Genomic DNA, 57,671 nt, shown 5'->3' with positions numbered 1-57,671 from the left:
TCCTGAACCAGACGAGTGAAGCGCGCCAATTCGTCGGCGCTCCACGGTGCACGGGTGGTTTCGCCGTTGGCCGCGTTGACCTTGACCTGATCATCGACCACCACCGACACCGACAGACGATTCAGGCGACCCTGCTGCTGTTTGGTGTGGCTGATGGAACGATCAAGCTCGAAGTTCTTGGTCGATTGTTGACGCTTGTCGGCCGGGTACGGCGCGAGCATCGGCTGGCCGGTGGCCGGGTCCATGATCTGCTGACCGTTGGCATCCACCAATGGCTGACCCGGCTGAATCATGCCGGCCGGCGCTGCGGCGCCACCAGTGGTTTGCGGTGCCGAGGCCGGCGACGGTGGCTGGTTGCTCAGGGCACCCGGCACACCTTGCGGGCCATTGCTGGCGGTGCGTTGTTCGTTGACCGACTGCTCGCTGCGCAACGCCGGTTGATCCGGATTGAACTGTTCGGCGGTCGATTCGACGGCGCTGAAATCGACGTCGGCCGAGACTTCAGCCTTGTAGCGATCGTTGCCCAGTACCGGTTGCAGAATGTTGTGCACGCGTTGAGTGAGCATGCTTTCCATGCGACGGCTGTAATCGAACTGCTTGCCGGCCATGGTCATTTCGGAGTTTTCCGCCTGATCAGAGAGCAGGTTGCCCTTCTGGTCGACGACGGTGATCTGCGACTTGCTCAATTCAGGAACGGAGGTGGCCACCAGGTTGATGATCGCGACCACCTGCCCCGGCTCCAGCGAACGACCGCTGTACAGCTCGACCAGAACCGAAGCACTTGGCTTGCGTTCATCACGCACGAACACCGAACTCTTCGGGATCGCCAGGTGCACGCGGGCACCCTTGACGTTGTTCAGGCTGGAGATGGTCCGCGCCAGCTCACCTTCCAGGCCGCGACGATAACGCGTCGCTTCCATGAACTGGCTGGTGCCCAGACCCTGTTCCTTGTCGAGGATTTCGAAACCGATGTTGCCGTCGCTGGGAGTGACACCAGCGGCTGCGAGCTTGAGGCGCGCGCGCGACAGATCATCGGCCTTGACCAGCAAGGCGCCGGAGTTCGGTTCGACGGTGTAAGGAATGTCGGCAGAGGCCAGGGTGTCCATGACCTGTTTGGCGTCCATGCCGGCCAGGCTGCCGTACAACGGACGGTAATCCGGCTGCTGCGACCACAGCACCACGGCAAAGCCAATCGCCACGCTCGCAGCCAGGCCGACCAACAGGCCCACCTGACGCAGCATGGTCATCTCGGAGAGGTTTTCCAGGAAGGACAGGCCGAACAGCGGCGGTTTGCCGTCTATCGGGGTGGCCTTGGCCGGAACGTTATCGGCGACTGCTTCTGCCATGACTCAATCTCGTCCTTAAACCGGCATCTGCATGATGTCTTGGTAAGCCTGAACCAGCTTGTTGCGCACCTGGGTCAGAGCCTGGAACGACACGCTGGCTTTTTGCGAAGCGATCATCACGTCCGTCAGGTCGACGCCGCTCTTGCCCACTTCAAATGCGTTGGCCAACTGAGTCGACGCCTGCTGGGTATCGCTGACCTTGTTGATCGCCTGACCGAGCATGTCGGAAAAGCTGCTGCCCGCCAGTTCAGGGACAGCGGTCGTCGATTTCGGTGCAGACATGGCATCCAGCTTCATGGCCTTCATGTCTGTCATCAACCGATTAAATTCAATACCTTGGCTCATGGTCTACTCTCTTGGGCGGCCCGCAATTTTTTGACACTCACTCGGCGGGTACACAGGTATTAGCAACAAGGGTGCCAGCTCATGGGCACCCCTTTCAGAAAAGCATTTTCAAATCGTTGCGTCAGACGTCAGGTGGCGAACAGATAGCCTTCGACGTCCATCCCGGCATCGCGCATTTGCGCCAGTTTGTAGCGCAGGGTGCGCGGGCTGATGCCGAGCTTTTCTGCGGCTTCCTTGCGTCGTCCACGCTCGGCGCGCAGGGTATCGATGATCATCTGAAACTCCCGGCGGCGCAGGTCATCGCCCAGGGCGCCGGCCGAATCCGCTTCGATTTCCACCTCGCGAAGCACCGCTGACACTGGCGCGGCGACGGGCATCGCGGTGTACGTCACGGGACCCGCCAGACAGAAATCCTGCGGCTGAATCAAACCGCCCTGCTGCAAGATCAACGCACGCTGAATGGCGTTATCCAGTTCACGCACATTGCCTGGCCACGGGTAAGCGGTCAGGCACACTTGCGCCTCAGGCGAGAGTTTCGCCGCTGCGTGCTTCATTTTATTGACGTGTTTGGCCAGCAACCTTTCGGCCAGCGGCAGGATATCGGCAGTGCGCTCGCGAAGTGGACGCCAGGCCAGGGGAAAAACCGACAGGCGGTAAAAAAGATCTTCGCGGAACCGCCCCGCCGCCACTTCGCCCGCCAGATCGCGGTTGGTGGTGGCGACCACGCGAATATCCAGAGCAATCGGTTTACGTGCACCGACGCGCTCGACCTCGCGCTCTTGCAAGACGCGCAGCAATTTGGCTTGCAGACCGAGGGGCATTTCGGAGATTTCGTCGAGCAACAGCGTGCCGCCGTCGGCTTGTTCGAACTTGCCAGCCTGCGCGGCAATGGCGCCGGTGAACGAACCCTTTTCGTGGCCGAACAATGTTGCTTCGAGCATGTTGTCCGGGATCGCCGCGCAGTTGATCGCAATGAACGGCTGGCTGGCGCGGTGGGATTGCTGGTGAATGTAGCGCGCCAGCACTTCTTTACCGGTGCCGGATTCACCGGAGATCAGCACTGTCGAATCGCTGCGCGCCACCCGCGCTGCCAACTCCAGCAATTGCGCACTGGCCGGCTCGACTGCCACCGGGCCTTCGCCGTCGCTTGTGCCAATGCTGCCCAGCGCATGCCGCGCCACCAGATCCAGCAACGCCTTGGGCTCAAACGGTTTGACCAGATAGTCGGCCGCGCCCTGACGCATTGCATCGACGGCACGCTCGACCGCGCCGTGCGCGGTCATCAGCAACACCGGCAATTGCGGTTGGCGGGCACGCAGCAGGCCGAGCAATTGATGGCCGTCCATACCGGGCATGTTGACGTCACTGACCACCAGACTGAACGCCTCGCGCGCCACCGCCGTCAGCGCATCTTCAGCGCAACCGACCGCGTGGTAATCGTGGCCGGCCAGCAACAACGTATCGGCCAGCGCCTCGCGCAACGAGCGGTCATCCTCGACCAGCAAAACCTTGATGCCCATGTCTTTCACTCAGCTCCCTGTACAGCGGAAAACAGCGGCAGGATCACCTGCGCGCATGTGCCGCGCCCGACTCGCGAACGCAGCCGCAATTCTCCCTGATGTGCCCGGGCCACAGCCTTGACCACCGTCAGGCCCAGACCGGTGCCGGTGACTTTGGTGGTAAAAAATGGCTCGCCGAGCCGCGCCAGCACCGCCGGCTCGATGCCGCTGCCACTGTCGCTGATACTCAGATGCAGGTTGTTGTCGCGGGTGTAGCAATGGACTTTCAGGCGGACGTCGGCGGCACTGGCCTGAATGGCGTTTTCGATCAGGTTCAACAGCGCTCCGACCAACGTGTCGCGGTTGCACAGCAGCTCGCCGGCATGACTGTCGCACTGCCAGCGGATGGGCAGATCCTGCACGTGCGTCAGTGCCGCCGCTTGCAGTGCCTGCATCAAGGTGTTCGGGGTGAGGCGATCGGTCAGCGGCAGCTCACCGCGAGCGAACACCAGCATGTCGCGCACCTGGTGTTCGAGTTCATGTAGACGTTCTTTCAGGCGCCCGGCGAAACGCTGCTGGGTGGCGACCGGTAATTCCTGCTCAGTCAAATGACTGGCGTAGAGCAAAGCGGCGGACAGCGGCGTGCGGATCTGATGGGCCAGCGAAGCGACCATGCGCCCCAGCGAGGACAAACGCTCGTGACGCGCCAGTTGATCCTGCAGATGACGGGTTTCTGTCAGGTCGTTGAGCAACACCAATTGCCCCGGCTCGGCGTCCAGCGAGCGGGTGGCAATCGACAGGCGTCGACCATTTTTCAGGGAAATTTCATGACCGTCGTCTTCACGCGGGGCAAAGCAACGCGCAATCACATGGCGCCACAACTCGCCCTCAAGCGGCAGGCCGAGCAGTTCGGTGGCGGCCGGATTGGCTTCGCGCACCATGCCATGACCGTCGATGACGATGACGCCACCGGGCAACAGGTCAAGGAGGTTTTGCAGGCGGTTGGCCAAGCGTTCCTTTTCCGCCAGCTCCTGCATGCGCTGGGCACTGACGACTGCGAGTTCACCCTTGAGCTCGGTCACCCGCGCTTCAAGCATGCTGTAGGAGTCCGTCAGTTGGCTGGACATCTGGCTGAACAGCTCGAATGCCTGCTCCAGGCCCTGTCGGCTTGCCTGCTCTACGGAGGACGGCTGCCCCTCGGGACTGGAGGCAGAAGACATCTGGGCGTGGGGCATTGTGCTTTCTCGCTTGGCTGACCGTCAGTTAAACGGAACGTTGCGAGGGCTGTAGCAATACCCGTGCCTAAAAAAAACTGCTTATAAATGAAGCAGTTGAAAAACAGGCGTCAATCCTCCGCCTGTTCATCTCCATCGCGTCGGCTCATGCCGTACTTGCGCATCTTCTCGACCAGGGTGGTACGACGGATACGCAGACGTTCAGCCGCACGCGCCACAATGCCATTGGCATCGTCCAGCGCCTGCTGAATCAGGCCCTGCTCCAGACCACCGAGGTAGTCTTTGAGGTCCAGGCCTTCCGGCGGCAGCATGGCGTTGGCGGTGAAGTCCGGCGTATGGCCATTGATCGCCACGCGCTCTTCGAGATCGCTGCGCAGGCTGTCGACCATCTGCTCGTCTTCGTCGTCGACGTAGCGGAATTTCTTCGGCAGTTCGACCACGCCGATCACCCCGTACGGATGCATGATCGCCATGCGCTCCACCAGGTTGGCGAGCTCGCGGACGTTGCCCGGCCAGCCGTGACGGCACAGCGACATGATGGCCGCCGAGTTGAAGCGGATCGAACCGCGCTTCTCGTGCTCCATGCGCGAAATCAGTTCGTTCATCAGCAACGGAATGTCTTCGACGCGCTCACGCAGCGGCGCCATCTCGATCGGGAACACGTTCAGGCGATAGTAGAGGTCTTCGCGGAAGGTGCCGATCTCGATCATGCTTTCGAGATTCTTGTGGGTCGCGGCGATGATGCGCACATCGACGCTCTGGGTCTTGTTGCTGCCCACGCGCTCGAAGGTGCGCTCCTGCAGCACGCGCAGCAGCTTGACTTGCATCGGCAGCGGCATGTCGCCGATTTCGTCGAGGAACAGCGTACCGCCGTTGGCCAGTTCGAAACGGCCCGCACGGCTGGTGATCGCGCCGGTGAAGGCGCCCTTCTCATGGCCGAACAGTTCGCTTTCGAGCAGCTCAGCAGGGATCGCCCCGCAGTTGACCGGCACGAACGGTGCGTCGCGGCGCTTGGAATGGTAATGCAGGTTGCGCGCAACCACTTCCTTGCCAGTGCCGGACTCACCGAGGATCAGCACGCTGGCGTCGGTGTCGGCCACTTGCTGCATCATCTGGCGCACGTGCTGGATCGCACGACTGGTGCCGACAAGGCTGCGGAACAGGTTGGGTTCGCGATGACGCCCGCGCTCGCGGGCCTGGTCGTACATCTCGCGGTAGACCTGGGCACGGTGCAGCGAATCGAGCAATTTGCTGTAGCTGGGTGGCATTTCGAGGGTCGAAAGCACTCGGCGACGCTGGTCTTCAGGCAGGTCAACGGAAGAATTATCGCCCATTAACAAAACCGGAAGGAACTCATCCCAGGTCGAGAGTGTCTTTAACAAGCCCAAAAGCGCACCAGGAGCATTAACGGTCCCGATCAGTACGCAAATGACCTCACGACTAGACGACAAAGAGCCGACTGCCTGCTGCCAGTCATGGCTGCCGCAGGGTAAATTTTCTTCGCCGAGAAAATTTAGAATCACCGCCAGGTCGCGGCGGCGGACGCTATCGTCATCGATCAGCAGAATTTTGGTTTCACGCCACATGCAATAGCAACTTCCCTAGTCAACTCAATGCCCGAAATTAGGGGCAAGCGAGACGCTTGCAGGACACCATGTGCCTGTAGACGCCTGAAATCTGAAAACAGCCACTAGTTAAGTCAAAAAACCGTGCACAGTCAAATTTATGGCGCACATGCCTGGATTAACTGGAGGTCAATTAACCAAACAGATGGTAAACCTTTGCCGCCTTTTGCGCTTGGGTGATCTGCGACATCTCGTTGGCTATCGCTTGCCGCTCACCCATGGCCACCTCAAGAAGGTCTTTGTAGACGTGGAGCAACTCCTCAAGGTTGTCGCGCAATGCGACTTCATCCAGTGCAGCCTCAGCCATGACGTCTTCCATGCAGGAACGGCAAGCCAGATCCAGCTCGCCAATGGCTTCCCAATTGCGCTCGGCCAGGGCACTGACCAACGCTTCTCGGGTATCGGCGATTCGCTGCAATACAAGACTCATGACGATCTCCTTCAGAACTGCGGAGCAGGCACAGGGGCAATAGCATCCCAGCCTTCCTTGACCGTGCTCAGCAAGCCGGCAACCTCATCAAGAATGCGCGGGTCGCTGCTGATGTTCGCCTCGGCGAGGCGCTTCATCATGTAGATATACAACCCATCCAGATCAGCCAGGGTATCTGCGCTGTTTTCCAGATCAAGGCCTTCACGCAGACCGCTGACAATGCCGATCGCCTTGCTGATCGAAGTGCATTTGCCAGGAATGTCCTTGCGCTCGATGGCGCCTTTGGCCTGAGCGATTCGGGCCAGTCCACCTTCCATCAACATTTGCACCAGACGGTGCGGGCTCGCCTCGGATGTCTGGGCGTGTGCGCCGACTTTCTGATACTGCCGAAGGGCTAACATCGGATTCATGTTCTACCTCATTGCCACAATGACTCGTATAACCAGTGTATCGCCAACGAATCACAGAACTTTAGATCAAAAGACAAAAACCCGGCGCACGCCGATAAAGCGTAGCCGGGTTTTTGTCGTGTCCGCCTGTTACTTCGCGGACTGCTGAGCGTTCAGCGAGCTGAAGAACGACGTAATGTTGCTCGCCGTAGCCTTCATCTGCCCTACCAGCAAGTCCATGGCGTTGTACTTGGCAGTCAACGTCTTGGTCAGGTTGGCGACACGCAAGTCCAGCGCCAGCTGCTGGTTGGTGAGGGTGCGCGTGTTGTTATTGAGAATGGTCAGACGCTGATCAAGCAAACCGCTGGTAACCTTACTGCCCGCCGGAGCATTGAGGTACGGATCAACCGCCTTTTTCATCCGCGCCAGCAGACCATTGGTGTCGTTGGTTCCGGTGAACAACTGCTGAACCTGGCCAGTCATGCCCGGCTGATCCATAGTCTTGTTGAACGCCGCTGTATCAAAGGTCAGGTTACCGTTGTTGCGGTCGGTCATCACACCCAACTGCGACAGCACAGACAGCGGACCACCGGCACCCGGGGCCGTCAACTGACTACGAATATCGGCAATCAGCGAACGCGGCAGCGAGTCGCCCGTGAATGCGGCCTGCACAGTCAGCTTGCCATCTTCGTCCGGTGTCGCCTTGGACAGGGTATCGATGGTCGTCTTCAGCGTGTTGTAAGCGTCGACAAACGACTGGATCGATGTCTGCAACCCTTTGGTGTTGGCATCAACGCTGACAACAGTAGGTGCGCCATTGGTTGGCGTGACCGACGTGAGATTCAGCGTCAGACCGCTGATTGCGCCGCTCACCGTGTTGCTCTTGCTGGTCACTGTCAGGCCGTCGATGGTCAGCTCGGCGTTTTGCGCAACGCCGTTGACGGCGCCCGAAGCGCCTGCTGCCGGACTGCTGCCCATCGGCTGAGTACCATCGATTTCCAGGCCGGCAATACCGCTGACGGTCATGTCAGAACCTGCGCCGGTCTTGCTCGAACTGATCACCAGGCGCGAAGACCCGGAGCTGTCGGTCACGATGTTGGCGGAAATGCCGTTGCTGCCCTGCGCCTTGTTGATGGCGTCACGGGTAGTCTGCAAGGTGGCATTGGCCGGAATGTCTACGTTGTAATCAGTGCCATTCTGACTGATTTTCAGGGTACCACTCGGAATGGCACTGGCGGCGCCGCCGGCGAAAGAGGCACTGGCAATTTTCGAGCCCGTGGCCAGCTTGTTCACCACCACGTTGTATTTTCCCGCAACCGCCGTGCTGTCGGACGTGGCGCTGAGGATATCCGTGTTGCCCGAGGTCGCCGTGAAGCCGGCAAACGCAGGATTGGTCTTGCTGCTCAGGTTGGTCATCGCCGTCTGGAATGCGGTCAGCGCACTCTTCAACGAACCGACACCGGAAATCTTCAGCGTGTTGGTTTTGGTCGCAGAATCGATCTGCGTCTGCTTGGCAGACTTGTCGGCGTTGACCAGCGCGGTGACGATCGCGCCGATGTCCAGACCGGAACCCAGTCCGGAACCCGGTAGAATTGGACTTGCCATGTGCATCTCCCTTCAGATTGTTGCCATTCTTTTGACCGTTACCAGCGTCTTGGGAACGAACAAACACTATTCATGCCAGCTATCAGACTTTCGCGTCGAACAATACGTGACTGGCATTGGCCAGACTGTCTGCCAGCTTCAAGGCTTCGGCGGAGGGAATCTGTCGAACGACCTCACCCGTCTCGCTTGCGATCACCTTGACGATGACCTTCCCGGAATGCTCATCGATCGAGAACTCCAGATTGCGCTTGATCGACTGGACAAACTTTTCGATCTCCTGCACCGCCAATTTCAATTTGGCGTCGTCCGAATCCTGACTCTTCGCAGCGACCGGCGCTTCAGTCTTGGCAACTTTAGGCGTGTCTGACGGTTTGTCAGCAACCGGCGTTACTGGCTTGGGAGCCGGATAAGACACGTTAAGCTTCACGCTCATGTCCATGCCCATCACCTCTTAACGTAAAAAGGCGAGAGAGCGCGACCAGCGCACTCCCCCGCCCAAACTCGATCCGAAATTACTGAAGCAGCTTCAGTACAGCGGAAGGCAGTTGGTTGGCTTGAGCCAGAACCGAGGTCGAAGCCTGTTGCAGGGTTTGCTGCTTGGTCAGGTTAGCAGTCTCTGCGGCGAAGTCGGTATCTTGTACGCGACCTTGTGCAGCAGTGGTGTTTTCAGTGATGTTCTGCAAGTTCTGGATGGTGCTGGTCAGACGGTTTTGCGAAGCACCCAGGCTGGCGCGGGTTGCACCGATGGCAGCGATTGCAGCGTCGATCGCGGTGATCGCGTTGTCGATGTTCTGCGAAGCGCCAGTTACGGTAGCACCGGTCAGGGACAGAGTACCGCTACCTACCGACAGGCTTACTGCGTCGAACTTGGAGCTCAGTACCAGGTCGATGTGGTTAGCCGAACCGGTGTTTGCGCCCACTTGCAGGGTCACAGTACCAGCCGAACCGTCCAGCAGGTTTTTGCCGTTCAGGTTGGTCGAAGCCGAGATACGAGTGATCTCGTCGGACATCTGAGCGAATTCAGCGTTGGTAGCGGTCTGGTCAGCAGTGCCGTTGGTACCGTTACGTGCTTTAACAGCCAGTTCACGCATACGCTGCAGAATGTCGGTAGTAGCTTGCAGAGCGCCTTCAGCGGTCTGGGCAACGGAGATACCGTCGTTGGCGTTCTGGATGGCTTGGGTGTTACCACGGATCTGCGAGGACATACGGTTCGAGATCTGCAGGCCAGCGGCGTCGTCTTTAGCGCTGTTGATTTTCAGGCCGGAAGACAGGCGCTGCATCGAAGTCGACAGAGCGTCGGAAGCGCGGTTCAGGTTCTTCTGAACGTTCAACGACGTGGTGTTGGTGTTTACTGTTAAAGCCATGACGAATTCCTCGTTGGTTGGGTACTGCGGCTTCCGGCCCTGGCAACCGCCGGGTATGGCCTAGAGAACCTTCGTAATAGTTATCGTCGGGTTTGCAGGTTGCTTGAGGGCTTTTTGAAAAAAATTTGCCATCACCCTGCCACCCCCGAGAAAACAATGACTTAGCAGTACGTCAGCCGCGAAAAAATGACGTCATAAAACCGACTGCGGCGCAAACCTGCGGGCCAGTGCTGTCGGCCTGCTCAGGCCGGTACACTTTCCAGCAACCCGATCAATTCGTATTCCATGTAATCAGCCAGCCCCAACCAGTCATGGCGCTCCTGACAATCGAACATTTGCGAGAGCACCTGCGCCCACCTCTGCTGGACATCCGCAGACCCCGATAGCAGCAACTGCTGGGCACCTTCGAATACATCGACCATGCTCAGCGCTGCCTCGACATCCCGCCCCAGCCGAAACAGACCTGCACACTGACAGCATTCACCGATGCACTTTTTCATCGCCGTCATTGCACAAACTCCTGATTGAATTGCGTCCCGGCGATCAGCGCGCCTGCCCTGCTGCTGTTGAAAAACTCAACGTGCGGATGCGCAGCGATGTAGCGCTCCAGCACACACAGATAACCACGGAAGTTGAGCTGGGTACTGACCCGCTGCCCATGCCCGTCGCGCACCCAGTGCCGCGCCTGATCAACCCCCGGCCCCAGATCGCCATCGCTCCAGCCGGCGTGAGTCTTGTTCATCGGGAAGGCGAAATCGGCGCCAAACAGGGTGATGCGGGTCGCGCCCATTTTTACCGCCAGATCCACCGCCGGATGAATCACGCTGCCGCCGACGTGGAGCAGTGCGCGCGGATGCTGTTCACGCAACCCGGCGTACACCGGACTGGCCGAGTAACCGCCATAGCGCTTGCCCTTCCAGGCCCGCAGAACTTCGGGATCGCTCATGGGCAGATACACCAGCGCAATTCCGTCGGACGCCTCGGACGGCAGATGACGGAAGCTGATGCGCTGATCAATGGTCACCACCAGATCCGGGACGATCCCGTGCTCGATCAACGGCCGATACGCCGTGTCGACACAGATGAGCAGCGGGCGCTGAACCTGGGTCCGAAGCGCTGCCAATCGCTCAAAGTGCCCCTCCAGAGTCGGCCCGGTACCGATCACGTAGATCTCGCGATCGGTGCAGGTACCGAACAACTGCGCCACATCTTCATCACCGAGCAGTACCGGCAGGCAGTCCTGCAAGCGCTGCTGAATGAACGGCGACTGCGCATCGAATTCGCGATTGTTGAACGCCAGATGGACTTCATTGACCAGCCGATCACGGATCTTCGCATTGAAGTCGTCGGCCAGCAGCATCTCGGCGGGCAGCGCAAAAAACGGCGTGAAAAAATCTTGATGATCGCCGGCGTAGAACAACTCAACGCGCGGATCTTCCAGCCACTGACGCTGATCGAGCAGTTGCACCACCAGCGCAAACAGCGCGCCATTGAGGATGTGCACGTACAAGCGTTGCAGCCCGGCGCGCTCAAGTAGCACAGCGGGCAAATCGCCGAGGCCGGTGCCATAGACGTGCAATTGCGCCTTGTCGGGCAGACTGGTCGCCTGAATCTGTGCTTCATGGAGGCGATCGTGACGACTGGTGAGTTGAATGCCGTTGATGCTCAGCGTCGAGCCTAGCCCCTCAACCAGTTGAGCAGGGACGGCCGCACTGTCTTCCGCTATCAGTCGCTCGAACAGCGCCGGCCAGCGCCGTTGCAACACCTCGGCATTGGCTTGAAAAAACTCGCTCATGGCGCCTCGCGCTCCGTTTCAGGCAAAAAAATAGCGCTCAAGGTTAACCTTGAACGCTATTTTTGTATCCGCCGTTTTTGCTCTGGCTCAAGGGCGATAGATGATCGCCGAGCCCCACGACAGACCGACACCAAAACCGCTCAGAGCAATACGCTGCCAATCGGAATCGATGACGTGTTTTTCCAGTAGCAACGGAATGCTCGACGACACGGTATTGCCGGTCTCGACCATGTCCTTGATGAACTTCTCGGGCTCGCCTTCAAAGCGCCGCGCCACGGCATCGACAATTGCCGCACTGCCCTGGTGAATGCAGAACGCATCGATGTCGTCAGCCTTGAGACCTGAATCATCCAGCAGTTCGTGCAAGTGCGCCGGGACTTTGAGCAGGGCGAAGTTGAAGACCTGACGACCGTTCATGAAGAACACGCCATCGGTGACTTTCAAATGCGGTGCGCCGGAACCGTCGGTACCGAACTTGGCCTTGCCCAGCGCCCAGGTCGGATCTTCACCCATCCACGTAGCGGTAGCGGCATCGCCAAACAGCATGGTGGTGTTGCGGTCTTCCGGATCGACGATTTTCGAATACGGATCAGCGGTGATCAGCAGGCCGTTCTTCAGGCCGGCGGCTTCCATGAAGCCCTTGATCGCGTAAATGCCGTAGACGTAACCGGAGCAGCCCAGGGAAATGTCGAAGGCGGCCACGTTGGTTGGCAGACCGAGTTTGTCCTGCACGATCGCAGCGGTGTGTGGCAAGCCTTCTTCGTCACCGTTCTGGGTGACGACGATCAACGCGTCGATCGATTCACGTTTCAGATCCGGGTTGCTGGCAAACAGCGCATTGGCCGCTTCCACGCACAGATCGGAGGTTTCTTGTTCAGCGTCTTTGCGCGGCAGGAACGCCGAACCGATCTTGCCAAGGATGAATTCTTCATCCTTCTCGAATTTTGCACCTTGTGCGTAATTGTCCACGCCGGCTACAGGAACGTAGCTCGCAATGCTTTTTATGCCAATCATTACGGCTTCCCAATAAAAAACAGCCCAAGACCACCGCTCGCAAGGATTTCGAGGGGCGCCGACAAACAGAAAACGGCCGCCACAACGGGCAGCCACGGGGAGCGCAAAGGGCTATCACTGGCATCGAAAACGAGCCAGGCGCCATCTCCCCGATCAATACAATACAGTGAAGATGCGCGTTATGACTCGCAGGTCACGCTATTTTGCCGAATCGGCGCAGATCGGGTTATTCGACCAACGACCAGTCCAGCGGCGTGCCGCGCTTGATCGGCGCGCGCGCGCGGCGGCCGAGGACGGTGTCGGTGTGCTTGGGCGGCAAGCCGAGACCGGGGCGAATCGCGCGCAGATTGTCCCCGCTAAAGGTGTCACCGGCGGCCATGTCGGCCGTGACGTACAGCGAGCGGCGATAGACCAGCGACTTGCGCTCGGCCTCGGTAACGCCGTAATGCACCTGGCCCATGGCTTGCCAGGCGCGCTCGGTTTCCACCACCAGGCTGGCCATTTCTGCCGGCTCCAGGGAAAAACTGGCATCGACGCCACCCGCTGAACGGTCGAGGGTGAAGTGCTTCTCCACCACCGTTGCTCCCAGCGCCACCGCCGCCACCGACACGCCGACACCCATCGAGTGATCCGACAGCCCCACCTCACAACCAAACAACTCACGCAGGTGAGGAATCGTGCGCACGTTGCTGTTGAGCGGTGTCGCCGGGTAGGTGCTGGTGCATTTGAGCAAGACCAGATCCTTGCAGCCGGCTTCGCGCGCGGCGCGCACGGTTTCATCCAGCTCGGCGATGCTGGCCATGCCCGTGGAGATGATCAGTGGTTTGCCGGTGGCGGCCACGCGGCGAATCAACGGCAAGTCAGTGTTCTCGAAACTGGCGATCTTGTACGCCGGCACGTCAAGGCTTTCGAGAAAGTCGACAGCGCTGTCATCGAACGGGGTGGAGAACGCGAGCAGGCCCAGCTCTTTGGCCCGGGCAAAAATCGGCGCGTGCCATTCCCAAGGCGTGTGGGCTTTTTCATACAAGTCGTAGAGCGAAGTGCCCGCCCACAGACTACCCGGATCCTTGATGAAGAATTCGCCTTCAGCCAGATCCAGGGTCATGGTCTCGGCGGTGTAGGTTTGCAGCTTCAAGGCATGCGCGCCGGCCTTGGCCGCCGCTTCGACGATTTGCAGGGCCACGTCCAGCGACTGGTTATGGTTGCCGCTCATCTCGGCGATGATTAAGGGCGGCGCATCGGCACCGATCAAGCGGTTGCCGATCTTGAAACTAGTCATGAGGGTGATCCTTCAAAACACGGGTGAACGTACAGGCACTCTGAGTGAAGCCGGCGTCACGAAACACATTCAACGAGGCACGATTGCCCGGCAATACCTGAGCGGTAATGGCGGTCACTTGCGGCCAGTGACGAGAGACGAATGCTTCGCCGCGCGCCAGCAACGACCGGCCCCAACCCAGCCCGAAACGGCCCTCAAGCAGGTAGATCGACACTTCGGCAACAAACCCGCGCAGGTCGTAACGCAGAACACCGACCGGGCCGTCGTCGGCCTCGGCGATCAGCAGCAAACGCTGCGGGTTGCGCAAACTGGCAGTCAGCCAATTGACGTGCTGCACCCAGTCAATTTCCGCGTTTGTCAGCGACCAGCGGCGTACCGTCTCGGCATTGCGGCCATCGAACAACAGTTGCGCATCCTCCTGCGTGGCGGGCCGGATAGTCAGCACTGCGCCGGACAACGCAGCAGCCACGCGCAATGCGCCGCGCCCGTCGACCAATTGCCGCGAGCGTTCCGCCAGGCTCTGGCGCAAATAATAATTGCCGGCGACGAAGCCGATAGCGTCGCGCAACTGTTCGACACTGACCTGCTCACGGGCGCCCATGAACACATGCGCTCCCGCTGCGGCCATGACTTCGCCGTTGGCCTGCTGATTGTTCGACACGGCGATGCAGATCGTCGGCAGCCCCATCGCTGCGCGCTCCCAACTGGTGCCGCCACCGGCGCCGATAAACAGATCGGCCTCGGTCATGCGCTGGTGGAAATCACTGACAAAACTGTGCAGGCGCCAATGCGGGCGCGTCTCGGCCAAGGCTTGCATCTGCGCCCACGCCGGGTTGTCGGCACCGGCGACAAAATCCACTTGCAGCTCGGTGAAATCCGCCAGAGCAAGCATCGCGTGATGGGTTTGCATGGCCGCGTCGAAGCCGCCGAAATTCACCAATACCCGGTGCGCCGTGGCTTTGATCGCAATGGCCGGGCCATTGAATTCTTCGCGCAACATCGCATAACGCGGACCCAGCAACGTGCGGCAGCCCTCGGGCAGCAATGGTGCGTAGTTTTCGCTGAGACCGGACAGATTCTGATTGAGCAGCAGATCAACGCGGTAATGCCGGGTGGCCAGATCATCCACCGCTGCAATTCGACGCGCCCAGCGCCGTGCAGCGGTCTGCCAGTGATGATCGAGGCCGTAGTGGTCGACGATGATCCAGTCGTATTCGGCCTCGCCTTCGAGCAGCAGGCCCAGCGCTTCGATGTCAGCTTGCCACGGCAACATCGACTCAATGGCTTGCTGCGGATCTTCATCGACGTATCGATCAGGCAGCGCGAAGGTTTCGAAGCCTTCGGCATCCAGCGCATCGAGGCGATGCCCTGGCAGGCGTCGGCAGGCGAACGCGACATGGCTACCTTGCGCACGCAGCACCCGCGCCAGCGTCAGACAACGGGCAATGTGACCACTGCCGATGGTCGGCGAGGCGTCGGCGCGAATCAGCACTCTCATTGCAGTTCTCCGCCAGCCTTGAGCGCGGCGTAAAGGTATTCGGCGCGTTTCCAGTCTTGTGGCGTGTCGATGTCCTGGACCAGATGCCGAGGCAGAATCACCGGCAGACTGGCTGGCGAATAAAGCACCTCGCCGCGCAGCCAGGCCTCACGACGGCCCCAATAGAACTGACCGGCATCCTGAAAGGCTTCGGGCAAATCCTGCGAGCGGGTGTTGCGGAACTCGGGATACAACGCGCGCAAGGCGCCCTGCTCGTCCAGCGTCAATGCCCGTTGCACCGGAAAGCCGAAATCGCAAACGGAGAACGCAAACGACTTGTCTGCATGCCGTTCCAGCAACTCCATGCCTTCACGTAGATAACGCACCTGCAACAGCGGTGCCGTAGCGTAAATGCAGCAAGCGAAATCGAAGGATGGCAGTTGCTCCAGCGCATGCACGATAACCGCAGCAGTGCCGGTGAAATCATCGGCCAGCGCCGCCGGGCGCATGAATGGCACCTGCGCACCGTGCGCTCGCGCCACCTCAGCAATCTCGGCATCATCAGTGCTGACCACCACCTGGTCGAACAGGCCTGATTCGAGCGCAGTGCGGATCGAACGGACAATCATCGGCACGCCGTCGAACGGCGACAGATTCTTGCGCGGAATGCGTTTGCTACCGCCTCGGGCCGGGATGATTGCGACGTTGCTCAAGGGCGCTTTTCCAGCAGGAACCAGGTGATGTCGTCCGCCGGAAATTGCGGATCGCGGTGATAGACGAAACCATAATCCAGCAGATGCAGATCGGCAAAGCGATCGAGCATCTCACCGGCGAAATCACGTTTGAACAGCTTGCCGCTGTTGCCACGATAGGACACCTCCACCGGTGCCGGATTGTAATACTCGGCAATCAGGATGTAGCGCTGGCTCAACTCATACAACTGCGCATAAGCCGTCGGCAACAGCTCGGGGGCCAAGTGAATCAGCACGCCTTTGATCAACGTCAGGTCATAGCGACGCTCGCGCGGGAAATCGAACAGCGAGCCTTGCCAGATCTGTGCAATGTCCAACGCCCGTGCCTGAGCACAAGCGCTTTCATTGATCTCGACGCCGAACAGTTCACAACGCGGCAGCAGTTGATGCAACGCCTGCAAATTGTTGCCGACGTTGGTGCCCAGTTCGACCAGGCTCTCGATGCCTGCGGCACGGCTCAGCGCTTTGGCAAACAACGCCAGATTCGCCGCCACCAGCGGTTGCCCGACATTGCGCGCAACGTACTGGTTACCGAAGTCGCCCTGCCAGAACTTTTCCTGCTCACTCAAATTCCGCATTGCAGCTACTCATCCATTGCCTCGGTGGCAATTATTCGGTCAGCCGACGCAATTGCTCGACCACGTAATCCTGTTGTTCATCGCTCAACAGCGGAAACAGCGGCAGGCTGATCGCCTCGGCGTAATAACGCTCGGCTTCAGGGAAGTCACCCTCGGCGAAACCCAGGTCACGATAGTACGGCTGCAGGTGCACAGGAATGTAGTGCAGATTCACGCCAACACCGGCAGCACGCAAGCCTTCAAACACCTGACGGTGGCTGTGACTGATGCGGTCTGTCTGCAGCCGAATCACATACAGATGCCAAGCCGACTCCGCCTCCGGCTGAGGGCTGGGCAACGTCACCGGCAAGTAAGTCAACAGGCGATCGTAACGGGCCGCCAGTTCGCGGCGCCGGGCGATGAACTCGTCGAGTTTGCTCAGTTGCGACAGACCCAGCGCGGCTTGCAGATCGGTGATGCGGTAATTGAACCCCAGCTCGATCTGTTGGTAGTACCACGGGCCGTGGCTCGGCTCGCTCATCTGCTGCGGATCGCGGGTCATGCCGTGGCAGCGCAGGCGTTGCAGGCGTTCGGCCAGCTCCGGACGATTGGTCAACACCATGCCGCCCTCGGCGCTGGTGATGATCTTCACCGGGTGAAAACTGAACACCGTCATCGCCGCGAATTGACCGCAGCCGACCGGGCGTCCCGCATAGGACGCACCGACCGCATGAGACGCATCTTCGATCACCGTGAAGTTGTAGCGCTCGGCCAGTTCGGCAATCTTGCGCATGTCGCAGCTCTGCCCGGAGAACGCCACCGCCACCAGCACTTTTGGCAAAGTGCCGTCCTGCTCGGCCTGATCGAGTTTCGCTTCGAGGGCGAACGCATCGAGGTTCCAGGTCAGCGGGTCGATGTCGACGAAATCAACGTCGGCACCGCAATAGCGTCCACAGTTGGCCGAGGCAAGAAAGGTGTTCGGCGTCGTCCACAACCGATCGCCCGGCCCCAGGCCTGCGGCCAGGCAGGCAATGTGCAGCGCCGCGGTGGCGTTGCACACCGCGACGGCGAAGTCGGCCTGGCAACGCTCGGCCATCGCCTGCTCGAAACGCTCGATGCTCGGCCCTTGGGTCAGCCAGTCCGACTGCAGCACTTGGACGACGGCATCGATGTCTGCCTGATCGAGGCTTTGCCGACCGTAGGGGATCATACCGAGAGCTTCGCGTGCAGATCAGCGATCTGCCCGACCGAGAGGAAATGCGGATTGGTGTCGGAGCGATACTCGAAATCCTCGCTCACGGCACGCCCCTGCTCGCCAAGTCTGTCGACGGCAAAATCGACATCGACGCTGGTAAAGCGAATCGACGGCTGGATGGTGTAGTGGTCTTCGAACTCGAGGGTCATCCGTGCATCGTCCAGCGGCACCATCAATTCATGGAGCTTCTCGCCGGGACGAATGCCGACATTCTTGTGCGGCAGCTGTGCAGCCATGCCGCGCGCCAGATCGACAATGCGGATCGATGGAATCTTCGGCACGAACACTTCACCGCCATGCATCCGCGCGAAGCTGTCGAGGACGAACTGCACGCCGTGGTCGAGGGTGATCCAGAACCGCGTCATGCGTTCGTCGGTGATCGGCAGTTCCTGTGCGCCATCGGCGATCAGCTTGCTGAAGAACGGCACCACCGAACCGCGCGAACCCGCCACATTGCCGTAGCGCACCACGGCAAAACGGGTTTCCTGCTCGCCGGCAATATTGTTGGCGGCGACGAACAATTTGTCCGAGAGCAACTTGGTCGCGCCGTACAGGTTGATCGGGCTGGCGGCTTTATCGGTCGACAGCGCCACAACCTTTTTCACACCATTATCGATGGCGGCAGCAATGATGTTCTCAGCGCCATTGACGTTGGTGCGAATGCATTCGGTCGGGTTGTATTCCGCCGCCGGCACTTGCTTCAACGCGGCGGCATGCACCACGTAGTCGATGCCGCGCATGGCCTGACGCAGACGGTCAGCATCACGCACGTCACCGATGAAATAACGCATGCACGGCGCGTTGAACGTCTGCTGCATTTCGTACTGCTTCAGCTCATCGCGGGAGAACACCACCACGCGCTTGGGCTGATATTGCTCCAGCAGACGGGCGATGAATTTGCGCCCGAACGAGCCGGTGCCGCCAGAGATGAAAATCGATTTACCGTTGAACATAGGCTGATTCCTGTCCGGCGCGCTTAAGCGAGCAACTGTGCCCAGTTGATCGAGGCATTGTCACCGAGGGTGAAACCTTTGCCGCTCAGCGCCAGGTTGGCGTTGTAAGCCGGATCCTGCGCGAAGACGCCGCTCCATTTCTCCCGCAGCGCCGCCAATGCTTCTGGCGCCTGCGGCAACTCGCCGGTATGCAGCACCTGCACCAACGGCGTCCACACGGTGAGGTAACCGGCCTGACTCGCCTTGAGGCACAGATCGACATCGGCATAAGCCTCGACGAACGTCACTTCATCCAGCCCGCCAAGGGCGTTGAACAGCTCTTTGCGCACCATCAGGCAGACCTTCGACACGGCCGAGTAATTCTGCTCGACGGCCAAGCGATGCATGTACCCGGCTGCTGCGTGACTTTCGCCGATGAAGGCCGAACCCACGCCGTCGTTCAGGCCAAGAATCAAACCGGCCTGGGCCACCTTGCCGTCACGGTCGACCAATTTCGCACCGACGATGCCCACTTCCGGACGCTGGGCGTGGTTGAGCAGCGAGTCGATCCAGTTCGGGTTGACGATTTCACTGTCTGCGGCCAACAGCACCAGGTACTCGCCCTGAGCCTGCTCGCTGGCGGCGTTGTACAACGCAACCTCGCTCAGTGGTTGATCGGCACGCAGCACATTGACCTTGGCGTGGCGCAGGGTGCCCAGCCAGTCGTTGACCGCTGCCGACTGATGGGCGTTTGCCGCCAGCAATACTTCATAACGGCTGTAACGGGTTCTGAGCAACACGCCTTCCAGGCAACGACGCAGCATCGGCAGATCATCGATGACCGGCAGAATGATCGATACCAGTGGTTGCTCGGTGTGACGGTAATCGATTTGCCAAGTGCCCGGCGCCGTCGACGTGACCTTGGCCTTGTAGCCGCGATTGCCCAGATGACGCAGCAACGCCTGACGTTCATGGGCGTTTTCTTCAAGTTCCGCTGCCTGCGTGATCAGCAACGGCTCGTCGAGATGCGCCAGACCGTCGAGGCCACCCTGCTCGATGATGCGCAACAGCAGGTCGAATTCCAGCGCTTTGCTGAAGTCAGCCTGATATCCGCCAACTTCAAGCAACACTTCGCGGCGGATCAACCAGTGGCGGGCCATCAGTGCCGGCACGCTTTGCAGCAGGTCCAGATTGAAACCGGGACGGAACACGTCAACCAGCGCGCCATTGTCCTTGCGCTGGATTTCATCGGTGGCCACCGCACGCACACCTTCGGCAGACATCAGCTCCAGGCTGGCGCGCAACAGGCCGCTGGCGGTGAATTGATCGCCCGCCTCACCCAGCAGCAACCAATCGCTTGGCGACTGCTGAGCGCTCTGGTTGAGCTTGTCGACAAAGTTGCTTTGGGTGACACGGACAAAGTGCAGGGTGTTTTGCGCGGTCGTCGCCGCCGGCGCTTCGCCGGTAGTGAACACGACAATCCTGAACGCTTTGCAGTGACCTTCCAGCAGGCTGTCGAGCGACACCTGCAACTTGTCGATGTCGTTGTCCAGATCGAGCAGGAAAATGCCGAATTGCGGGCCACCGCCTTCAGTCGCCAGATGTTGGCCGATCGACTCAAGTTGTTCGATCGCCGGCGCGCGAGCCGCCAGCCACTGCAACAGGCGACCGGATTTCATCTTATCGAAGACCGGCTGATGATCTTCGACCGTCAGCGCTTCGAGGCGGGCGATCCACTCGTGCATGGCTTGCGCGGCATTGTCGTCGCCGAGGATGTCCAGTTGCGCCGCCAGGCGTTTGACCACGGTCTGGTTGAACGCATTGAGGTCATGGGCCTGCCACAAGCGGTCAACCACACTTTCCGGCGTATCGTTGTTGCGCGCCTGCAGCAGGTGCGCCTGACGCGTCCACACACCTTCCAGCCCTTCCAGCTGGAGACGGCCGGCCGGCAGGGTGTGCAACATGAATTCGAACTGTTCCAGACGATCGAAGAATGCCTGGTTGTAGAACGGCATCTCGACGTACTGCAGCGGGCCAAAACGACGATCCGGCGCCTTCAGTTCCTGGTTCCAGGTCGATTCGATAATCAGCTCGGCAGTCAGCGCCCGTCCGGACTTCAGGCTGTCAGCCATCGCCTCGAAACTCTCCAGGGCAAAGGCCTTGGCCTGCCCGGCATCCAGCCCTTCGATAGCGGTAGGCAGCGAGACGAGGAAATCGGCAAACGCCTCTCGTTCGGCGACCGATTTGGCGTCGACGTAGGTCAGCGAGTGATACACATCGGTATTGTGCTCGGAGACACCGTAGTTGATCTCGCGCACGACGTACGGAATCGGCAGGATGCGGGCCTTGGCACTGGCCAGCAGGAAATAGACGTGGCCGATTTCCTGCCACTGGAAATTGGTCCCCGGCGGCAACGCCGAGTGCCAGGTTTTCATCAGATCAGTACGGGTCACCGCGTAGAACGGCGGGATGTACTGGTTCATGTAATCGAGGACGCGCTCCTGCGCCCGCTCCGACGCATAGTCTTCCTGGACTTTCTTGTCGCGACGGTAGTAGTTCACGCCATGAGCCAGTGACAGGTACATCAGGCAATAGCCGTGACACATCCCGTAATCAGGGTTGGCATGCAGGAAACCGACGGACTCTGCCAGCGAATCATGCAGGATGAAATCGTCGTCGGCCGCCAGCACCATGTATGGCGTGGTCAGTTTCTCCACGCCATACGCCAGTTTGGCCTGCATGCCCCAGTACGCGAACTGCGGCACATGGTGGTAATCGACGGCGTCAAAGTCGCCTTCAGGTCGTTCGAGTGTCGAATCGAGCACCATGATTCTGCAGGGCAAGCTGCTGTAATACTTGACCGCCCGGCGCAAAAACGCCGGCCGATTGTGAGTAATCAGGACGACGGTCAATAGCTCTTCGAGCGGTAGCGCCAGTTCAGAACTGTACTTGCCTTGCATAACTTCTCTCCACAACCGGCGACTCGCCGAAACAACGCTTGGTGATGTTGCGAATTAACGGACGCGACGCAGATAGCCGTCCGGCGCCACGGTGATCAACAGCTTGTTCTGCAACTGCTGGTCGATCTCGAAATCCTGGTTTTCTTCGAGGTATTTCCACACGGCGGTTTTCGGGTTGTCGCCCGGGCCCCATGGACGATCCGGGAAGAAATCGGCCGGCATGTCTTCAACCACGGTGTCCATGACCACGCAGTAGCTGTCGACCGACACCAGCGGTGCGTACAGACGCAGCTCTTCCAGCACGTGATCGTGGGTGTGGTTGGAGTCGAGAACCAGAATGACTTTCTTGCCTTTGGCTGCCGCCTGCACCTGGGCGGCAATGCCCGCGTCGATGCTCGAGCCTTCGATCATCTTGATGCGCTTGGCCATCGGGTGGCTTTCGATCGCTTCGCGGTTGTGCGGGCGAATGTCGAGGTCGATGCCCAGCACTTCGCCGTGGCCCTGCAGCTCCAGCAACGAGGCGTAGTAGATGATCGAGCCGCCGTGGGCGATGCCGCACTCGATGACCAGATCCGGTTTGACCTGCCAGATGATCTCCTGCATGGCCATCATGTCTTGTGGCAGCTGGATGATCGGACGGCCCATCCACGAGAAGTGGTAGCTGTATTTGTGTTTGGCCGATTCGTTGAAGAAATCGCGGGCCAGGCCCGTCAGTTTCTGGTCGTCACCCTGCTGGGCGATCTGTTCCCGGCACTCGGCTTCGAAAGCTTGGTTAATGCTGTTGTCGGTCATTTTAATAATCTCAAGGGTCACTGAAACGAAGCGCTGTCGACGGCGTGATAGACGTAGCGTCCACCGGTCATCCGCTTGATCTCTTCGAGGTAATTGGAATTCATCACAAACAGGTTGGCGCCTTCCGGCAGCGCATCCATCGCTTCTTGCGGCGAGGACACCCGCGCGCCGCTCAACGGCAGATAACGCCCCTGCTTGGCCGGGTTGATATCCACCACACGGTCCACCGCCACACCGGCACGTTGCAGGAACAGCGAATAAATCACGCCTTTGGACGAGGCGCCCCAGATCGCCGAACCCTGTTCGGGGGCGGACTGAATAATCTGCACGGCACGATCGAGGCTGGCGGTGAAACCGTCAGGCAGGCTCAGGCGCGGCACCGGTTGATCCGGAGTCAGGCGCAAGGTCGACAGATCGGCGACGATGTACAGGTATTGGCCACCGAACAGGTGACCGGCCTCGTGCACGGTGCCGAACATCCGGCGCAGGTCATCGAGACGGAAATAATTGACGTGTTCGTAGAACAGGTCGAACCAGGCTTTGTGCTCGAGGATCCAGTCAAAGCACGGCACTTCGATGTAGATCTGCCCGCCCTGATTGGCGTTGGCCATTTCTGCGAGGAAGCTGACCGGATCCTGAATGTGCTCCAGCACGTGGCGCAGGACGATGGCGTCCGCCGCCAGACCCAGGCCCCGAGTGAATGGTGCCTTGATCACGTCGGCATTCTCGCCTTCGTACGCCGGATCAATGCCGGTGATCGAATAGCCGAGGCCCTTGAGCAATTCCAGGAAATAGCCTTTGCCGCAGCCGACTTCGATCAGCTCCTGGCCCTTGAAGTGCTTGGCGATGATGCCTTCGACGTCACTCAAGTGCTTCTGGAACTGGCCGGAATGCGCCTGCTCGTTCTGGTAATCGGCGTCGTAGCTGAGCTTGTCGGCGTCGAACGCCGCGTTGAAGATCAGACCGCTGCGCTCGTCCTGCACCAACAGCATGTCGGCACTGGCCGAGACCTGCGCCGACGCGGGATCGGCAAAGGTGCGGTTCTGCAGCACCGGCAGGTCGGTGACCCGGTACAACTCGTGCCTCATTGCGGCTCTCCCAATAACTGTTGCAAGCGCTCGGTCACCGCCCAGAACGCCAGCGGTTCGTGGGTCGGATACGGGTAGTGGCCGAGGTTCAGATGCAGCGCTGCGCCGCGTTCGCGCAGGCGTTGTTCGACCAACGCACGTACGGACACCGGTTGGCCGCTGGCGCAATTGATCACGCCGTTGAAGTCGGTTTTTTGCAGGATCGCGGCGAGGTAACCGGCAGCGCGTTCAATCGGCAGAAAATCGCGTAACTGCTCACCGGCGGACATGTTGAACGACGCTTCACCGACATTGATCGCCCGGTCCAACGCGGCCAACAGACTGTTGGGGTTTTGCCCTTCGCCATGCAGATAGAACAGGCGCGTCCACTGCAAAGTAAACGGATGCTCCTGCTGCAGATTTTGCAAAAACAGGTGCAGCGTGTGCTTGGCCAGGCCGTAAGGATTGCTCGGCTGCGGCGCGGTGCTTTCGCTGAGTGGGCCGCTTTGCATGCCGTATTCGAAGCAGGTGCCGGTGACGAGCACCTGCTTCACGCCTGCCTCGACCGCGCTTTTGATAAAGCGGTAATCGGCCATCAGGTTGTGCTCGAAATGGAACAGCGCCCGATAGTTCGGCAGGCCTGGCCAGGCCAGATGCGCCAGCGCATCGATGCCTTTTACCAGTGCTGCGACATCCAGATCAGGTGCGTGGATATCTGCGCTGATGAACTCGACGTCGTTGATCCACGGCATGCCTTGCGCGGTTTCTGCGTTGCGCGCCACGGCGCGGATCTCGCAGCCACGGGCCAGCAACGCCGCAACCAGATGGCGGCCGACAAAACCGGTCGCGCCGGTAACGAGTACCTTCACAGCACTTTCAACTCAGGCACGGCGATCACGAAGTGGCCGTCCCACTGACGCACTTGCGCCAGTTGCTGACTGACTTCGTGCAGCAAGTTCCACGGCAGCACCAGCACGTAGTCCGGTTTTTCGATGTCGATCTGCGCGGGCGCAACGATCGGAATGCGACTGCCCGGCAGGAATTTTCCCTGCTTGTGCGGGTTGGCATCGGCGACCCAGGCCAGCAGGTCGGGTTTGACTCCGGCGTAGTTGAGCAAGGTGTTGCCCTTGGCGGCCGCGCCGTAGCCGACTACCCGCTTGCCGTCAGCCTTGGCCTGCAACAGAAAGCGCAGCAGTGCATGCTTGATGCGTTCAGCGGCGGGCGTGAGGCTGGCGTAGTACTCGGCGGTTTTCACCCCGGCCTCCAGCTCGGCCTGCAGCTGCTGTTGCACCGCCGCTTGTACCGCACGGCGCTCGCCGTCCTTGCGCTGGACGAATACCCGCAGCGATCCGCCATGGGTAGTCAGTTGGCTGACGTCGAACACTTCCAGACCATTGCGCTCGCACAGGGTCTGCACGGCAGTCAGCGACAGGTACGAATAGTGTTCGTGATACAGCGTGTCGAACTGCGCGCCGGCCATCAGTGTCAGCAGTTGCGGAAACTCGAACGTGGCGACGCCGGTCGGCTTGAGCAGCGTGGCGAACCCGCCGAGGAAATCATTGATGTCCGGCACATGGGCGAGCACGTTGTTGGCCGCCATCAAGTCAGCGCCCCAGCCTTCGCTTTTCAATTGCGCAGCAGTGTCGCGGCCGAAGAACAGCTCACGAATCTCCAGGCCTTTTTCGCGTGCGGCTTGTGCAGTGCTGCGCGTCGGCTCAACGCCCAGGCAGGCAATGCCGCGAGCGGCGACGTATTGCAGCAGGTATCCGTCGTTAGCGGCGACTTCAACCACACGGCTGTCGGCGGTCAGGCCAAAGCGCTCGACCATCTCGGCGACATAGCGCTCGGCATGGGCCAGCCAGGTGCTGGAGAACGAACTGAAGTAGGCGTACTCGGCGTCGAACAGGCTGTCAGCGCTGGTGTAGTCCTCGGTCTGCACCAGCCAGCATTGCTGACACACGGCGACCTTCAACGGCACCCACTGCTCGGCCTGCTCCAGGCGATCGGCGTGCACATAGGCGTTGGACGGTGGGGAGGTGCCGAGGTCAATCAGCGGCAGGCTCAGCGGTGCGGCGCACCCACGGCAGTTCATAGACGCACTCCAGCAAAGTGTTGATCAAGCGCGGGATGGCTGGAATCACGCGCTGACAAATTATTGACAGGCAACGGCCAGGCAATCGCCAGCCGTGGATCATTCACCGACAGACCACCCTCATGCTCCGGCGCGTAATCGGCGCTGTGCAGGTAAAGCAGTTCGGCGTCCTCGGTCAGCGTCTGGAAACCGTGGGCGAAACCAGCAGGAATCAACAGACTGCAACCGTCACCGGCCTTCAGGTGCTCGGCGTGCCAGTGCAGAAAAGTTTTGGAGTCAGGACGCAGATCCACCGCCACGTCCCACACTTCACCGCGCAGGCAAGTGATCAGTTTGGCTTCCGGGGCGTTGGCGTTCTGATAATGCAGACCGCGCACACTGCCCTTCTCGCGGGTGCAGGAATGGTTGATCTGGCGGATATGAAATTCACTGCCGAACGCACTCAGGCTGCCTTCGCAAAACAACCGGGCGAAGTGCCCGCGCTGGTCTTCGAAGCGTTTGTGCTGGACGCTGAACAACCCGGCCAGCGGCAACGCCTTCAGGGAGAATTCGCTCACAGCGCGCCTCGGTACAGGTTCAGTTGACCGAGGGTGACGTTGCGCATGTCATCGCCGTTCTGCCACGCCAGATGCCAGTCGAGGGTCTGGGTCAGGCAGGCCTGCAAGGTCCAGCGTGGTTGCCAGCCCAGCAGCTGCCGTGCGCGGCTGCTGTCCAGACGCAGCAGGCCGGCTTCGTGCAATTCGCTTTTCTCAATGCGCAGACCACGCGCCTGCGGCCAGCGGCTGGCGAGCAGTTCGACCACTTCGCCGACGCTGCACATGTCCGCTTCACCCGGGCCGAAGTTCCACGCCCCGGCGTATTCCGGGCCTTGCTCGTAGAGGCCGGCGGCCAGTTGCAGGTAACCGGCCAGCGGTTCCAGCGCGTGCTGCCATGGGCGCACGGCTTGCGGGTAGCGCAAGGTCACCGGCTCGTCGGCGCTCCACGCTTTGAGCACGTCGGGAATCAGGCGCTCCGGGGCAAAATCACCGCCGCCCAAGACGTTGCCGGCACGTGCGGTGGCCAGGGCCAGACCATGCTCGGCGTACTTGTCGGCCGGGAAAAATGACGCGGCATAAGATTGTGCGAGCAGTTCGCAGCAGGCCTTGCTGCTGCTGTAAGGATCATGACCACCGAGGGCTTCGTCCTCGCGGTACGGCCACAGCCATTCCTTGTTGGCGTAGACCTTGTCGGTGGTCACCAGCACACAGGCGCGCACGCAGCCGACCTGACGAATCGCTTCAAGCAGGTTCAACGTACCCATGACGTTGCTGGAGTAAGTGCCGAGTGGATCGCGATAGCCTTCGCGCACCAATGGCTGAGCCGCCAGGTGCAGAACGATCTCAGGCTCGGTGTCGGCGATGATTTCCAGCAAGGCACCGAGATCCCGCAGATCACCGCGCTGATCGTTGATGCCTTCGTGCACGCGCGCCAGTTCGAACAGGCTCGGCTCGGTCGACGGATCGAGGGAGAAACCGCTGACTTCCGCGCCGAGGCTTTGCAGCCACAGGGTCAGCCAACTGCCCTTGAAACCGGTATGTCCGGTAACGAGGACGCGTTTGCCACGCCAGAAATCCGCACTCAGGCCCATTGCTTCCATGGGGCCTCCCCGCTCTGCCACAGCGCTTCGAGATGGTTCTTGTCGCGCAGGGTGTCCATCGGGTGCCAGAAGCCTTCATGTTCGAAGGCTTTCAACTGTTCGTCTGCGGCCAGACGTGCCAGCGGTTCGGCTTCCCAAGTAGTGGCGTCATCGGCGATGTACGGCAGCACTTTCGGCGAAAGCACGAAGAAGCCACCGTTGATCCAGCCACCGTCACCGCGAGGCTTTTCGGTGAAACCCAGTACTTGATCGCCCTGACGCTCAAGCGCGCCGTAGCGGCCCGGCGGCTGCACGGCAGTGACGGTCGCCAGACGACCGTGGGCTTTGTGGAAATCCACGAGTTGGGCAATGTTGATATCGGACACGCCGTCGCCGTAGGTGAAGCAGAACGCCTCTTCATCCTTCAGATAACGGCCGGCACGCAGCAAGCGACCACCGGTCATGGTTTCTTCGCCAGTGTCGATGAGGGTGACACTCCACGGCTCGCTGTAGTTCTGGTGCACGTCCATGCGGTTTTCGCGCATGTTGAAGGTGACGTCAGAGGTGTGCAGGAAGTAATTGGCGAAGAAGTCCTTGATCGCATAGCCCTTGTAGCCGAGGCAGATCACAAAGTCGTGAATTCCGTGGGCGGAATACTGCTTCATGATGTGCCAGAGAATTGGCTTGCCGCCGATCTCGATCATTGGCTTGGGCTTGAGGTGCGACTCTTCACTGATGCGCGTGCCGAGGCCACCCGCCAAAATAACTGCCTTCATCGTCTCCCCTCTTGTTCTTCACCGGGCTGCGCATGGCTTTGTTGAGCGTTGCGGGCCGTCTGGCTAAACCTTTTGCCGTTCCAGGCGCCGCTGAAGTGACCGCGAGCGCTCGTTTTATGGCGATTTACAGGGGACTTGCAGGAAACGCGCCAGCTCCACAACCCCCTCACCCTAACCCTCTCCCAAAGGGAGAGGGGACTGATTGAGGTGCTTGGAAGAAGTACGCCGACGTGCAATACCGAGTCGAACTCAGGTTTTGAAAAGCCCGAAATCGGCTCCCTCTGGAGCAAGGGGAAAACCCACCACAAATCCAAAGCCGACCACGCCCCGCTCCTCACCACTCAACAGGATGAGCGTTAGCTCGGCTGCCGCTCTTGATCTTGATCCACGAGCGACGTCGGAAGGCTGAGCGGATGGATCCCGGAGCGAAGGAACCCCGAGCCCCAGCGAGCGGGCCGTACGTAGGAGCAAGCCTTTTGGGTTACTTTTTCGGCGCCAGGAAAAAGTGACCCGCCGTAAGGGCGGAACCCTAATCAGCAACACCCGCAGCAACGGATACACACCCAAAACCCCAAGAGCCTGGTCGGCCCAAAGGCCGCCAAGCCCCAGACAAAAAAAGGGATGAACCCAAAGATTCATCCCCTTCCACAAGCCAGATCAACAGATCGAACAATTACCCAAACATAGCAAACGCATCACCACTCACCGGCAGCTCAAAGGCCTGACCATCGGCGGTCTGAATGTGCTCGATCGTATTGAACCCGGCATACCAATCCGCCAGTTTCACACCGTTGTCCGGCACACCACTGCTACCGTCGTTGGCACTGTGCAGAAAAGCATCGTTGCCGATACGGGTCACACTTAATTGGCTGGCGTTGGCGATCGTGTTCAGGATCAGTGTGTCGCTGATATCCAGCCCCTCATCCTTGATGGTCACCAGCCCGGTGGTGTTGACCACGTAGGTGTCATCGCCCTGCCCGCCATACGCACGGCCGCCGGCATTCGACTGACCGGCAAGGTTAAGAATCAACACATCATTCCCCCCATCGCCCTGCAGCATGTAGTCACTGCCGGTGGCGGTCAGAATGTCATTACCCTCGCCACCGAAAGCAAACCCTCGGCCCAGGGTGATGATGTCATTGCCATCGTCACCACTGGCCCAGGTGAACAGATCATTGGCCGCGCCAACGATAACGTCATCACCAGCACCGCCCGACAGACTATCGGACTGACCTCCGACATCGAGACCGGAGGCCAGGCCACCATAGATGTGGTCGTTGCCATCGCCGCCCTGAATCTGATCGTCGCCCGCGCCGCCCTCAAGCATGTTATCGCCCCAATCGCCTTCCAGAACGTCATTGAACTGGCTGCCGCGCAGGCCTTCGATATCGATGTAAACGTCGTGGAACGCAATACCACTCTGCACGCCCCACTTCAGCGAAGCGCTCAAGCCTTCGGTACTGTCGTCGTAGCTGACGATGTCGATACCGGCGCCACCCTCAAAGTTGTCGGCACCTGCACCGCCCAACAGCACATCATTACCGGCCCCAGCGATGATGGTGTTGTTCTCGTCATTGCCGTAGCCGATGAAGTCAGCGGTCCCGGTATAGGTCAGGTTCTCAACGAATGCGCTCAACCTCAACTCGGACAGGCTGGTGTACACGTGATCGGTACCGCCCATATAACCCTCGATTTCCTCGACCGTCACGCCGGCACTGTTGATCGTGTAGACATCGCCACCGCCACCGCCGGCAACGGTCACATCACCGTGATTGACGGTGAAGTGGTCGGCACTGCCGGACCCAATGACCTCTTCTACGTTGATCAGTGTGTCGCCCGCCGCGTTGAAGCCGCCGCCGATCAAAATGTTGACCGGATCGAAAGCGTTGCGATAACTCACGGTGTCATGGCCGTCAGCGCCATCGATGCTCATAAAGTCTTTATGACGATAAATCACGTCATCGAAGCCCGACCCCTGAATCGCTTCAATGCCGGTGAAGGTGTCGCCATAAGCGTCGGTCAGCTCGCCGTAATTGGTGAAGTCTTCGACTCTCACGCCCTCAAGGCTGTTGCTGTAGCTGACGGTATCGTAACCCTCGCCACCGACGAAATGATCGGCGCCATCGCCGCCCCACAGCCAGTCGTTACCGGCACCGCCAATGATTTCGCGATCACTGGCATTGCCGTCGGTGCCTGAAAGTACATCCGCTTCACTCGTTCCATTTACTACTGACATTTACGTCTTCCTTGCGTTGTGGTTGAAAGCGGTTCTGTCGGCAGAGAGAGAGACCGTTCAAGCCTGCGATCCCTGCCTGATGAATGAACGAATAGAAGGGTATCGACAGCTCAAAGGCGAAGCTTGAGCCTCGGCAAAGAAATGTATCGGGATTGATGCAAACAGGCTTTTCAAAGGCAAAAAAAGGCGACTGTAAAAGTCGCCTGTTTTTCAGGAGGTCATGTGCGGCTCGATCAATCCGCCAGCCAGCCGTATTCCCAGTAGCGCAGGTTATCGCCGCGCAACACGTAATCGCGCAACACCACCTCACGCAATTCATCGCCCATGCGATAACTGGCATCCGGATCGGCCAGGTGCATGCGGATCGCTTGCAGCCATTCATCCGTGCTGTTGGTCTTGATCCGGGTGCATGGCAAGTAACCGCGATAGGCCTCGGTATCCGTGCAGATCACCGGGTAACCGCAAGCGCCGTACTCCAGCAGCCGCAAGTTGCTCTTGCAGTCGTTGAAGATATGGAATTCCAGCGGCGCCAGTGCCAGATCGAGGTTGAGACTGGCCAGTTTTGCCGGGTACACGTCCAGACCGATGACCCCGTGGAACTCATGCATGTAAGGACGCAGATCATCCGGGCACATGCCGAAAAACACCCAGTCGACTTCATTGGCCAGTTCACGAACGACCTCGGCGATCACCGCCAGATCACCGTGGTGACTGGTGCCGCCGCCCCAGCCGACCCGCGGTTTCTTCGAGGTCCTACGCTGGCTGCGCAGGTGGCCCCACAAGTCCTTGGCCAACATGTTGGGGACGACACGAATGTCGTGGTGCATGTCCGACAGCACGTTGGCCAGCGGCGCGGTGGATACGACCGCGCGATCACACAGGCCGATCGCACGCCGCACCATACGCTCCATGTCCTGCTTGCTCGGCATGTTGCGGATGTGCGCGTTGCGGTGGGGAACGTCGATGACATAGTCGTCGAGTTCGAAAATGCGCCGAGCGTTGAAGTATTTCTTCAGCGGTGGAATTTCATCAATGGCGTGTTCCGAGTAGCGCCCTTGCAGGACGATTACATCAGGCGACTGACGCTCGATATCGATGATCGATGGCAAGCCGTAGCAAATACGCCCTTCTGCCCGATTGGCCGCTTCGAGCTCAATCATCGGCTGGCTCATGCGGTAATGGCCGATGGCCGAAGCGTTGATCGGCACCACCAGCAGATTGGGCAACTGTGCCTTGGAGAATGCACTCCACCCCGTGCGCAGGCCCGGCTCCAGACTGAAGTTGGTAGCGCCCACGCCCTGCAACGTCAGGTTGACGTTATAGGCCGGGTCGCGCGCTACCAGCGGCAGCCAGCGCTGGTAAAAAGTCTCCCTCTCCTCAATGTGCTGCGCTTCTTCCTCAGGCGTTGCCATTGCATTTGGCCGTGCCCCGACGGCCAGCACCGCATGAGGATTCAGCACCACCAGATAACCGTCACGGCCAACACGCAGACACAGATCGACGACATTGAGCGTTTGCTTGAGGTCCTGCTCGTCCAGCCCGCCGGCGGCTTCGAACACCGACTTGCGAATCATCAGGCAATCACCGCCGACGGCACTCAGGTCATGCACCGCCTGCAGGCGATGCATGTACCCTTCCGACTGCATCGGTTGGCCATAGAACGGCAACCCGACCGGCCCGTTCAAGCCAAGAATCAGGCCGGCGTGCAACACGCCGCCGTCCGGGTTGAACAGCTTGGCGCCAACCACCCCGACCTCCGGACGTTGCGCATGATTGAGCAATTCGTCGAGCCAATCGTTCTGGGTGATCACCGCAAAGGCGTTGAGCATCAACACATACTCACCGCGCGCCTGGCTGACGGCATAGTTGTGCACCGCTGCCGCGTTACCCTTTTGCGGGTAGCTCAGCACGCGAATCCGCTCGCTGCCCAGTTGCGCCATACCGTCCAGCCATGCCAACGCTTCGGCGCTTTCGCTGCCGTTATCGACCAAGAGCAATTCGTACTCGGTGTAGGCGGTCTTTTCCAGCAATGTCTCGACGCAGCGCTGCAAGGCAGCCGTCTGGTCCTGCGTGACAATGACCACCGACACCAGTGGGCGCCGGGCATGGTGATAGTCGACACGATTGAGCAGCCCGCTGTTACCGTCGCGGATTTCATGAGCAATGCCAAGGCGTTGCAGATGCGCTTCGAGAATGCGCGGGCTTTGCTGCGCAACGCCAGGATCAGTGAGCCATTGCGAGAGATCGAATTTCGATTCCAGCAACACTTCAGCAATGTGCCCGACCACTTGCAGGCCATCGCTTTCAACCATACGCCACAGCACATCGTGGGGCGCGAGTTCGGCGAACGTCGAGGTGAAACCGCCAAGTGCCAGGAACCGTTCGCGCTGAAACGCCAGCGCACGCCCGACGTAAGGGTAACTGCGCATGAGGTCGAGGTTGAAATCCGGCTTGAACGCAGGCTCGGCCGACTCACCGTCGCGCAGGCTGCCTTCGTCGCTGTACAGGCATGTCAATGAGCTTGAGTGCGCAATGCGATCAGCCATCACCAACAACGCTGGCGCCACCGGGCAGTCACCTGGCTGCAGCAGATAAAACCAGTCGGCGCCTTCCAGTTGCGGCAGCAGAGTGTTGACCTGCTCCAGGCCGTCACCCTGCAACGGCATGTGGAACACGCGACCGTCCAGCTTCGCTTCGCTGCAAGCCGTGGACAGCACCAGAACCAGCTCCGGCGGGTAATCCTGAGCGGCGAGTGCCTCAAGGGTGCGCTCCAGGCCATCGCGACTGCCTTGGGCATCAATGATGATCGGCACGATGCGCGGCCGGTGCGGCCAGCCAGCGAGGGTTTCCGGCAGCCATTGGCGCTGCGCCTCGGTCAACACCCGAACCGCCAGCCATTGTGCGTAGAGTTCGCCAAAACTGAAGCTGTCGACTCCGACCCCCAGCTCCTGACGACTCTGCTTGGTGCCAAGGGTACGGCTCAGCGGCAGCTCTTCCCAGACCCGAGGCGACTCATCGGCCTTGGTCAGCGGCACATAACGAACCCAGCCCGGCGCCGGTGCCGACTCGCCGCTGCGAACCTTGAGCATTTGCGAGATCCACTCGCGCTCGATCTCGGCCGCGTCTTTCATCGGTTGCTGCGCGCTCAGACGCTCGGGGTAGAGACGCTCGGCACTCAGCACGTTGTTGGAGACCACCAGATTGCCGCGCCGCAGCAGACAGACGTACAAGGCAAAGTCCAGCGTCGCAACGAAGCAGGCACCCTCCTCGGTCAAGGCTGGTAAAAGCTCCACAACATCGCTACGGCGAAACAGCGCACTGCTGAATCCGCCCAGTACGTTGACCGGGAATTTTTCAAAGATGCTCAGTACATCGTCGCCTTTGAGCAAGCCACTGGCCGGCGACAATGAACTGTTTTCCAGACGTGCGGGCAGGATGATGTCGTTGGCATCCCACAACAACCGTTGGGCTACCACCAGACTGACTTCGTCGCGCCGCAGTTCGTGGGCTTGCTGTTCGATACAGGACGAATACAGCAGGTCATCATCACACAGGAATTTGATGAACTCGCCCCGCGCTTGCTCAAGACAGGCCTTCAGGTTACCGACCAGCCCCAGCGTTCGCGGGTTGCGCACGTAACGCACGGCGAAACCGGTCTGCTCTGTCACCTGCATGACAATGTCTTCGATCTCGTTGCCGCGATTGTCATCGCACACGATGATTTCAAGATTGGCGTAATTCTGGCTGACGGCGCTGTTCAGCGTCCGCTCGAAAAAGCGCGGATTGAAGGCAGGAATGACAAGGCTGACAAGGGGAAGTGAATTCACGGCGGGCTCACAGGCGGTGCGAGCCCGCTCGAAAAAGCGAGCCCTTGATACCGCAAAAAAACATGACTGAGGAACAGGGCAAACGGGCGCTTACGCGCCCGTTGAGGATCAGATCTTGTTGAACAGACCCAACTGGCTGATCTTGCTGAACGCAAGCTGCGAAGCTTGCAGCATGGTCTGTTGCAGGGTCAGACGCGTCATCACTTCAGCCGGATCCGAATCGCGAATGGAACCTTGCGTGGTGGTGTTCGCGGTGCTCAGACTGTCATTGGTGACGGCCTGCATGTCCAGTGCCTGGCCTCGGGCACCAATCGCAGTCACCGCAGCGCCGATTTGATTGTTGGCCGCGTCGATGTTGCCGAGGCCCGCCTCCATGGCGCCCTGGAATTTCTGCTTGGCCACCGGATCACCATCGATCGGCGTGTTCAGTGCGGTGATCATCTGACCGAGGGTGTCGAGCACGTTCTGGGTCTGATGATCGTTTGGACGGATCGAGAACTGATCGCCCGCTGCCGGTGCGCTGCCCAGGGCAAAGGTCACGCCTGCCGCCGTGGCGTTGCTCCCGGTCACGGTGCCCGAGGACACCGGTTTGCTGTCTGCGGTCACTGGCGCTGCATACAGATCGAATGCGGTGGCGCTGGTGAACTTGAGAACGGCGCCACCCTGCGGGAATGCCGCAGTGTACGCTGCCTGGTCAGTGATGCTCGAACCGGTGATCACCGCGGTCGACGGGTTACCCGGGCTGCGTGTGGTGGTGAACGAATCTGGCGCAGTGGTCAACTGGAAGCTGTGGCCGGCAATGACCGCGTCCGGATTGGTGTCACCGGCCTTCAGGTTGATGTTCAGCTTCATGTCGACGCCACGGAAGCTCACCGTCTGGTTGGCACCGCTGCTGTTGCTGACCAAACCGTTCTGGCTCGCCTCAGCGGTCACATCGTTGCCCAAGGCATCGGTGATTTTCAGCTGGGTGCTGCTGAGGAAGCTGACGGTGTAAGGCTGGCCAGCGGTGAACTTGGCGTTGTAAGTGGCGACGGTACCGATCGTGCCGTTGGACAGTACGACGCGACCGTCATCCACTGCCGGCGCGGTCATGGCGACGTTGGTACGTGCGGTATTGATGGTCTGCTGGAAAGCGTCCCAACCGGTGGTGTTGGTGCCGATCGTCATGCCATCGCCGATGCCCAGATTGATCGTGGTCTGGTCACCGTTGTAGCTGTAGGTGCCGTCGGCATTTTGCGAATACGGCGCAGTGTCGGTCTTCGAACCGGAGAACAGGTAGTTGCCGTTGGCATCCTTGGCGTTCATCAGACCCAGCACTTGTTGCTGGATCTGGCCCATTTCCGAAGCGTAAGCCTGGCGGTCCTTGTCGGTGGCCGTGCCATTGTTGGCGGCCAGGGCGAGTTCCTTGGCGCGGGCCAACGCGGTGGTGATCGAATCCAGGGTGGATTCCTGCACGTTCAATGCACTTTTGGTGGTGTCGACGTTGGTCTTGTACTGATCGAGCATCGCGGCCTGCTGGCCCAACTGCAGCAAACGCCCGGCACCGATCGGATCATCGGCGGCGGTATTGATACGCTGCAGGCTGCTCGCCTCGCTGGCGGTGGCGACGGCCTTGTTGAAGTTACGCTGATAGTCCGACGCTTGCGTGCCGTAATACTGGGCGGTGGAAATGCGCATGAATTACGACTCCTTAAAGGCTGTTGATCAGCGTGGCGAAAGTTTCCTGCGCAGCTTTGATGATCTGCGAAGACGCTGTGTAGTACTGCTGATATTTGACCAGGTTGCCGGTTTCTTCATCCAGGTTGACCCCGGACAGCGAATCGCGCGCACCTTTGGCGTTATCCAGAATCGCTGAGGTCGCGGCGCTGTCGGACTTGCCTTGGGCAGTCTTGGTACCGACGTTGGTCACCAGCTTGTTGTAGGCGTCAGTCAGGCTGATGCCCTTGCTCGCCGAACCGGTATCGACGGTCTGCGCCGTTTGCAGGGCGACCAGCGATTGCGCGTTGCGGTTGTCCGAGGACGCCGCACCGGTGAGGTTCATGGTGAAGGTTTCGCCAGGCTTCGGCGTGCCGCCAACGGTGGTCTGCACGGAGAAGGTTTTCTGTACGTTCGGCGTGACGCTGGTGTCCAGCACCGGGTTGCCGCTGGCATCGACGATGCCGACTTTCAGGTCCAGCGTGTTCGATTGACCAGGAACGATAGTGCCGCTGCTGATGAGGACGCCCTTGGCATCCACAAAGGTGTAAGCCTGGCTGCCCCCGGAGACAGCACCTAACACGAGCTTGACCGGCGTCGAGTTCTTCAGCGCCGCTTGCATGTCAGCCTGGGCAGTCGGGTTGTAGATATCGATCTTGTTGCTGAGCGTCGGCTGCGTGTAAGTCCCCAGACCGGCAGCGCTGGCCACACCGGTCAACGGACCGGCCGCAGCGATTTTCTTCGGATCGGTGAGCACCGTCTGGATGCTCGCCGCCGCATTGCGGGTCGGGGTCACTTTGAAACTGTCACCGGCGCTCAACGCACCACCCTTCAGCGCGAGGGTGAAACCGTCGATCACTGGAGGTGGATTGGTCGTCGTGCTGAAAGCACCCAGATCGGTGCCGTCGGAGCGCTTGACGGTGTAGTCAGTGGCGCTGGTGAACGTCACCTGATAATCGCTGGTGGTCAGCTTGCCGGTGTCCTTGATGGTGACATCGAGGTTACCCGAACCGGTGCTGTTGCCCGACTGCGCGATGCTGCGAGAACTGATCAGCGCGGCACTGTTGATGTTGTTGAAAATGGCCGCGCCGAAGTCACCGTTCTTGTCGATGCCCTGGGCTTGCTGACTGTTGACCTGATCAGCGATCACCAGCGCCACGCGGCCCAGCTCGTTGAGCGAGGGGTCGAGGACTTCTTTGCGGTAGGTCAGCAGGCCGCCGATTTCGCCACCGGTCATCGCCGAGGTGATGTCGATCGTGCTCGACCCGCGATCCATCTGGATGGCCATGCGCGACGGATCGGTTTTGCTCGCGACCATGCTCAAAGTGTTGGTGGTGTTGCCGATCACCAGCGGCTGACCGCTGCCGATGTACACGTCGAAACTGGTGCCACGCTCGACGACCTGTGCACCCGTCAGTTCGGAGAGCTGGCGTACGGCCTCGTTGCGGCTGTCGAGCAGATCGTTCGGCGCACCGCCACTGGTGGAGATCTCGCCAATCTTCTGGTTCAGGTTGGCAATCGAAGTGGCCAGTTTGTTCACCTGGGCCGTCATGTCGCCCAGGCTGCCATTGAGGGTGGTGTTCTGGTCGTTGAGCTGTTTGGCGATGGTATTGAAGCGACTGGTCAGCGCCTGCGCACCGGTCAGTACCGATTGACGCGAGGTGTCATCGGTCGCCGACGTCGATACGCCCTGCATCGTGGTGAAAAACTTCTGCAGCACACCGGTCAGGCCGGTGTTGGTGTCCGACAGCATGGAGTCCAGCGGCGTGGCCTGGGCCAGAAACGCGGCCGACTCGCTATCGAGCGACGTGGCCGTGTGCAGTTGGCTTTCCAGGTACGAGTTGTACACCCGGCGCACGTCGGCCAGGGTCGTGCCCGTACCGATAAACACGGTGCCGAACTGCTGCGAGGATTTGGTGCCCTGCACGGTTTGCTGACGTGAATAACCGGCGGTGTCGACGTTGGCAATGTTGTTGCCTGTCGTAGCCAAAGAGGACTGGCTGGCCGACAGTCCCGACATCCCGATATTGAGCAAACTCATGGTTCAGACCTTATACCTTGTGCCTTATAAAGGCGTGGTGGATACACCCGCCGCAGCGTAGTTTTGGAAACTGTTCATCTGCTTGGCTATCTGCGAAATCTTGCTTGCGTAGTTCGGGTCGGTGGCGTAACCGGCCTTTTGCAACTCGCGTACAAACTGTTCTGGGTTATCGGCAGACTTCAGCACTTCTTGATAGCGATTGTTGCTCTGCAGCAACGTCACCAGATCGTGGAAGCTGTCCTTGTACGAGGCGTAGGAACGGAACTCGGCCGTCTCCTTAACCATCTCGCCATTGCGGAACTCGCTGGTGATCGCCCGGGCCGAATCGCCCTTCCAGTTGCTGCTCGCCTTGATACCGAACAGGTTGTGGCTGCTACTGCCATCCTGGGCGCGCATGACCGACTTGCCCCAACCGGTTTCCAGCGCCGCCTGTGCCACCAGATAGCGCGGATCAACGCCGATGCGGTCGGCGGCTTCCTTGGCCATCGGCAGCATGGTGTTGACGAATTCGTCGGCAGAACTGAAGGCTTTTTTCGCCGGCGCCAGTGGAATCTGCGCCATGGCGCGACCATAGATCTGCATCTGTCCGCCCGAGGCCTTTTCGGTCTCGGCGCGGGCCAGCCAGTCGCCGTTGTACAGCGGGCCGGCGCCAGTGGTGGCAGCGGTTGTCGCACGCTGCGGCAATGCCATTGCCGTTGCCGCTGCCGGCGTGGCCGATGGCACCAGCCCGGCGAGCAAACGATCGGCGAGTTTCGGCGGCAAGGCCAGACGACGCTGGTTGATCAGCTCCATGTCGTTGCGATGAGCCAGTTGCGTGTTCGGCGCGTTCACCGAACGCGAGGCCCACAACGGGCGCTCGCCATTGAGCCGCGACAACGGGCCGTTGGTGGCAACGGTGCCGGCGGCAATCGGCGTGGCCACGGCAGCAGCTTTCGCCTTGGCTTCTTCCTGCTTGGCGGCGGACGCGGCCGCAGCCTCGCCCGGTGCCAGCGGTTTGTTCTTCGACATCTGCCGCATCAGCACGTCAGCCAGACCGATACCACCGCCCTCGCGGGACATGGAAACCGCCAGTTGCTGGTCGTACATTTCCTGATACTGCTTGGCCGCCGGCGTGTTGAGCGGGTTGTCTTCACCCAGGGCGTTGGTCGCCGAGCGCATCGACTTAAGCATTTCACCAAGGAACAGCGATTCGAATTCCTGCGCCACTTTGCGCAGGTTCGCATCGCTGTTCTTGTCGCCGACCTTGAGTTGGTTCAGGCGATTGAGGTCCGAGTAGGAACCCGAATCGCTGCTGCTGACCAGACCGCTTTTGCGCATATCCATAACGGTCGGCCTCAGATCACGATCAGGTCGGCTTGCAACGCGCCGGCCTGCTTCAGGGCTTCGAGGATCGCCATCAAGTCACCCGGCGCCGCGCCGACCTGGTTCACCGCACGCACGATCTCGTCGAGGGTGGTGCCCGGGCCGAACTTGAACATCGGTTTGGCTTCCTGCTCGGCGTTGACCCGCGAGCGCGGCACAACAGCCGTCTGCCCATTGGACAGCGGGCCGGGCTGGCTGACGATCGGGTCTTCGGTGATGGTCACGGTCAGGCTGCCGTGGGTCACGGCGGCTGGCGAAACCTTGACGTTCTGGCCGATGACGATGGTGCCGGTACGCGAGTTGATGATGACTTTCGCCACCGCCTGGCCCGGATCGACTTCGAGGTTTTCCAGGATCGACAGGTAGTCAACGCGCTGGCTCGGATCGAGCGGCGCAGTAACTCGGATCGAACCGCCGTCGATGGCTTGCGCAACGCCAGGGCCAAGCATGTCGTTGATCTTGTCGACGATGCGTTTGGCCGTGGTGAAGTCGGAACGGTTGAGGTTCAGCGTCAGGCTGTTGCCCTGGTTGAATCCGCTCGGCACCGAACGCTCCACAGAGGCACCACCGGGGATACGACCGGCCGACGGAACGTTGACGGTAATCTTCGAACCGTCACGGCCCTCGGCGTCGAAACCACCAACCACCAGGTTGCCCTGAGCGACCGCATAAACGTTGCCGTCGATACCCTTGAGCGGGGTCAGCAACAAAGTGCCGCCGCGCAGGCTCTTGGAGTTACCGATCGAGGACACGGTGATGTCGACCTGCTGACCCGGCTTGGCGAACGCAGGCAGGTCGGCACTGATCGACACCGCCGCAACGTTTTTCAACTGCACGTTGCCCGATCCCGGCGGCACCTTGATGCCGAACTGCGAGAGCATGTTGTTGAAGGTCTGCAGGGTGAACGGGGTTTGCGTCGTCTGGTCACCGGTGCCGTTAAGCCCGACCACCAGGCCGTAACCGATCAACTGGTTGGAACGCACGCCGGAAATGCTGGCGATATCTTTCAACCGCTCGGCGTGGGCACCAAAGGCTGCGGACATCAGCGCCGCAGCCAGCATGAGGCTCTTGAAATTCAACGTAGCCACCTAGAAAGGGAACAGCGGGCTGAGGAAGAAACGGTCGAACCAGCCTGGCTGACTCGTATCGGCAAAGGCGCCAGTACCCGAGTAGGTGATGCGTGCATCGGCGACCCGAGTCGACGACACGGTGTTGTCCGTGGCGATGTCATCGGCACGCACCAGACCAGCAATGCGCACCAGCTCGTCACCGGTGTTCAGCGTCAGCCACTTCTCGCCACGCACGGCGATGATGCCGTTGGGCAGCACGTCAGCGACGGTCACGGTGATCGAACCGGTCAGGCTATTGCTCTGCCCCGACTTGGCGTCGCCCTTGGTCGAACGGTCAGCACTGTAACCGGCGTTCAGACTCAGGTCGTTGCCCCCGATCGGGTTGTTGGTGGTCAGGCTGGAGCCGAACAACGAGGTCAGACCGACCTTGTTATCGCTGTTCTTGTCCATCTGCGAGTTGGCATTCTTGCTCGCCTGTGTGCGCTCGTTGAGGGTGATGGTGATGATGTCACCAACCCGGAAAGCCTTGCGGTCGCTGTACAGGTTCTGCTCGAAGCCGGCCTGATAGATCGAGCCGTTATTGGCGGCAGCCGGCAGCGGCGTGCGCGGCAACACCGGGGCGTAATAAGGGTCATTGGGCTTGGGCGTCGGAGCGACGCAGCCCGCGAGCGAGACGACCCCACTCAATGCCAGAACAGATACAAAGCGATTCATGACCCTACCTCACGGTGTTGCAGGCGACCTAATGGCCGCCTCATAGACTTGATTACAGATTCTGCGTTACGAACGAGAGCATCTGGTCAGCGGTGGAGATCACCTTGGAGTTCATCTCGTAAGCGCGCTGAGTGGTGATCATGTTGACCATTTCTTCAACAGTGCTGACGTTGGAGGTTTCCAGGGTGTTCTGCAGGGTGGTACCGAAACCGGCCAGACCCGGAGTGCCGACTTGCGGCGCGCCGGAAGCGGCAGTTTCCAGGAACAGGTTGTTACCCACCGCTTGCAGACCGGCCGGGTTGATGAAGTCGGCGGTTTGCAGGTTGCCGATCACTTGCGCTGCCGGGTTACCGGCGATGGTCACCGACACAGTACCGTCACGGCCGACGGTGAAGGTCTGGGCGTCGTTCGGGATAACGATGGCCGGTTCCAGAGCGAAACCGCTGGCGTTGACGATCTGGCCGTTGGAATCGAGGTGGAAGGTACCGTCACGGGTGTAGGACGTGGTGCCGTCCGGCTGCAGGATCTGGAAGAAACCGCGACCGTCGATGGCCATGTCCAGCGGCTGCTCGGTGGTTTGCAGGCTGCCGGCGGTGAAGTTCTTCTGGGTGCCGACAATGCGCACACCGGTACCCAGTTGCAGACCCGACGGCAGTTCGCTGTCCTGGGTCGACTGAGCGCCTGGCTGACGCTTGATCTGATAGAGCAGGTCCTGGAACTCGGCACGATCACGTTTGAAACCCGTGGTCGACACGTTCGCCAGGTTGTTGGAAATGGTGGTCAGGTTGGTGTCCTGGGCGGACAGACCGGTTTTGGCAACCCATAGAGCCGGAAGCATTCGATTCTCCTCGTGCGCCTGTTTTTCGGCGCGACGTTCTGATAATTAGCTGATCTGCAAGACCCGAGCCATGGCCTGGTCGTCGTCTTTGGCGGTGTTCATCATCTTGACGTGCAACTCGAACTGCTTGGCCAGGGCCAGCACCGAGGTCATCTCTTCAACGGCGTTGACGTTGCTCGACTCCAGGAAACCCGACACCAGTTTGACGTTGGCATCGGCCGGCGCCGGTTGGCCGTCCTTGGTGTAAATCGAACCGTCGAGGCCCTTGTTCATGTTCTTGATGTCCGGATTGACCAGTTTGATCCGGTCGACTTCCGCCATGACGCGCGGGCCTTCGCCCATCGCACGAATACTGATGGTGCCGTCTTCACCGACTTCGATCTGCTGCTCGGGCGGCACGGCGATTGGCCCGCCATTGCCCATCACCGGCATGCCGTTGCCGGCGCGCAGCACGCCGAGGGCGTCAACGTTGAGGCTGCCGGTGCGCACGTAGCTTTCGCCGCCGTTGGGGTTCTGCACGGCGATCCAGCCATTGCCGGTGACGGCGACATCGAGGTCACGACCGGTCTGCACCAGCGAGCCCGGGGTGAAATCCGTGGCAGGGCGTTCGCTCATGGCAAAGGCACGCGCCGGAAAGCTGTCACCGAACACCGGCATCGAACGCGCCTGTTCCAGGTCGCGCTGAAAACCGTTGGTGGAGATGTTCGCCAGGTTGTTGGCATGCGCCTTCTGCGCCAGTGCGTTCTGGCTGGCGCCGGTCATTGCCACATAAAGGTACTTGTCCACACTCTTTCCTCTGCATGCCGGACGTTTGCCGCCCACCGCTTTACTGCTGAGCCATAAGCAATTTGCAGACCAACTTTTTTCTGGCGCACAGAGGCCCGGTAAACAAAGGACTTGAGGGATGGCGAGAGGAAATTTGAAATGTATCGAAGTCGAAAAACCGGCGGTGTTATGCCGCTTGGCGGCAAAAGATCAAAAGATCGCAGCGTGCCGCAGCTCCTACATTTGAAATGCGTATTCCTGTAGGAGCTGCCGAAGGCTGCGATCTTTTGATCTTAAGCTTCGGGATCTTTGCCGACTTCATACTCACGCAGCTTGTTGGCAATGGTGGTGTGCGAAACACCGAGCCGCTTGCCCAACTGTCGACTGCTCGGGTGCTCGGAATACAGCCGCTCCAGCACCGCTTTCTCGAAGCGCCCGACAATTTCGTCCAACCCGCCTTCCAGCGAGAAATCGCCAAGCGGCTGACGCACGCCATAATCCGGCAGACGAATATGTTCAGCTTTCACCGTACCGCCATCGCACAGCGAAACCGCCTGGAACAGTACGTTCTCCAGCTGTCGCACGTTGCCCGGCCAATGGTAATGACTGAGTCGATCCATCGCCGCCGGCGCCAGTTTCGGCAGCGAACAACCGATCTGCCGACTGGCCTGATCGAGGAAATGCTCGACCAGCGGCGTCAACCCGTCGAGGCATTCGCGCAGCGGCGGGATATGCAGCGAGAGCACGTTCAAGCGGTGATACAAGTCCTGACGAAACTCGCCGCGCGCGCACAACTCGGACAAGTCCACTTGCGTCGCGCAGATGACCCGCACATCCAGATAAACCTCTTCATCACTGCCCACGCGACGGAAGCAACCGTCCTGCAGAAAGCGCAGCAACTTCACCTGCAGGCGCGGGCTCATTTCCCCGACGCCATCGAGAAACAGCGTGCCGCCCGCGGTCAATTCCAGCAGTCCAAGCTTGCCTTCGGCCCGCGCGCCTTCGAAGGCGCCGGGGCCATAGCCGAACAGCTCGGTCTCGGCCATCGATTCCGGCAGCCCTGCGCAGTTGAGCGCCATCAGCGGCGACTGCCCGCGCGGGCTGGCGAGGTGGCAGGCACGCGCGAGCAATTCCTTGCCGGTGCCGGTTTCGCCTTCAATCAATAGCGGCGCGTCGAGTGGCGCCATGCGCCGTGCTTCACGCACCACGGCAGCCATCACTTTCGAACTCTGGAAGATACTGTCGAAGCCACGCAATTCCTGCTTGCGCACGTTATAGATGCGCTCGCCGACGCGATCGGCGCGGTGCAAGGTCAACACCGCACCAGCCATGGCTTCGCTGTCGTCGTGTTCCGATTGCAGCGGCGCGATGTCGGCCAGAAAGACGTCGCCCTTGACCTTGACGCGCATGCCATTGATCCGCGATTTATTGGCGCGCACCAGTTCCGGCAAATCGAAATCCTCGGCGTAGCGCGACAGCGGAATCCCCGGCACCTCATCGACGCGCACACCGAGCAACTGCGCCGCCGCGCGGTTGGCCGCGACGATCGAGCCGCCCATGTCGATCGACAACACAGGAAACTCCAGCGCGCCGAGCAAGGCATTCAATTCCATATGCCGCCGCTCGCTGGGCATCAGCCCTACCCGCTTGACGCCAAACACCCCGGCGATCGCTTCGAACTTAGGCCGCAGCGCCTGGAACTGGATATTGATCAGGTTCGGACAGTGCAGGTAGATCGCGTTGCCATGCTCACCTCCGACTTCGCCGCGCGCCACGTTGATCCCGTAGGCCACCAGCAGGTTGAGAATGTCGCGCAGGATGCCGATGCGGTTCTGGCAGTGGACTTTGATGCGCATAGGAGAAAACCCGCCAAACCAATCATTAAGTTAAATACAGAACCTATGGGAGCGAGCCTGCTCGCGAAGACGGCGGCACATTCAACATTAATGTGTCAGGCAGATCGCATTCGCGAGCAGGCTCGCTCCCACAAGGGTCAGCACCACGACTTTTCTGCCGAGGCACGCAGATAGTTGTCAAGATTATGTGACAGCCATCAGCCTTTTCAAACCCGCGAATTACCGTAAACGCGAGATATCCGCTAAAGCGTAACGATAATTTTACGATTTAAAGAGAAATTTCCTACGCACAGGCGATTCAACCTGCTGCACATCAACGCGCTCTCGGGTAATCCTGAGTCCATCGCTGGACATAACAAGAACGAATTCCCCTAGCAGGAGAGCAGTATGAAGCAGACGCAATACGTGGCCCGCGAGCCCGATGCGCAAGGTTTTATCGACTACCCCGCCGAAGAACACGCGGTGTGGAACACGCTGATCACTCGCCAGTTGAAAGTGATCGAAGGGCGTGCGTGCCAGGAGTACCTGGACGGTATCGAAAAACTCGGTCTGCCCCACGACCGCATTCCGCAACTGGGCGAGATCAACAAGGTGCTCGGCGAGACCACCGGATGGCAGGTCGCCCGCGTGCCGGCGCTGATCCCCTTCCAGACTTTTTTTGAACTGCTGGCCAGCAAGCAGTTTCCGGTGGCCACCTTCATTCGTACCCGCGAAGAACTGGACTACCTGCAAGAACCGGACATTTTCCACGAGATCTTTGGTCACTGCCCGCTGCTGACCAACCCGTGGTTCGCCGAATTCACCCACACCTACGGCAAACTCGGCTTGCAGGCCACCAAGGAAGAACGTGTTTATCTGGCGCGCCTGTACTGGATGACCATCGAGTTCGGCCTGGTCGACACCCCGCAAGGCAAACGCATCTATGGCGGCGGCATCCTGTCCTCACCAAAAGAAACCGTTTACTCGCTGTCGGACGAACCTGAGCATCAGGCGTTCGACCCGCTCGAAGCCATGCGCACGCCGTATCGCATCGACATCCTGCAACCGCTGTACTTTGTCCTGCCGAACCTCAAGCGTCTGTTCGACGTGGCCCATGAAGACATCATGGCCATGGTTCGCCAGGGTATGCAGCTGGGTCTGCACGCACCGAAATTTCCGCCGAAACCGAAAGCCGCGTGAACCGCGACTTTTGCTGACAATTGAACCTGTCAGTCGCCGCCACTTTGGTTTAGCGTGACGGCATTGACGGCTCAAACGCTTTAATAAAAAAAACACACTCGATTTCAGGAATACACCATGTCGACTTTGAACCAAGCCCACTGCGAAGCCTGCCGCGCCGATGCGCCACAAGTCAGCGACGAAGAACTGCCGATCCTGATCAAGCAGATCCCTGACTGGAACATCGAAGTACGCGACAGCATCATGCAGCTGGAAAAAGTTTTCCTGTTCAAGAACTTCAAGCACGCGCTGGCGTTCACCAACGCGGTCGGCGAGATCTCCGAGGCCGAAGGTCATCACCCGGGCCTGCTGACCGAATGGGGCAAAGTCACCGTGACCTGGTGGAGCCACTCGATCAAAGGCCTGCACCGCAACGACTTCATCATGGCCGCGCGCACTGACGAAGTGGCCAAGACCGCAGAAGGACGCAAGTAATGCACTTCGACGCCATCGGCCGGGTACCCGGCGACCCGATCCTCGGCTTGATGGAGGCGTATGCGCAGGACACCAACCCGCGCAAATTCGACCTGGGCGTTGGCGTCTACAAGGACGCCCAAGGCCTGACGCCAATCCCGGAGGCGGTGAAAATCGCCGAAGCGCGGCTGGTCGAAAGCCAGGACACCAAGACCTACATCGGTGGTCACGGCAACCCGCTGTTCGGCAAACTCATCAATGAGCTGGTGCTCGGCGCCGACTCCAAGCTGATCGCCGAACAACGCGCCGGCGCCACCCAGACGCCGGGCGGTACCGGTGCCCTGCGTCTGGCCGCCGACTTCATCGCCCAATGCCTGCCGGGCAAAGGCGTGTGGCTGAGCAATCCGACCTGGCCGATCCACGAAACGATTTTCGCCGCGGCCGGGGTCAAGGTCAGTCACTACCCGTACGTGGGCAGCGACAACCGCCTCGATGTCGAAGCCATGCTCGCCGTGCTCAACCAAGTGCCGAACGGTGATGTGGTGCTGCTGCACGCGTGCTGCCACAACCCGACCGGTTTTGACTTGAGCCATGACGACTGGCAGCGCGTGCTCGACGTAGTGCGCAGCCGCGACTTGTTGCCGCTGATCGACTTTGCCTACCAGGGTTTTGGCGACGGCCTGGAGCAGGATGCGTGGTCGACGCGGCTGTTCGCGACTGACGTCCCAGAGCTGCTGATCACCAGTTCCTGCTCGAAGAACTTCGGCCTGTACCGCGACCGCACCGGTGCGCTGATCGTCTGCGCGAAAACCGCCGACAAGCTGATCGACATCCGCAGCCAACTGGCCAACATCGCCCGCAACCTGTGGTCGACACCGCCGGATCACGGCGCTGCGGTGGTCGCGACCATCCTCGCCGATCCCGAACTGAAAGCCCGTTGGGCCGATGAAGTGGAAGCCATGCGTTTGCGTATCGCGCAGTTGCGCAGCGGCCTGGTCGAAGCGCTGGAGCCGCACGGTTTGCGCGAACGCTTTGCGCACATTGGCGTGCAACGCGGGATGTTCTCTTACACCGGGCTGTCACCGGAGCAAGTGAAACAACTGCGTGAGCATCACAGCGTGTACATGGTCAGCTCCGGTCGGGCGAACGTCGCCGGCATTGATGCCACGCGCCTCGCCCTGCTGGCCGAAGCCATCGCCAGCGTCTGCAAATAGTCAAAGCACCGCAGTACCCCTGTAGGAGCTGCCGAAGGCTGCGATCTTTTGATCTTGTTTCTAAAGCAGGATCAAAAGATCGCAGCCTTCGGCAGCTCCTACATTTGTTTGTGGTGACCTTTGGGTTTTGCCCTCCCCTGCGGCCATCTGTCGCATTAATTTGAATTAAAAGTCTGATTGTCATTTTTCCTGCTGTATCCTGCGCAGGCTTTCCAGAAGCGCGGATCTACCAGATCTATCAACAGACTTAGCGAGGAGCGCAACCATGCACGAGATTCCTAATCTCCCCTTCCCAAGCCTGCACGTACCTGAGCAGACGACCACGCAACAAGCCGGTGCCCAACAGCCCGAGCCGAAAGAAGCCGTTGAAAGCCGTCCGGCCGACAACGAAGAGTAAGACCCGTCGTACAGACCGTGTGGAAAGCGCTAACATGCGCTTTCCACACTGCCTGAACCCCGAGCCTGCCATGACCGACGAATTCTCCGAAAGCCAAGCTGCCGTACTCATCGGCGCCACCGAGAAAATGATCGAGATCTGGAACCGCCTCTCCCCCGAGAAACAGGCCGCCCTGCTCGCCCGCTTCGGCAGCGAAGAAAATGCCCTCGCAGCGCTGGTCACCACGCAACTGGTTGCCCCCGCCAAATCCTGAAGCACTCACCCGGCAAATAGTTTTACTTTTCCCGCCCCAGATCCGTCCACGCCGGTATCATAAGCAGCCTATCTAATCTGCCGTTGCCGTGGATCGTTACCCATGTCGTCCTCTATGTCCGAGCCCCAGCGCCCCCTGGCGGTCACGCTGCAAGTCGTTTCCATCGTCCTCTTCACCTTTATCGGTTACCTGAACATCGGCATTCCGCTCGCGGTGCTGCCCGGTTATGTGCACAGTGATCTGGGCTTCGGCGCGGTGATCGCCGGCCTGGTGATCAGCGTGCAATACCTCGCCACCCTGCTCAGCCGCCCGTATGCCGGCAAGATCATCGACAACCAGGGCAGCAAACGGGCGGTGATGATTGGTCTGGCCGGGTGCGGCTTGAGCGGTGTGTTCATGCTGATTTCGGCGTGGACACCGAACCTGCCGATGCTCAGCCTGATCAGCCTGTTGATCGGTCGACTGGTGCTGGGCAGCGCTGAAAGCCTCGTGGGTTCCGGTTCGATTGGCTGGGGCATCGGCCGCGTTGGCGCGGCGAACACGGCCAAAGTGATTTCCTGGAACGGCATCGCCAGTTACGGCGCACTGGCGGTCGGCGCCCCGTTTGGCGTGTGGCTGGTCGGCCAGTTGGGGTTGTGGAGCATGGGCGTCAGCATCATCTTGCTAGCGGCGCTGGGCTTGCTGCTGGCGTGGCCAAAAACCGCCGCGCCGATTGTCGCTGGTGAACGTCTGCCGTTCATGCATGTACTTGGCCGCGTATTCCCGCACGGTTGTGGTCTGGCGTTAGGCTCGATCGGTTTCGGCACCATCGCCACCTTCATCACCCTGTATTACGCCACGCAGCATTGGGAAAACGCCGTGCTGTGTCTGAGTCTGTTCGGTGCCAGTTTCATCGGCGCACGCCTGCTGTTCGGCAACCTGATCAACCGCCTCGGCGGCTTTCGTGTGGCGATTGCCTGCCTGTCGGTGGAAACCCTCGGCCTGCTGCTGTTATGGCTCGCGCCAGACGCACATTGGGCGCTGGCCGGTGCGGCGTTGAGCGGTTTCGGATTCTCGCTGGTGTTTCCGGCGCTGGGCGTGGAAGCGGTGAATCTGGTGCCAGCGTCAAGCCGCGGCGCAGCGGTTGGCGCCTATTCGCTGTTCATCGACTTGTCGCTGGGGATCACCGGGCCTTTGGCCGGGGCGATTGCGGCAGGCTTCGGTTTTGCTTCGATCTTCCTGTTCGCCGCTCTCGCTGCATTGAGCGGACTGGCCTTGAGTATTTATCTGTACAAGCACACCGCCAAATACCGCGAAGACTAGAAATCCACTTTGCCGCGCCCGGCCTTGATACTGCCGCGCTTGGTTTTCGATTCGAGCCGGCGCTTCTTCGAGCCGAGGGTCGGCTTGGTCGGGCGGCGTTTCTTTTCGACTTTGGTCGCGCTGAGGATCAGCTCGACCAGACGCTCCAGCGCATCGGCACGGTTGGCTTCCTGCGTGCGGTACTGCTGGGCCTTGATGATCAACACGCCATCGCTGGTGATGCGACTGTCGCGCAGCGCCAGCAGCCGTTCCTTGTAGAACTCGGGCAACGAGGAGGCCGGAATATCGAAGCGCAGGTGCACGGCGCTGGAGACCTTGTTGACGTTCTGCCCTCCGGCACCTTGCGCGCGGATGGCGGTCAGTTCGATCTCGGCATCCGGCAGATGCACGTTGTTGGAAATCACCAGCATGGAAAAGCATCCGTAATCAGAGCGCACAGGATACCGCGATTAACCGCAAAGCGACCTGCGGCCTGCGGGCACAACTTCCCGCGCACTTATGTCGAGTGTCATTTCGAGTTACCATTGCGACCTTTGAATTTACCCGTTTAATGCAGGAAGCAGACTTATGAGCAACAAGGCAGTTATCGTTTTCAGTGGTGGCCAGGACTCTACGACCTGCCTGATCCATGCGCTGACTCACTACGATGAAGTGCACTGCATTACCTTTGATTATGGTCAGCGTCACCACGCGGAAATTGAAGTTGCCCAGCAACTTTGCAAACAGCTTGGCGTGACCGTACACAAGGTAATGGATGTTTCGCTGCTCAATGAACTGGCGATCAGCAGCCTGACCCGCGACAACATTCCGGTGCCGACGGTCAACAGCTCTGGAGAAAGCCTGCCGAGCACTTTCGTACCGGGAAGAAACATTCTGTTTTTGACCCTCGCCTCTATCTATGCGTATCAGGTTCAAGCCAGAACAGTTATTACCGGGGTTTGCGAAACCGACTTCTCGGGTTACCCGGATTGCCGGGATGAGTTCGTCAAGGCATTGAACAACGCGCTTGAACTGGGCATGGATTACACATTACGTCTGGAAACGCCACTGATGTGGCTGAACAAAGCGGAAACCTGGGCCCTGGCTGATTACCACAATCAACTGGACTTGATTCGCCATCAGACCCTGACTTGCTACAACGGTATCGCCGGCAGTGGTTGCGCCAATTGCGACGCGTGCAACCTTCGCGCAAAAGGACTCAACGAGTTCCTGGAGAACAAAGAGCAAGTGACCAACAGTTTGAAATTGAAACTCAAACTAAATTAAGGCACAAAAAAACGCTCGCCTGGACACCCAAGCGAGCGTTTCTGCTATTCAATCAAGCCTGACTCCCCGTCAGGTACTTCTTGAACAATGACCGCGCACCATAGGCGGGCATGATATTAAAGAAAGCAAAACCCACTTTGATCGCGATCTGCACATAGATCATGCTCAAAATCGCACTGTTCTCCATCGTTCCATAGAATGCGATGTAGCAGAACAGAAAGCTGTCGATGATGACTGCAAACAACGTACTCAAGAACACGCGCAAGAACAGGAATCTGGAGTTGGTCAGTTCCTTGATCTTGCACAACAGATATGAATTGATGTTTTCGGACACCAGAAACGAAATCGAAGACGCTACCAGAACAGAAGACAATTGACTGATCACGTCATTGTAAGGTCCATCGAGCTTCCACCCCGGCAGCCCCGGCAAATGCGTGGTAATCGCCAATAGAATGATAATCGCCGCATTGCTGATGAACGCAAAGAGAATCGCCCTGCGTGCCAGCCGCAGACCAAAGGTCTCGTTCAACAGGTCAACGATCAGAAAGGTCAGCGGATAAAGAAAAGTTCCCGGGGTCACGACAATGTCAAAATAATCCAGGTAGATCGGCTTCGTCGCCGCAATACTGGTGAAGATATACAGCGTGAACAGCATCAGGTTCAGGATAATGTAGATCATCCAGGAACTCTCATGCCGATCGTTTATTTCGTAAGCCGTTAACGCCCCACCCTGGGAGTAGAATTTTTTGTAGAGGCTTTTCACTTCGATTTTATTCAGATTATCCATAATCTCACTATTCAACACTTCACTCAGTTTTATTTTAATTATCTTGCCTGTGGCGATCACCATGATAACGGCCAGGCTTTTTCCATTTTCGAACCCCAGCAATTTGTACTTGCTGTTTTCCATTTCAACACTGCAGTCCATTGAATCGTTCCTCGATTACATCCCCGATCAAACCTACACGCTCCGTATCAATGCTGCCCTCATGGCATATGGATAACTTCGCCGTTACTTTGTCATAAACCAGTTTTTCCCGATCGCTGTTCGACGCGCCTTTCTGTACGATCAACAAATCACCGGATTCATGCATGCCGCTGATTTCATTTTCCAGCAGCACGCCAATCAGATTAAAGGACGCACCGAAATAGTAAGTCAGTGGATAAATCGTCGCCAACTCACCAATTCTTTTATCCAGACTTTGCAGCAGCATACTTTCTTTAATCACCGGAACAGCCGCCGGATTCATATTCCCCTGCGGAGAAATACTACTTTCGATTGTTTCCTTCTCTTCAAAATCGATCGTCTCTATTTCTTCATAGGAAACGCCGAAGAAATCAGAAATCTTGCGCACAGTGGACTGTTGTACATTGACCACCTTGCCTTCAAGAATGTTGTAGATGGTGGTACGCGTCAAACCACTGGAGTGACACAAGGACAACTGCGTCTCCCCGCGACTCTTGATCAGGTATTTGATGTTGTTTTTCAGATTCTCCGATCTTTCTTTTCTGTGCATCACATGCTTGCCATCCATTTTTAACTGCAATCATTGTCACGTCCCGAATGAACATTCCGGACATACACAAGTGAGGTAGGAAATTGCAGTTCTATCCCTGTCAGTGCCGCGCGAGATCATAGCACTCTCCCTCCTTGGGTTCGGTACAAAAAGTCCACTAAAAAAACGCCGCCCTCGACAAGCCGGACGGGCATTTCAGCGCCCGTTTTGTCTGCTTGGTTCCTGAGGCGATCGACGCTGGCGCCTGAATACCCTCCTGGAACTTCTGCCGTTTTACACCCGAAGCGCCGGCAAAAAGAATCATTTTATTTGAAGAATGTTTAATTTTTTGATTAATTCGATGGCGTTCCCCACTGAAAAATCTATGATGCGTCGAGCTGGCCTCTCATCTTCGAACAAGAAAGAACCGAAAAACGGGGGGCCTGTACACGGTTAAGTTTTGCGCGCACCGCCGCCAGAACACGGATTCGCCGGTACAGATTCGGCAAGCAGGATGTTCGCATCACGCAAATCAGGGAAGTCGCGTTGCGGTTCGCAGCGCACAGTACACACGGAAGGAATCAAGCAATGGCAGTCACTACCGAACCGCTCCAGAACCAGGCTGACTTACTGCGACGCGGCCTGGCGGATCTGCGTGCAGAAGATGCCGAACTGGCGACCATTCTCGACGCCGAAGTCACGCGTCAACAGCACACGCTTTCACTCGTCTCCTCCTCTTGCGCAGTCCAGCCGCGAACGTTGCTGGCCTGCGCTTCCGTGCTGGTCAACGTGACGGCAGAGGGCATGTCCGGCAAGCGCTACAGCGCCGGGTGCGAGAACGTCGAGCGGGTCGAGTCGCTGGCCATCCGCCGGGCGCGGGAGCTGTTCGGCGCGCAATACGCCAACGTGCAGCCACACTCAGCGTCGAACGCCATATACCAAGTGCTTACCGCCCTCCTGGAGCCTGGCGATACCCTGTTGGGCATGGCGGTGGAACACGGTGGTCATCTGACGCATGGCAGCCTCGCCGCGTTTTCCGGCGCCTACTACAAGGCGATCCAGTACGGCACGACATCCGACGGTCTCATCGATTACGACAAGGTTCGCCTGCTTGCACTCGCCCATCGCCCACGCGTCATCCTCTGCGGCGCCACCGCCTATTCGCGAGTAGTGGACTTCAAGCGGTTTCGCGAAATTGCCGATGAAGCCGGGGCCATCGTGCTCGCCGACATTTCGCATATCGCCGGCCTTGTCGCCACCGGGCGACATCCGAGTCCGATCGACGCTGCACACGTCACCGTCACCTGCACGCACAAGCAACTCGCCGGGCCGCGGGGTGGCGTGATCCTCAGCGGTACTGATGCAAACACCAAGATTCCCGGTTTGCGGACTACTTTCAGTCGCCTGCTGGATCAAGCCGTTTACCCGCGAATGCAAGGCGCGCCCGCCGCCAACATGCTCGCAGCCAAAGCTGCAGCGCTGGGCTACGCGATGTCGGCAGAATTCGATGCCTGCATGGCGCAGATCCGCAGCACAGCGGATGAAATGGCCCGCGCATTCCAGGCACGGGACTATGAAGTGGTCGGCGGCTGCAGTGAAAACCATACGGTTCTGGTTCGCTTGCGTGGCGGCATCACGGGCGCCATCGCGGAAGCGGCGCTGGGGCACTGCGGGATCATCGTCAATAAACATCGCCTGCCCGGCGACCCACGTTCTGCACTTGTTACCAGCGGGCTGCGTATCGGTACGGGCGCTCTGGCGCAGCGCCGGGTCGATGTCCCCGGCAGCCGGCAGATAGTCGATTTGATTGGCCGGATTCTGGCTACTGTGGCACCGCTCGGCGAACAGGATTACACACTGGAACCCCTGCTCCTTGCGCAGTTTCGCTCAGAGGTCGAAACCTTGTGCAGGGACTATCCCGTCGCTGACTATCAATAGAGTCCCAGCATTTGCACCCATAAAAAAACCCGGCACTCAGGCCGGGTTTTGGGTTTCTGTGGCAGCGCTTACTTGGCAGCACCAGCCGCGTGCACGGCCTGCTGCGCACCGCGCTTGTTCTTGATCACGTAGCAGACCCACATGAACACCACCCACACCGGAATCGCGTACACCGAGATCTGAATGCCCGGGATCAGCAGCATCACGCCGAGGATGAACGCAACAAACGCCAGGCAGATGTAGTTGCCATATGGATACCACAGCGCTTTGAACAGCGGCGTCTGTTGGGTCTTGTTCATATGCTGGCGGAACTTGAAGTGCGAGAAACTGATCATCGCCCAGTTGATTACCAGCGTCGCCACGACGAGGGACATCAACAGTTCCAGTGCATGTTGCGGCATCAGGTAGTTCAGCAGCACAGCCACCAGCGTTACCGCAGCGGAGGCAAGGATCGAACGCACCGGCACGCCGCGCTTGTCGATCTTCGCCAGACCTTTCGGCGCATCACCCTGCTCGGCCATGCCCAGCAGCATGCGGCTGTTGCAGTAGGTGCCGCTGTTGTACACCGACAACGCGGCGGTCAACACCACAAAGTTGAGGATGTGCGCGGCGGTGTTGCTGCCGAGCATCGAGAACACTTGCACGAACGGGCTGCCGCTGTACGAATCGCCGGACGCGTTGAGGGTTTCCAGCAGGCTGTCCCACGGGGTCAGCGACAGCAGGATGACCAGCGCACCGATGTAGAAAATCAGGATCCGGTAGATCACCTGGTTGATCGCTTTCGGGATCACGGTTTTCGGCTTGTCGGCTTCAGCGGCGGTGAAACCGAGCATTTCCAGACCGCCGAAGGAGAACATGATGATCGCCATGGCCATCACCAGACCGCTCACCCCGTTCGGGAAGAAACCACCGTGCGACCACAGGTTGCTTACCGAGGCTTGCGGGCCGCCGTTGCCGCTGACCAGCAGGTAGCTGCCGAGCGCAATCATGCCGACGATCGCCACAACCTTGATGATCGCGAACCAGAACTCGGCTTCACCGAAGACTTTGACGTTGGCCAGGTTGATCACATTGATCAGCACGAAGAAGGCTGCCGCAGAGACCCAGGTCGGAATGTCCGGCGCCCAGTAATGAATGTATTTGCCGACCGCCGTCAGCTCCGACATGCCCACCAGAATGTACAGAATCCAGCAGTTCCAGCCCGACAGGAAACCGGCAAAGCCGCCCCAGTACTTGTGCGCGAAATGGCTGAAGGAACCGGCCACCGGCTCTTCGACAATCATTTCGCCGAGCTGGCGCATGATCATGAAGGCGATGAAGCCGCAGATGGCGTAGCCGAGGATCATCGACGGGCCGGCGGATTTCAGCACCCCGGCCGAGCCGAGGAACAATCCGGTACCGATCGCGCCACCGAGGGCGATCAGTTGAATATGGCGATTTTTCAGGCCGCGTTTAAGCTCGCCTGATTGCGAGGGTTGTCCACTCATGAAAAAGGTCTCACGCAAGGTTTGATGATGTTCAGTAGACGTTGCTGCAAGGTTGCGATTTCAGGCAGCCCCGATCAAACCCCAGCGCAGGCACCAGGAGTTCAGCTTATTTACAACGGTCATGCGTCACCTGTTTGTTTTTATCTGTGACGAAATCGAACCCGAAACGCTTGTGGCGCCACGGAGTGAACAAGGCGGATAGCCTTGAGATTTGCGCGATTACGCAGAGGGTCACAGTTAAAACGCGGCGCATTGTACACCGCTAACCCCCTGCTGCCAGACCCCGCTGGATCAGCGTGGCGGTTGCCGGGATTGCGTGTGTCCGCCACGAGATGCTCGAGCGGCTGCAAAAATTGAGTCAGGCCTTTGCAGGCCATCGGCGTGGACGAGGAAAAAACCGTCCCACGGAGAGAGGTGAAGATCAGTCACGGCGTTCATTGCGCCTCCTTCTTGTTATGCACCTGCACGACAGGCATGGGGCGCATCTCACCTTGCAAACGCCGCTGAAACAAGCGCGCCAGAGCCTTGCCCCGCGCCCGGCGGACCGGGCTTCGGCAGCTTTTCCTTACAGCACTCGCCAAAGGACGAATTCACCCTGTATTAGGGGTTTTTTCGTAAACTTTTCTTTACGATACGTAACGCAAAGTTTCCGTTTCAGAAATTTCTGTCGGACGTCTGCAAATTGACGGTAGCTAGCTTGCTAACTAAAACCGTCACTTAGTTTTTTGTTTTTAAATAAGAAAAACCGAACAAAAAAACAGAACAAAAAGTCTATTTAAAAAATAAATGAATAATTTTTTGCATTACAAAAATCCGTGAACTAGGTTCTTCACGTCTTGCCGGCCACCTCGACCGGCCAGTCATAACCGTGAAAGTCATCTAGGAGATCGACCATGCAAGCACTGGAAAAAGACTTGGATACCGAACTGCAACTGGACGAATGGTTTGAAGCACCGACCCACGAGGCGGCTGTGGAAATGATGCAAGCCGACGCGGTAGTTCCGTTCGGCACGGCGATGTGGCCTCTGTAAGACATCTCCGGGCAGGCACGGTCCGGCCGGTCGTGCCTGCCACTTTCTTCACGGTCAGTCAGGGAGGACTCATGGATAAGCCCCGCGCGATCTCGCATTTCCTTTACTACCTCGAACACCACCCTGCCCTTGCCGGCCTCGACTCGGCGAAGGTATTGCTCGGCCACACGGCTGATTACCAAGCGCTGACCGGCGCCATCGCCGAACAGGCGGGCGATCATCCGCGTTTCCGGTTCAGCACCCGACGGCTGGACCTGGAAAGCACTGCAGCGCTGACCTCGGCGATCACCGACAGCGATCTGTACATTTTCTTCTACGACTCTTCCACCCTGCCCAACCCGCGCCCCGATGGCCCGGAGTTCGTCCGTGCGCTGCAAGGCGTGATGGCGGAAAACTGGAAGAAGTCGCTGCTGTTCAAGGATTACGGCGATTATTTCTACGACACCTTCAGCGTCACCCCGCAGCGCATCGCCGGGCTCAACGGTCACCTGATCCAGCGCATGTCCCAGGCGACCACGCTGAGCTTCAAGGACGATGACGGCTCATGGTTCGAAACGCCGCTGAGCAGCATCAAGAAGTGGACCGACATCAACGGCGTCGGCAACTTCGACCTGGCGCCCGGCGAAATCGCCACGCACAGTGAAGCCATCAACGGCCATGTGAAATTCAAGGGTACGTTCCTCAGCACCATCCCGTTTGCGCGCAAGTACGGCGTGCTGGAGTCGCCGCTGGAGTTGTGGATCGAAAACTCGACCATCAGCCGCATCGCCACTGAGGTACCGGGGCTGGAGCATGATTTCAACAAATACCTGGACGCCAATCCTTCGAACCGGCGTATCGAAGAACTGGGGATTGGCACCAATGAAGGCGTGAAGGATTTGTATGCGCGCAATGCCGGGTTTGAAGAGCGGCATTGTGGCTTGCACCTTGGTTTGGGCGGTGGCGCCAAGGGCAGTCATCACCTGGACCTGATCTTTTCCGGCGGCGTTTTGGCGCTGGATGACAAGCCGGTGTTTGACGGGCGTTTTGTGTTCTAGGCGACTGACGCCT

General features: G+C 59.3%; 51 protein-coding genes (1 of these 51 running past the window's edge). 10 read left to right on the top strand and 41 right to left on the bottom strand.

Annotation, left to right across the window (positions count from 1 at the left end; all coding sequences use genetic code 11):
• The 37 genes from fliF to M9827_RS04200 all read right to left on the bottom strand — a co-directional run.
• Nucleotides 1–1,346, bottom strand: partial view of a flagellar basal-body MS-ring/collar protein FliF gene (gene fliF, locus M9827_RS04380; RefSeq protein ID WP_250603747.1) — the 5' portion only. The gene continues 442 nt to the left of window position 1, outside the view; 1,346 of the gene's 1,788 nt are visible here — the first part of the coding sequence; it begins with the start codon at nt 1,344–1,346; its stop codon lies off the left edge, out of view.
• 15 nt (nt 1,347–1,361) lie between these two features.
• Nucleotides 1,362–1,691, bottom strand: coding sequence for a flagellar hook-basal body complex protein FliE (gene fliE, locus M9827_RS04375; protein ID WP_123452716.1), 330 nt, complete (start codon nt 1,689–1,691; stop codon nt 1,362–1,364).
• 128 nt (nt 1,692–1,819) lie between these two features.
• Entirely contained in the window at nt 1,820–3,211 is a 1,392-nt protein-coding gene (locus tag M9827_RS04370) for a sigma-54-dependent transcriptional regulator (RefSeq protein ID WP_250603744.1), read from the bottom strand.
• A 5-nt stretch (nt 3,212–3,216) separates the two neighbouring features.
• Nucleotides 3,217–4,410 carry a sensor histidine kinase gene (locus M9827_RS04365; RefSeq protein ID WP_250604210.1) on the bottom strand — a complete coding sequence of 398 codons (1,194 nt, stop codon included), beginning with the start codon at nt 4,408–4,410 and terminating at the stop codon, nt 3,217–3,219.
• A gap of 125 nt (nt 4,411–4,535) precedes the next feature.
• Nucleotides 4,536–6,011, bottom strand: coding sequence for a sigma-54 dependent transcriptional regulator (locus M9827_RS04360; protein WP_007920053.1), 1,476 nt, complete (start codon nt 6,009–6,011; stop codon nt 4,536–4,538).
• 172 nt (nt 6,012–6,183) lie between these two features.
• Nucleotides 6,184–6,480, bottom strand: coding sequence for a flagellar protein FliT (gene fliT, locus M9827_RS04355; RefSeq protein ID WP_250603742.1), 297 nt, complete (start codon nt 6,478–6,480; stop codon nt 6,184–6,186).
• Between the two features lie 11 nt (nt 6,481–6,491).
• Complete coding sequence (gene fliS, locus M9827_RS04350; RefSeq protein ID WP_095191145.1) at nt 6,492–6,890, bottom strand: flagellar export chaperone FliS; 399 nt, start codon at nt 6,888–6,890, stop codon at nt 6,492–6,494.
• 129 nt (nt 6,891–7,019) lie between these two features.
• Entirely contained in the window at nt 7,020–8,474 is a 1,455-nt protein-coding gene (fliD, locus tag M9827_RS04345; protein WP_250603740.1) for a flagellar filament capping protein FliD, read from the bottom strand.
• Between the two features lie 82 nt (nt 8,475–8,556).
• The gene (locus M9827_RS04340; RefSeq protein WP_250603738.1) at nt 8,557–8,913 is read right to left on the bottom strand and encodes a flagellar protein FlaG; all 357 of its coding nucleotides are present in this window, start codon (nt 8,911–8,913) and stop codon (nt 8,557–8,559) included.
• Between the two features lie 73 nt (nt 8,914–8,986).
• Nucleotides 8,987–9,838, bottom strand: coding sequence for a flagellin domain-containing protein (locus tag M9827_RS04335; protein WP_007920059.1), 852 nt, complete (start codon nt 9,836–9,838; stop codon nt 8,987–8,989).
• A gap of 242 nt (nt 9,839–10,080) precedes the next feature.
• On the bottom strand, nt 10,081–10,347 hold the full coding sequence (locus M9827_RS04330; RefSeq protein WP_250603736.1) for a hypothetical protein: 267 nt from the start codon (nt 10,345–10,347) through the stop codon (nt 10,081–10,083).
• Nucleotides 10,344–11,633 carry a motility associated factor glycosyltransferase family protein gene (locus M9827_RS04325; RefSeq protein ID WP_250603734.1) on the bottom strand — a complete coding sequence of 430 codons (1,290 nt, stop codon included), beginning with the start codon at nt 11,631–11,633 and terminating at the stop codon, nt 10,344–10,346. The genes M9827_RS04330 and M9827_RS04325 overlap by 4 nt, the downstream gene beginning before the upstream one ends.
• 87 nt (nt 11,634–11,720) lie before the next feature.
• A complete protein-coding gene (locus M9827_RS04320; protein WP_007920064.1) occupies nt 11,721–12,647 on the bottom strand; it encodes a ketoacyl-ACP synthase III in 927 nt (308 codons plus the stop codon).
• A gap of 226 nt (nt 12,648–12,873) precedes the next feature.
• The gene (gene pseI, locus M9827_RS04315; protein WP_250603732.1) at nt 12,874–13,926 is read right to left on the bottom strand and encodes a pseudaminic acid synthase; all 1,053 of its coding nucleotides are present in this window, start codon (nt 13,924–13,926) and stop codon (nt 12,874–12,876) included.
• The gene (pseG, locus tag M9827_RS04310) at nt 13,919–15,424 is read right to left on the bottom strand and encodes a UDP-2,4-diacetamido-2,4,6-trideoxy-beta-L-altropyranose hydrolase (protein ID WP_250603730.1); all 1,506 of its coding nucleotides are present in this window, start codon (nt 15,422–15,424) and stop codon (nt 13,919–13,921) included. The genes pseI and pseG overlap by 8 nt, the downstream gene beginning before the upstream one ends.
• A complete protein-coding gene (pseF, locus tag M9827_RS04305; RefSeq protein ID WP_250603728.1) occupies nt 15,421–16,116 on the bottom strand; it encodes a pseudaminic acid cytidylyltransferase in 696 nt (231 codons plus the stop codon). Before pseF ends, pseG begins: the two co-directional genes overlap by 4 nt.
• On the bottom strand, nt 16,113–16,733 hold the full coding sequence (locus M9827_RS04300) for a pseudaminic acid biosynthesis-associated methylase (protein ID WP_250603726.1): 621 nt from the start codon (nt 16,731–16,733) through the stop codon (nt 16,113–16,115). The genes pseF and M9827_RS04300 overlap by 4 nt, the downstream gene beginning before the upstream one ends.
• A gap of 31 nt (nt 16,734–16,764) precedes the next feature.
• Nucleotides 16,765–17,922, bottom strand: coding sequence for a UDP-4-amino-4,6-dideoxy-N-acetyl-beta-L-altrosamine transaminase (gene pseC, locus M9827_RS04295; protein ID WP_250603724.1), 1,158 nt, complete (start codon nt 17,920–17,922; stop codon nt 16,765–16,767).
• Entirely contained in the window at nt 17,919–18,920 is a 1,002-nt protein-coding gene (gene pseB / locus M9827_RS04290; protein ID WP_250603722.1) for a UDP-N-acetylglucosamine 4,6-dehydratase (inverting), read from the bottom strand. Before pseB ends, pseC begins: the two co-directional genes overlap by 4 nt.
• 23 nt (nt 18,921–18,943) lie before the next feature.
• The gene (locus M9827_RS04285; RefSeq protein ID WP_250603720.1) at nt 18,944–21,859 is read right to left on the bottom strand and encodes a TIGR00180 family glycosyltransferase; all 2,916 of its coding nucleotides are present in this window, start codon (nt 21,857–21,859) and stop codon (nt 18,944–18,946) included.
• Between the two features lie 54 nt (nt 21,860–21,913).
• The gene (locus M9827_RS04280) at nt 21,914–22,651 is read right to left on the bottom strand and encodes a cephalosporin hydroxylase family protein (protein WP_093439633.1); all 738 of its coding nucleotides are present in this window, start codon (nt 22,649–22,651) and stop codon (nt 21,914–21,916) included.
• Between the two features lie 17 nt (nt 22,652–22,668).
• On the bottom strand, nt 22,669–23,739 hold the full coding sequence (locus M9827_RS04275) for a class I SAM-dependent methyltransferase (protein WP_250603718.1): 1,071 nt from the start codon (nt 23,737–23,739) through the stop codon (nt 22,669–22,671).
• Nucleotides 23,736–24,587 (bottom strand): NAD-dependent epimerase/dehydratase family protein, encoded by an 852-nt coding sequence (locus tag M9827_RS04270; protein ID WP_250603716.1) that lies wholly within the window; start codon nt 24,585–24,587, stop codon nt 23,736–23,738. The genes M9827_RS04275 and M9827_RS04270 overlap by 4 nt, the downstream gene beginning before the upstream one ends.
• A complete protein-coding gene (locus tag M9827_RS04265; protein ID WP_250603714.1) occupies nt 24,584–25,810 on the bottom strand; it encodes a class I SAM-dependent methyltransferase in 1,227 nt (408 codons plus the stop codon). The genes M9827_RS04270 and M9827_RS04265 overlap by 4 nt, the downstream gene beginning before the upstream one ends.
• Entirely contained in the window at nt 25,807–26,367 is a 561-nt protein-coding gene (locus M9827_RS04260) for a dTDP-4-dehydrorhamnose 3,5-epimerase family protein (RefSeq protein ID WP_250603712.1), read from the bottom strand. The genes M9827_RS04265 and M9827_RS04260 overlap by 4 nt, the downstream gene beginning before the upstream one ends.
• Complete coding sequence (gene rfbG / locus M9827_RS04255) at nt 26,364–27,446, bottom strand: CDP-glucose 4,6-dehydratase (RefSeq protein WP_250603710.1); 1,083 nt, start codon at nt 27,444–27,446, stop codon at nt 26,364–26,366. Before rfbG ends, M9827_RS04260 begins: the two co-directional genes overlap by 4 nt.
• Complete coding sequence (gene rfbF, locus M9827_RS04250; RefSeq protein WP_186624419.1) at nt 27,428–28,201, bottom strand: glucose-1-phosphate cytidylyltransferase; 774 nt, start codon at nt 28,199–28,201, stop codon at nt 27,428–27,430. The genes rfbG and rfbF overlap by 19 nt, the downstream gene beginning before the upstream one ends.
• Before the next feature lie 673 nt (nt 28,202–28,874).
• On the bottom strand, nt 28,875–30,437 hold the full coding sequence (locus M9827_RS04245; RefSeq protein WP_250603708.1) for a calcium-binding protein: 1,563 nt from the start codon (nt 30,435–30,437) through the stop codon (nt 28,875–28,877).
• A 233-nt stretch (nt 30,438–30,670) separates the two neighbouring features.
• Nucleotides 30,671–34,264, bottom strand: coding sequence for a glycosyltransferase (locus M9827_RS04240; RefSeq protein WP_250603706.1), 3,594 nt, complete (start codon nt 34,262–34,264; stop codon nt 30,671–30,673).
• A 108-nt stretch (nt 34,265–34,372) separates the two neighbouring features.
• Nucleotides 34,373–35,941 carry a flagellar hook-associated protein 3 gene (locus M9827_RS04235; protein ID WP_250603704.1) on the bottom strand — a complete coding sequence of 523 codons (1,569 nt, stop codon included), beginning with the start codon at nt 35,939–35,941 and terminating at the stop codon, nt 34,373–34,375.
• A gap of 13 nt (nt 35,942–35,954) precedes the next feature.
• The gene (gene flgK, locus M9827_RS04230; RefSeq protein ID WP_250603702.1) at nt 35,955–38,000 is read right to left on the bottom strand and encodes a flagellar hook-associated protein FlgK; all 2,046 of its coding nucleotides are present in this window, start codon (nt 37,998–38,000) and stop codon (nt 35,955–35,957) included.
• A gap of 24 nt (nt 38,001–38,024) precedes the next feature.
• Nucleotides 38,025–39,323: a flagellar assembly peptidoglycan hydrolase FlgJ gene (flgJ, locus tag M9827_RS04225; protein WP_250603700.1), complete on the bottom strand. Its 1,299-nt coding sequence runs from the start codon at nt 39,321–39,323 to the stop codon at nt 38,025–38,027.
• Nucleotides 39,324–39,334: 11 nt separating this feature from the next.
• Entirely contained in the window at nt 39,335–40,423 is a 1,089-nt protein-coding gene (locus tag M9827_RS04220) for a flagellar basal body P-ring protein FlgI (RefSeq protein ID WP_176091703.1), read from the bottom strand.
• A gap of 27 nt (nt 40,424–40,450) precedes the next feature.
• The gene (gene flgH, locus M9827_RS04215) at nt 40,451–41,146 is read right to left on the bottom strand and encodes a flagellar basal body L-ring protein FlgH (protein WP_038363773.1); all 696 of its coding nucleotides are present in this window, start codon (nt 41,144–41,146) and stop codon (nt 40,451–40,453) included.
• Between the two features lie 52 nt (nt 41,147–41,198).
• A complete protein-coding gene (flgG, locus tag M9827_RS04210) occupies nt 41,199–41,984 on the bottom strand; it encodes a flagellar basal-body rod protein FlgG (RefSeq protein ID WP_095050156.1) in 786 nt (261 codons plus the stop codon).
• 45 nt (nt 41,985–42,029) lie between these two features.
• A complete protein-coding gene (locus M9827_RS04205; protein WP_093439577.1) occupies nt 42,030–42,770 on the bottom strand; it encodes a flagellar basal body rod protein FlgF in 741 nt (246 codons plus the stop codon).
• A gap of 272 nt (nt 42,771–43,042) precedes the next feature.
• Nucleotides 43,043–44,605, bottom strand: a complete 1,563-nt coding sequence (locus M9827_RS04200) for a sigma-54-dependent transcriptional regulator (RefSeq protein ID WP_250603698.1) — start codon at nt 44,603–44,605, stop codon at nt 43,043–43,045.
• A gap of 387 nt (nt 44,606–44,992) precedes the next feature.
• Here M9827_RS04200 and phhA point away from each other — a divergent pair, with 387 nt between their 5' ends.
• From phhA to M9827_RS04175, 6 genes are all read left to right on the top strand, one after another.
• Complete coding sequence (gene phhA / locus M9827_RS04195) at nt 44,993–45,784, top strand: phenylalanine 4-monooxygenase (protein WP_007965510.1); 792 nt, start codon at nt 44,993–44,995, stop codon at nt 45,782–45,784.
• Nucleotides 45,785–45,901: 117 nt separating this feature from the next.
• Nucleotides 45,902–46,258, top strand: a complete 357-nt coding sequence (locus M9827_RS04190) for a 4a-hydroxytetrahydrobiopterin dehydratase (RefSeq protein WP_003222798.1) — start codon at nt 45,902–45,904, stop codon at nt 46,256–46,258.
• Nucleotides 46,258–47,451, top strand: a complete 1,194-nt coding sequence (locus tag M9827_RS04185) for an amino acid aminotransferase (RefSeq protein ID WP_250603695.1) — start codon at nt 46,258–46,260, stop codon at nt 47,449–47,451. Before M9827_RS04190 ends, M9827_RS04185 begins: the two co-directional genes overlap by 1 nt.
• 265 nt (nt 47,452–47,716) lie before the next feature.
• Nucleotides 47,717–47,848 (top strand): hypothetical protein, encoded by a 132-nt coding sequence (locus tag M9827_RS27710; protein ID WP_008088845.1) that lies wholly within the window; start codon nt 47,717–47,719, stop codon nt 47,846–47,848.
• Nucleotides 47,849–47,918: 70 nt separating this feature from the next.
• Nucleotides 47,919–48,101, top strand: coding sequence for a hypothetical protein (locus M9827_RS04180; RefSeq protein WP_025113527.1), 183 nt, complete (start codon nt 47,919–47,921; stop codon nt 48,099–48,101).
• Nucleotides 48,102–48,215: 114 nt separating this feature from the next.
• Nucleotides 48,216–49,403, top strand: a complete 1,188-nt coding sequence (locus M9827_RS04175) for an MFS transporter (protein WP_250604208.1) — start codon at nt 48,216–48,218, stop codon at nt 49,401–49,403.
• On the opposite strand, the gene arfB is transcribed toward M9827_RS04175, so the two are convergent.
• Nucleotides 49,400–49,813 (bottom strand): alternative ribosome rescue aminoacyl-tRNA hydrolase ArfB, encoded by a 414-nt coding sequence (arfB, locus tag M9827_RS04170; protein WP_095050152.1) that lies wholly within the window; start codon nt 49,811–49,813, stop codon nt 49,400–49,402. The two genes, M9827_RS04175 and arfB, sit on opposite strands and share 4 nt — an antisense overlap.
• Nucleotides 49,814–49,970: 157 nt before the next feature.
• Here arfB and queC point away from each other — a divergent pair, with 157 nt between their 5' ends.
• The gene (gene queC / locus M9827_RS04165; protein WP_250603693.1) at nt 49,971–50,669 is read left to right on the top strand and encodes a 7-cyano-7-deazaguanine synthase QueC; all 699 of its coding nucleotides are present in this window, start codon (nt 49,971–49,973) and stop codon (nt 50,667–50,669) included.
• A 52-nt stretch (nt 50,670–50,721) separates the two neighbouring features.
• Here the strand turns inward: queC and M9827_RS04160 are convergent, their stop codons facing one another.
• Both M9827_RS04160 and M9827_RS04155 read right to left on the bottom strand, forming a co-directional pair.
• The gene (locus tag M9827_RS04160; RefSeq protein WP_250603691.1) at nt 50,722–51,597 is read right to left on the bottom strand and encodes a queuosine precursor transporter; all 876 of its coding nucleotides are present in this window, start codon (nt 51,595–51,597) and stop codon (nt 50,722–50,724) included.
• Nucleotides 51,581–52,186 (bottom strand): helix-turn-helix transcriptional regulator, encoded by a 606-nt coding sequence (locus tag M9827_RS04155; protein WP_250604206.1) that lies wholly within the window; start codon nt 52,184–52,186, stop codon nt 51,581–51,583. Before M9827_RS04155 ends, M9827_RS04160 begins: the two co-directional genes overlap by 17 nt.
• Nucleotides 52,187–52,753: 567 nt before the next feature.
• Between M9827_RS04155 and glyA the strand changes: the two genes are divergently transcribed.
• Nucleotides 52,754–54,103, top strand: a complete 1,350-nt coding sequence (gene glyA / locus M9827_RS04150) for a serine hydroxymethyltransferase (protein WP_250603688.1) — start codon at nt 52,754–52,756, stop codon at nt 54,101–54,103.
• A gap of 68 nt (nt 54,104–54,171) precedes the next feature.
• On the opposite strand, the gene M9827_RS04145 is transcribed toward glyA, so the two are convergent.
• A complete protein-coding gene (locus tag M9827_RS04145; protein WP_250603686.1) occupies nt 54,172–55,590 on the bottom strand; it encodes an amino acid permease in 1,419 nt (472 codons plus the stop codon).
• 893 nt (nt 55,591–56,483) lie between these two features.
• Here M9827_RS04145 and M9827_RS04140 point away from each other — a divergent pair.
• Nucleotides 56,484–56,621 (top strand): hypothetical protein, encoded by a 138-nt coding sequence (locus tag M9827_RS04140; RefSeq protein ID WP_003222780.1) that lies wholly within the window; start codon nt 56,484–56,486, stop codon nt 56,619–56,621.
• Between the two features lie 71 nt (nt 56,622–56,692).
• Entirely contained in the window at nt 56,693–57,658 is a 966-nt protein-coding gene (locus tag M9827_RS04135) for a M29 family metallopeptidase (RefSeq protein WP_250603684.1), read from the top strand.
• Nucleotides 57,659–57,671 lie beyond the last annotated feature (13 nt).

The organism is Pseudomonas sp. AKS31 (assembly GCF_023634765.1).
GTDB lineage: Bacteria > Pseudomonadota > Gammaproteobacteria > Pseudomonadales > Pseudomonadaceae > Aquipseudomonas.
The sequence above is the reverse complement of the archived record's forward strand: the minus strand, read 5'-3'. Positions and strand labels throughout refer to the sequence as shown.

What these genes read in the sequence shown, in the direction of transcription:
- M9827_RS04330 (WP_250603736.1), bottom strand. Translation starts at nt 10,347, where the DNA reads ATGACGGCGATGAAAAAGTGCATCGGTGAATGCTGTCAGTGTGCAGGT.
- M9827_RS04280 (WP_093439633.1), bottom strand. Translation starts at nt 22,651, where the DNA reads ATGACCGACAACAGCATTAACCAAGCTTTCGAAGCCGAGTGCCGGGAA.
- M9827_RS04320 (WP_007920064.1), bottom strand. Translation starts at nt 12,647, where the DNA reads ATGATTGGCATAAAAAGCATTGCGAGCTACGTTCCTGTAGCCGGCGTG.
- M9827_RS04300 (WP_250603726.1), bottom strand. Translation starts at nt 16,733, where the DNA reads ATGCGGAATTTGAGTGAGCAGGAAAAGTTCTGGCAGGGCGACTTCGGT.
- fliT (WP_250603742.1), bottom strand. Translation starts at nt 6,480, where the DNA reads ATGAGTCTTGTATTGCAGCGAATCGCCGATACCCGAGAAGCGTTGGTC.
- M9827_RS04360 (WP_007920053.1), bottom strand. Translation starts at nt 6,011, where the DNA reads ATGTGGCGTGAAACCAAAATTCTGCTGATCGATGACGATAGCGTCCGC.
- arfB (WP_095050152.1), bottom strand. Translation starts at nt 49,813, where the DNA reads ATGCTGGTGATTTCCAACAACGTGCATCTGCCGGATGCCGAGATCGAA.
- flgH (WP_038363773.1), bottom strand. Translation starts at nt 41,146, where the DNA reads ATGAATCGCTTTGTATCTGTTCTGGCATTGAGTGGGGTCGTCTCGCTC.
- flgJ (WP_250603700.1), bottom strand. Translation starts at nt 39,323, where the DNA reads ATGGATATGCGCAAAAGCGGTCTGGTCAGCAGCAGCGATTCGGGTTCC.
- queC (WP_250603693.1), top strand. Translation starts at nt 49,971, where the DNA reads ATGAGCAACAAGGCAGTTATCGTTTTCAGTGGTGGCCAGGACTCTACG.
- M9827_RS04200 (WP_250603698.1), bottom strand. Translation starts at nt 44,605, where the DNA reads ATGCGCATCAAAGTCCACTGCCAGAACCGCATCGGCATCCTGCGCGAC.
- fliS (WP_095191145.1), bottom strand. Translation starts at nt 6,890, where the DNA reads ATGAATCCGATGTTAGCCCTTCGGCAGTATCAGAAAGTCGGCGCACAC.
- pseI (WP_250603732.1), bottom strand. Translation starts at nt 13,926, where the DNA reads ATGACTAGTTTCAAGATCGGCAACCGCTTGATCGGTGCCGATGCGCCG.
- M9827_RS04340 (WP_250603738.1), bottom strand. Translation starts at nt 8,913, where the DNA reads ATGGACATGAGCGTGAAGCTTAACGTGTCTTATCCGGCTCCCAAGCCA.
- M9827_RS27710 (WP_008088845.1), top strand. Translation starts at nt 47,717, where the DNA reads ATGCACGAGATTCCTAATCTCCCCTTCCCAAGCCTGCACGTACCTGAG.
- pseG (WP_250603730.1), bottom strand. Translation starts at nt 15,424, where the DNA reads ATGAGAGTGCTGATTCGCGCCGACGCCTCGCCGACCATCGGCAGTGGT.
- M9827_RS04135 (WP_250603684.1), top strand. Translation starts at nt 56,693, where the DNA reads ATGGATAAGCCCCGCGCGATCTCGCATTTCCTTTACTACCTCGAACAC.
- M9827_RS04275 (WP_250603718.1), bottom strand. Translation starts at nt 23,739, where the DNA reads ATGAGGCACGAGTTGTACCGGGTCACCGACCTGCCGGTGCTGCAGAAC.
- fliD (WP_250603740.1), bottom strand. Translation starts at nt 8,474, where the DNA reads ATGGCAAGTCCAATTCTACCGGGTTCCGGACTGGGTTCCGGTCTGGAC.
- M9827_RS04185 (WP_250603695.1), top strand. Translation starts at nt 46,258, where the DNA reads ATGCACTTCGACGCCATCGGCCGGGTACCCGGCGACCCGATCCTCGGC.
- pseC (WP_250603724.1), bottom strand. Translation starts at nt 17,922, where the DNA reads ATGATCCCCTACGGTCGGCAAAGCCTCGATCAGGCAGACATCGATGCC.
- fliE (WP_123452716.1), bottom strand. Translation starts at nt 1,691, where the DNA reads ATGAGCCAAGGTATTGAATTTAATCGGTTGATGACAGACATGAAGGCC.
- glyA (WP_250603688.1), top strand. Translation starts at nt 52,754, where the DNA reads ATGGCAGTCACTACCGAACCGCTCCAGAACCAGGCTGACTTACTGCGA.
- M9827_RS04335 (WP_007920059.1), bottom strand. Translation starts at nt 9,838, where the DNA reads ATGGCTTTAACAGTAAACACCAACACCACGTCGTTGAACGTTCAGAAG.
- M9827_RS04235 (WP_250603704.1), bottom strand. Translation starts at nt 35,941, where the DNA reads ATGCGCATTTCCACCGCCCAGTATTACGGCACGCAAGCGTCGGACTAT.
- flgK (WP_250603702.1), bottom strand. Translation starts at nt 38,000, where the DNA reads ATGAGTTTGCTCAATATCGGGATGTCGGGACTGTCGGCCAGCCAGTCC.
- M9827_RS04140 (WP_003222780.1), top strand. Translation starts at nt 56,484, where the DNA reads ATGCAAGCACTGGAAAAAGACTTGGATACCGAACTGCAACTGGACGAA.
- M9827_RS04180 (WP_025113527.1), top strand. Translation starts at nt 47,919, where the DNA reads ATGACCGACGAATTCTCCGAAAGCCAAGCTGCCGTACTCATCGGCGCC.
- phhA (WP_007965510.1), top strand. Translation starts at nt 44,993, where the DNA reads ATGAAGCAGACGCAATACGTGGCCCGCGAGCCCGATGCGCAAGGTTTT.
- M9827_RS04265 (WP_250603714.1), bottom strand. Translation starts at nt 25,810, where the DNA reads ATGAACTGCCGTGGGTGCGCCGCACCGCTGAGCCTGCCGCTGATTGAC.
- M9827_RS04285 (WP_250603720.1), bottom strand. Translation starts at nt 21,859, where the DNA reads ATGCAAGGCAAGTACAGTTCTGAACTGGCGCTACCGCTCGAAGAGCTA.
- M9827_RS04160 (WP_250603691.1), bottom strand. Translation starts at nt 51,597, where the DNA reads ATGGACTGCAGTGTTGAAATGGAAAACAGCAAGTACAAATTGCTGGGG.
- pseB (WP_250603722.1), bottom strand. Translation starts at nt 18,920, where the DNA reads ATGTTCAACGGTAAATCGATTTTCATCTCTGGCGGCACCGGCTCGTTC.
- M9827_RS04175 (WP_250604208.1), top strand. Translation starts at nt 48,216, where the DNA reads ATGTCCGAGCCCCAGCGCCCCCTGGCGGTCACGCTGCAAGTCGTTTCC.
- rfbG (WP_250603710.1), bottom strand. Translation starts at nt 27,446, where the DNA reads ATGGAAGCAATGGGCCTGAGTGCGGATTTCTGGCGTGGCAAACGCGTC.
- M9827_RS04145 (WP_250603686.1), bottom strand. Translation starts at nt 55,590, where the DNA reads ATGAGTGGACAACCCTCGCAATCAGGCGAGCTTAAACGCGGCCTGAAA.
- rfbF (WP_186624419.1), bottom strand. Translation starts at nt 28,201, where the DNA reads ATGAAGGCAGTTATTTTGGCGGGTGGCCTCGGCACGCGCATCAGTGAA.
- M9827_RS04370 (WP_250603744.1), bottom strand. Translation starts at nt 3,211, where the DNA reads ATGGGCATCAAGGTTTTGCTGGTCGAGGATGACCGCTCGTTGCGCGAG.
- M9827_RS04155 (WP_250604206.1), bottom strand. Translation starts at nt 52,186, where the DNA reads ATGCACAGAAAAGAAAGATCGGAGAATCTGAAAAACAACATCAAATAC.
- M9827_RS04245 (WP_250603708.1), bottom strand. Translation starts at nt 30,437, where the DNA reads ATGTCAGTAGTAAATGGAACGAGTGAAGCGGATGTACTTTCAGGCACC.
- M9827_RS04190 (WP_003222798.1), top strand. Translation starts at nt 45,902, where the DNA reads ATGTCGACTTTGAACCAAGCCCACTGCGAAGCCTGCCGCGCCGATGCG.
- M9827_RS04220 (WP_176091703.1), bottom strand. Translation starts at nt 40,423, where the DNA reads ATGCTGGCTGCGGCGCTGATGTCCGCAGCCTTTGGTGCCCACGCCGAG.
- flgG (WP_095050156.1), bottom strand. Translation starts at nt 41,984, where the DNA reads ATGCTTCCGGCTCTATGGGTTGCCAAAACCGGTCTGTCCGCCCAGGAC.
- M9827_RS04365 (WP_250604210.1), bottom strand. Translation starts at nt 4,410, where the DNA reads ATGTCTTCTGCCTCCAGTCCCGAGGGGCAGCCGTCCTCCGTAGAGCAG.
- M9827_RS04325 (WP_250603734.1), bottom strand. Translation starts at nt 11,633, where the DNA reads ATGAGCGAGTTTTTTCAAGCCAATGCCGAGGTGTTGCAACGGCGCTGG.